Below are 54932 nucleotides of genomic sequence, written 5' to 3'. Positions count from 1 at the left end.
TGCCTCCTCCCGGCTGATTACAGGATCCCTCCGAGCGGGCGCATTCGGCCATCCCAGACTCAGCGCTCGGCCAGCACCGAGTCCGGAGCCTCGCGCTGGTGCGGGAGCGCAGCCCCCCACGGCTGGACCGAGACCGTCCGCGTGGGGGCGGGGATGGAGATCCCCTCCGCCCGGTACCGCTCGTGCAGCCGCTTGATGAACTCGTGCTTGATCCGGTACTGGTCGCTGAACTCCCCCACGCCCAGGATCACCGTGAAGTCGATCCTGGAGTCCGCGAACGTGTGGAAGCGGACGGCGGCCTCGTGGTCGGCGACCCCTCCGGAGACGTCGGCCATCACGCCGTCGACGACATCGAGGGTGACCCGTTCGACGTGCTCCAGGTCGCTGTCGTAGCCGACACCCACCTGGACGAGGATCGACAACCGCTGTTCCGGCTGGGTGAAGTTGGTCATGTTGGTCCGCGCGAGGCGCCCGTTGGGGATGATCACCAGGTTGTTCGACAGGTTGCGCACCACGGTGTTGCGCCAGTTGATGTCGACGACGTAGCCCTCCTCCCCGCTGCTGAGCCGGATGTAGTCACCGGGCTGCACCGTCTTCGAGGCGAGGATGTGCACGCCCGCGAAGAGGTTGGCGAGGGTGTCCTGCAGCGCCAGGGCCACCGCGAGGCCGCCCACTCCGAGAGCGGTGAGCAGCGGCGCGATGGACACGCCCATGGTTTCGAGTGCGACGAGTGCGCCCATGGTCAGTACGACGACGCGCGTGATGTTGACGAAGATGGTGGCCGATCCGGCCACTCCCGTACGGGACTGCGCCAGTGACTGTACGAGCCCCGCGATGACCCTGGCCGCCGCGACGGTCGCGATGAGGATGAGCAGGGCGGTCAGCGACCGGTTCACGAGCCCCGTGACCCGCGTGGTCAGCGGAAGCGCCGAGGCCGCAGCGGCGGCGCCCCCGATGACGGCCGCCCAGGGCGCGAGGGTGCGCAGCGCGTCGACGATGGCATCGTCACCGGTCCATGCCGTCCTGCTCGCGTGCTTGCCCAGCCACCGCAGGACGGCGCGCAGCAGCAACCCGGCCGCGACGCCCGCCGCCAGCGCGATGGCGGCCACCACCCAGTCGTGCAGGACGAGGTCCCGGCTCAAAGGATTCCCTCCGGACCGCGGTGTGCCGGGGAAACGGCGAAGGGGGCAGCCGCCCGCCGTATGTGGTGTGTCGTCACTTTTCCACCTGTCAGATCGTGCGGTGCGGGGGTCCGTTCGGGCGTGTGTACGCACGCGAACCGGACTGCCATCCTGCCCCATGCACCACAGGGCTCTTAGAGCGGGTCCGTCAGGGCCGCGTCGAGCATCCGGCGTGTGACGGAGGCCAGTTCGGCCAGGTCCGGGGCGGGCCGGGAGCGGGCGAGGGCGCCCGCCAGCCGGTCGTAGAGGAGCCCGTCCGTCCAGGCGACCAGCAGTTCGGCGGCCTCCTCGGGCCGGTCGGCGCCGAGCGCGGCGAGCATGCCCGCGGCCCGGGCGCGGGCCCCCTGTCCCGCCCGGTGGAAATCCGCCTCCAGTTCGGGATTGCGCGCCGCCTCCAGGCTGAGTTCGAAGCGGGCCAGCTGGCGCTCCCGCCCCACCGTCAGCCAGCGGTGCAGGAGGCCGGCCAGCGCGGCCGCGGCCGTCTCCCGGTCGGGCGGCACCGGGGGCGCGGGCGGGCTCTCGCCGTCGAGGTCGCCGAGGTCCAGCTCCGCCAGCCGCTGGTAGCAGGCGCCGATCAGGGCCGTCCTCGTCCGGAAGTAGTACGAGGTGCTGCCCGCCGGCAGCCGGGCCGCGCCGTCGACCGCGCGGTGGGTCAGGCCCCGGAGCCCGGCGGCGGCCACGAGCTCGATCGCGGTGTCGGCGATCAGCGTTCTGCGATCCGCGGTGTGCGGGCTCACACGTCCCGTGCGTGACGTGCGGGCGGTGCGGGAGGTGCGTGGGCTGGACATCAGCTCACTCTACAGCTGTAGAGTGAGGGCATCGACTCTACGGATGTAGAGGATTCGGCGCACGAGTAGCGCGCGAAGAGCGGAAAGAGGGGGGCTCGTCATGTCGGCACGTCAACGTCACGTGGTCGTGGCAGGTGCGGGGATCGGTGGACTCACGGCGGCCGTGGCCCTGCACCGCCGGGGCTGGCGGGTCACCGTGTGCGAGCGGGCCCCCGGTCGCAGCGCCGTCGGAGCCGGGATCGTCCTCGCCCCCAACGCCCTGCGCGCCTTCGGCGTCATCGGCTTCGACGTCACCCGCTCCACGGGCCGCGCCGTCCCCACCGCGATGGGCCTGCGCCGCGCGGACGGCCGCTGGCTGAGCCGCGCGGACACCGCCGCGCTCGCCGCCCGTTACGGCGGTCCGCCTCTCGCCGTGCACCGCTCGGCCCTCGCCGACGCCCTGGCCGCCGCGCTCCCCGCGGGGACGATCCGGTACGGCGTCGCCGTCACCTCGGTGGAGGGCGCCGACCGTGCCCCGCTGGTCCGCACCTCGGCCGGCGACCTCGGCGGCGCCGACCTCGTGCTGGCCGCCGACGGCATCCGCAGCCCGCTCCGCAGCCAGTACTTCCCCGACCACCCCGGCCTGCGCTACAGCGGGGAGACGGCCTGGCGCACCGTCCTGCCCGCCGCGGCGGGCCGCACCGGGGCGGCGACCGCCGAGACCTGGGGCCGCGGCGAACGCTTCGGCGTCGTCCCGCTCGCCGACGGCCGGACCTACGTCTACGCCACCGCCGTGGCCCCCGAGGGCTACCGCCCCGCCGACGTCCGTACCGAGCTGCTGCGCCGCTACGGCACCTGGCACGACCCGATCCCGGCCCTGCTGGAGCGGATCGACCCGGCGGCCGTGCTCCAGCACGACCTGTACGACCTGGCGGCCCCGCTCCCCCGCTTCCACCACGGGCGCCTCGCCTGGCTCGGCGACGCCGCCCACGCCATGACCCCCAACCTGGGGCAGGGCGGCTGCCAGGCCATCGAGGACGCCGCGGTCCTCGCCCATCTGCTGGACGGCGCGGGCGGCGCGGGCGGCGCGGGCGAGAGCATTGCGGCCGCTCTCGCCGCCTACAGCGCGGCCCGTTGCGCGCGCACCGACGCCATCCGCGTCCGCGCCCGCCGTGCGGGCCGCGTCGCCGCCCTCTCCCACCCCCTCGCGGTGGCCGTCCGCGACTTCGCCGTCCGTGTCACCCCGGCCCGCGCCGCGCACCGGGCGATGGACGACCTCCTGAACGGATTCACCCTTCCGGGCGGAATGGACCGCGCACCCGCGGGCGTTGTGACCCGTCGGTGAGGTTGTTGACCGTTCAATACGAAGGCAGGCAGACCCCATGACGACGGACATCGACTGGGACAACCCGACCGACCCCAGGGCAGGGAGCTGGCAGCTGGACCACGTCAAGCAGTACGTGGCCTCCAACGGTTCCGAGGGCCAGTACTGGAACGGCACCCAGACCCTCCTGCTCACCACCGTGGGCCGGGTCTCCGGCAACCCGGTGCGCACCCCCCTCATCTACGGTGAGGCCGACGGCCGTTACCTGCTCGTCGCCTCCAACGGCGGCGACCACGAGCACCCGCTCTGGTTCCGGAACCTGACCGCGCACCCCGAGGTCCGCGTCCAGGTCGGCGCCGAGACCCTCCAGGGCACGGCCCGCACCGCGAACTCCGAGGAGCGCGCCGCCTACTGGCCGCTGATGCTGCGGCACTGGCCCTCGTACGACGAGTACCAGAGCAAGACGGACCGCGAGATCCCGATCGTGGTCATCGAGCCCCACGGGTAGGTTCGGCACCCCCTAGTGCCCCAGCTAGTGCCCCAGCTAGTGCCCCAGCACCGCCATCGCCGCGTTGTGCCCGGGGACCCCGCTGACGCCGCCGCCGCGGACCGCCCCCGCACCGCACAGCAGGACGTTGCGGTGGGCGGTCTCCACGCCCCACCGGCCGCCCGGGTCGGCGTAGGGCCAGGACAGGTCCCGGTGGAAGATGTGGCCCCCGGGTAGCCGCAGTTCGCGCTCCAGGTCCTGCGGGGTCTTGGCCTCGATGCACGGACGGCCGTCCGCGTCGAAGGCCAGGCAGTCGGTGAGCGGTTCGGCCAGGTGCGCGTCGAGCTGCGCGAGGGTGGCGGTCAGCAGCACCTCACGGGCCTGCTGGTTGTCGTGTCCGAACAGCCGGGCCGGGGTGTGCAGGCCGAAGAGGGTGAGCGTCTGGTAGCCCTGCTCCACCAGCTCCGGTCCGAGGATCGTCGGGTCCGTCAGCGAGTGGCAGTAGATCTCCGAGGGCGGTACGGAGGGCAGTTCCCCGGCGGCGGCCTCCGCGTAGGCCCTGGCCAGCTCGGCGTACCCCTCGGCGATGTGGAAGGTGCCGCCGAAGGCCTCGCGCGCCTCCACGGCGGTGTCCCGCAGCCGGGGCAGCCGCCGCAACAGCATGTTGACCTTGAGCTGGGCGCCCTCGGCTGCCGTGTCCCGGGGCGGGGTCTCGCCGAGGAGTTCGGCCAGCGCCCGCGGCGAGGCGTTCACCAGCACCGTGCGGCCGACGACCCGTCCCTCCCCGGTCGCCGTGCGGAACACCACCTCGGCCGGAGCGATCCCGTCCGTGTCGATCCGCAGCACCTCGTGGCCGGTGGCGATCTCCGCCCCGGCCGCCCGCGCGGCCGCCGCGAGGGCGTCCGTCAGGGCACCCATGCCGCCGACCGGCACGTTCCAGTCCCCGGTCCCGCCGCCGATGACGTGGTAGAGGAAACAGCGGTTCTGCGCGAGGGAGGGGTCGTGCGCGTCCGCGAAGGTGCCGATCAGCCCGTCCGTGAGGACCACCCCGCGGACCAGGTCATCGGCGAAGTGCCGCTCCACCGCCTGCCCCAGCGGCTCCTCGAAGAGCATCCGCCACGCCGCCTCGTCGTCGATCCGGGCCCGCAGCTCCTCCCGGGTGGGCAACGGCTCGGTCAGGGTCGGGAACACCTTCTCGGCGACCCGCCCGGTGGTGGCGTAGAAGGCGCGCCAGCTCTCGTACTCCCGGTCCGAGCCGGTCAGTCGCGCGAAGGACTCCCGGGTGCGCTGCTCGCCGCCGCCGACGAGCAGCCCGCCGGGCCGCCCGTCGCGCTCGACGGGCGTGTACGAGGAGATCGTGCGCCTGCGTACCGCGAACCTCAGGTCCAGGTCGCGCACGATCTTCTCCGGGAGCAGGGAGACGAGGTACGAGTAGCGCGAGAGGCGGGCGTCGACCCCCACGAAGGGGCGGCTGGAGATCGCCGCCCCGCCGGTGCGCCCGAGCCGCTCCAGGACCAGCACCGACCGGCCCGCGCGGGCCAGGTACGCGGCCGCCACCAGGCCGTTGTGCCCGCCGCCCACGATCACGTCGTCGTAGACGTCGCGTCGGAATCCACTGGAGCCCCGCATGGCTGTCATGGCTCTTGGTAGCACACCTGGCCGAGCCGCTCCAGACAGTAGGCCTCGTCGGCGTGGGCCAGCGCCGTGTCGGGATGCTCGTCGCCCAGGGACCGCTCGCGGATGCCGGAGAGGTCCCGGTAGAGGGGCAGCGCCTCCTCCCAGCGGCCCAGCCGGCCCAGCCCGACGGCGAGTTCCCGGCGGCTGACGAGGGTGTCGGGGTGCTCGGCGCCGAGCACCTCGGCCCGTGCGGCGCCCACCTCCCGGGCCTCGGCGACCGCCTCCTCCCAGCGGTCCAGGCGGCCGAGATTGACCCCGAGGACGTGCCGGGCGCGGAGCGTCTCGGGGTCGGTGGCCCCGTAGGCGCGGGTGCGGTCGCGGACCAGGGCCCGGAACAGTTCGAGGGCCTGGGCGCTGCTGCCGGTGCGGCCGAGCGCGATGCCGACCTCGTAGCGTGCGGCCAGGGTGTCGGGGTGGTCGCGGCCGAGTACCCGTTCCCGTACGGCGGCGACCTCGCGGAAACCGGCCAGGGCCTCCTGCCAGCGGTCCAGGCGGCCGAGCGCGTACGCCGCCTCGTACCGGGTCAGCAGGGTGTCCGCGTGCTCGGCGCCGAGGACGGCCGCGCGGTCGGCGGCGACCTCGGCCGCGGTGGCGTGGGCCTCCGCGAAGCGGCCCAGCGCCCCCAGGGCGCAGGCCAGGTTGTGACGGCAGCGCAGGGTGTCGGGGTGCAGCGGCCCCATGGTCCGCTCGCGGGCGACGAGCACCGCGCGGTAGATGTCGTGCGCCTCCTGGTGGCGTCCGAGCCGGCCCGTCTCGTACGCCGTTTCCTGGCGCGCCGCGAGGGTGTCGGCGTGGTCCGGGCCGAGTACCCGGGCGCGTCCCTCGGCCACGGCCGCGTACACGGCGAGCGCTTCCTCGGGCCGACCGGCGCGGCTGAGGGCGTAGGCGCGGGCGTGGCCGGCGGCGAGCGCGTCGGGGCCGGTCTCCCGGGGGCCGGGGACGCGCGGGAGACCGTACGCCGCGGTGAGCCGCGGGTCCTCGGCGGGTTCGGGACGGACGATGGGGGCGACGGGGGCCATGACGGCGGCGGGGGCGCCGGGGGTGACGTGGGCGGCGGGGGCGTCGGGGCGCACCGGCGGGTGTTCGCCCCCCGGGTGCGGGAGGACGGGCTGGCGGCCGCTGGGGCGGGCTGTCCAGGAGCCGGTGAGCACGGCCCATTCGCCGCTCGCGGGACGGGCGTCGATCCCGGCCTTGCGCCCGGCGGTCATACCGCGGGCCCAGGCCGGGAGCGGGGCCTGGGCGCCGGGCAGCGCGCCCGGTCCCAGGCGTGCCTCGACGAGCCGGTGGTGCACGTGGCGGGCGTCGCCCGGCCGGTCCTCGGGGCGCTTGGCGAGCAGGTCCAGGACCACCTGCTCGAAGTAGCCGGGCAGTTCGGGACGGTGCTCGCGCGGCGGCACGGGCGGGGTGTCACGGTGGCCGACCAGCACCGACCAGGAGTCGCCGAGGTCGAAGGGCGGGGCGCCGGTGGCGATCTCGTACAGGACGCAGCCGAGGGAGTAGAGGTCGCTGCGGTGGTCGACCTCGCCGCCCGCGATCTGCTCGGGCGACATGTAGTGCGGGGTGCCCATGGCCATGGCGCCGCCGGTGAGCTTGGCGGTGAAGCCGATGTCGTGGGCGAGGCGGGCGATGCCGAAGTCGCAGATCTTCACGGTGCCGTCGGTGAGCCGCATGATGTTGGCGGGCTTCAGGTCGCGGTGGACGACGCCCTGGTCGTGGGTGTAGCCGAGGGCGGCGGCCATCTGCTCCGCGATGTCGACGACCACGTCCACGGGGAGCGGGCGGGTCTCGTTGTCCTCCAGGAGCTGGCTGAGGTTGCGGCCTTCGAGGAGCTCCATCACCAGGTAGAGGGGACCGCCGGCGGCGCTGTCGTCGCCGAAGTCGTGGACGACCGTGACCCCTCGGTGCTGGAGGGACGCGGCCACGCGCGCCTCGCGCCGGAACCGCTCGCGCAGCACCTGGGTGAAGTGGGCGTCCTGCTCGGCCCCGATCGGCTTGAGGCACTTCACGGCGACCTGCCGGCCCAGCGATTCGTCGCGGGCGCGCCACACCTCGCCCATGCCGCCGCGCCCGATCAGATCGAGCGACCGGTACCGGCCCTGGATCAGTCTGGACTCCGCCATGTCTTAAAGCCGCCCCTGTTGTCGTGCTACGCCCTCCCCGGCCGGTCCAGTATGGCCGCTGATGTACGCAGTGTGTACGGAGAGGGGCGGCTCCCGGGGCCCATGCGGCGCATCGCTTTCAAGATGTGACCTGGCGGCAGCTGCCAGCGCAGACCTGCGGGAATGCTGCGCAGCACGCGTCCGGTGAGGCGCAGGCGCCGGGTGACGCTGCGCGGTGCCGGTGCGGGCCGCCCGTACAGCTGGTGTGCCCAGCCGGGGAGGGAACCGTACGCGAGGCCGGCGATGGGGCGCCACAGCAGGTTTCGGCCAGGCACGAGGAGGGAAGGGACGGGCGGGCCGCTCAGGAACTCGTCCACGGCGTGGGCGTCGGGGCCGGCGGCGAGCCGGGGGCGGATCGTCTCGAAGTAGGCGGCGAGCTGCGCGGTGTCGGCGGGGACCCCGGCCGGGTCGAGGCCGACGAGGCGGGCGTTGACGCGGTTCTCGTCGACGTAGCGGTCGGCCTGGGCGGGTGTGAGGGGGACGCCGGAGCGGCGCAGCACGTGCAGGAAGCTGCCGATCTGCGCGCAGTGGATCCACAGCAGCAGCTCGGGGTCGTCGACGGGGAAGCGCTCGCCGGTGTCCGGGTCGGTGGCAGACAGCGTGCGGTGGATCGCGCGGACGCGACTGCCGGCGCGCTCGGCGGCCTCGGTGGTGCCGTAGGTGAGGGTGCCGACGAAGTCGGCGGTGCGCAGAAGCCGGCCCCAGGCCTCGTGCCGGCCCCGCTGCCCCTGGAAAGCGGCTGAATTCTCCATGACCCCGCGGACGGCGCGCGGATGGAGGGCCTGGAGGTAGAGCGCGCGGATCCCGGCGATCCACATCATCGGGTCGCCGTGGCACTGCCAGGTGACGGACGACGGGCCGTAGAGCCCCGGGTCCGCGGTCGTGGTGCTCCCCATCCCGTACCTCCCTGTCGCGGGCGCCCGGCGGCTCCAGCCTACCGATCGGGTGGCCGTCAGCGATCCGTATGAACCGGGCCGATGGCCGTCAAGGTCCCGTCAGATCCCGCCAGGGGGTGGCGTGCGGGAGTCGCGGGGGGCATAGCGTCGGCGTCGCCCGCTCCGATCGGTCGCCCGCTCCGATCGGTCGCCCACCGTTCGTGACCCGTCCAGGAGGACCTCATGTGCCTGATCCAGTACGCAGACGATCCCGAGCCCGAGGAACGGATCCCGGCCGGACCCCTGTACGTACCCGTCCGGCCGGGAACCGCGGAGGTGGTGCTCCGGATGTTCCGCACCCCGTTGGGCCGGCGCACCGCCGTCGGATTCACCCGCCCGGAACGACTGGCCGCGACGCTCGGTGCGCGGCAGCCATGGATCCGGCTCTCCGAGTCCGCGCTCCGGACCCTGGCCGCTCCGCTCGGCGCGTGGACGGTGACGATCGACCCGACCTTCTCGGCTCCCGCCGTCACCGCGGTGCCGGTGCGCGCGGCCGGCGAGGTCGCGGTCCGTGCTCACTGAGGGGGAGGTCTCCATGACCGTCACCGAACTGCGCGGGGCCGCGGCCGGTGCGCAGGACGACCTGTCCGTCTGGCCCGCCTCCACGGTCCGCCTCGCGCACGGCGGACTGGCCGTCGGCGGGGTGTCGCTGGCGGAGATCGCCGACCGGTTCGACACCCCCGCCTACGTCCTGGACGAGGGCGAGGTGCGCGGGCGCTGCCGTACGTACCGCGAGGCCTTCCCGGAGGCGGAGGTGCTGTACGCGGCCAAGGCGTTCCTGTCCCGTGCCGTGGTGCGCTGGGTGGGCGAGGAGGGCCTGGGGCTCGACGTGTGCTCCGCCGGCGAGCTCGAACTCGCCGACACCGCCGGCTTTCCCGCCGAGCGGATGGTCCTGCACGGCAACGCGAAGTCGCCCCGCGACATCGAGGCGGCGCTGCGGCTCGGAGTCGGCCGCATCGTCATCGACAGCCCGTCGGAGATCGCGCGGCTGGCCGCGGCCGTGGGGCCGGGCGGCCACCAGAAGGTCATGGTCCGCGTGGTCCCCGGCATCTCGGCCGGCGGGCACGAGAAGATCCGTACGGGTACGGACGACCAGAAGTTCGGCCTGTCACTGGGCGACGGCTCCGCCCAGCACGCGATCGCCCGGGTACTGGGCCAGCCGCAGCTCGACCTCGTCGGTCTGCACTGCCACATCGGCTCTCAGATCACCGAGGTCAAGCCGTACGTGGCCGCCGTACGCCGCATGGTGGGGCTGCTGGCCCGGGTCCGGCACGGCCACGGCGTCACGCTCGGCGAGCTGGACATGGGCGGCGGGCACGGGGTCGCCTACCGGCCCGGCGAGGCCGCCCTCGACCCCGTCGCCCTCGCGCGCGGGATCCGTACGGAACTGGCCGCGGGCTGCGCCGCCGCCGGGCTGCCCGTGCCCCGTCTGGTCATCGAGCCCGGGCGCGCGATCGTGGGCCCGGCGGGGGTGGCCCTCTACCGGGTGCTGGCCGTCAAGCACACCGGGAAGCGGGTGTTCGTGGCCGTCGACGGCGGCATGAGCGACAACCCGCGCCCCGCCCTGTACGGGGTCGGCTACGCGCCCCGCCTCGTCGGCCGCCGCTCGGCGGCGGATTCCCGTACGGCCACGGTCGTCGGCCGCCACTGCGAGGCGGGCGACGTCCTGGCCGCGGACGTGCCGCTGCCCGCGGACGTCCGGCCGGGCGATCTGCTCGCGGTACCGGTGGCGGGCGCGTACCAGCTGTCCATGGCCTCGGGTTACAACCTCGTGGGCCGCCCGCCGGTGGTCTCGGTCCACGAGGGCACGGCGCGACTGCTGGTCCGGCGCGAGACGCTGGACGACCTCCGCAGCCGGGACATCGGCGGCTAGTAGGCCTGTCCGGCCCGCGGCGGGGGCGGGGGGCGGCGGCATAGAGTTGGCGGGTGCAGCTCTACACGATCGGCGAGGCCGCCCAACTCCTGCGCGTCAGCATCGACACCGCGCGCCGCTGGGCCGATGCCGGCCGTTTCCCGACCCTGCGGGACGGCAACCGGCGGATGGTCGAGGGTGTTCATCTGGCGGCCTTCTGCGTGGAGCTCGCGCGGGAGGCCGCCGCCGATGCCGGCGAGTCCGCCACCTCGGCCCGCAACGCGTTGCCCGGGATCGTGACCGCGGTGACGCTCGGCGAGGTCGCCGCCCAGGTCGAGATCCAGGCCGGCCCCCACCGGGTGGTCTCCCTACTGACCCGCGAGGCCGTCGAGGAACTCGGCCTGGCGGTCGGCGTGCGCGCCGTCGCCCGCGTGAAGTCCACCAGCGTCCACATCGACGTCGACTGAACGCGGCCCCCTGGGTGGCGAGCGAATCCCATGACGTGACGGTGAGGCCCTGGGAGCCCTGTCCCTGATCATCGGTGCTTGGCCGGCCGTCCACGTGTCATGCGGGCACCGGGGCGAAGGGGTACAGCTCGTCAGCGCCGGGCTGGACGACGCCGTAGCTGCTTTCCGGTACTTCGTTCCAGGCGCCGGGCAGATCACCCAGGGGTTCGGACACGATGAGGCGGGTCTCCTCGGATATCTCCCGCAGGAACGCGACATCGGGGTGCAGCCTGCGAAGTGCGTCCACGCGGCTGCTGTAGAACAGCGACCGTGACGCATGCCCGCTGGAGTAGCGGAAGGCCCAGACGCGTTCGCCGTCGGTGATGGCGAGCGTCATCTGGAGGGGGAACTCCATCCCGTGCTCGCGCCCGGCGCGCTCCACGACCCCGGCCATCTGGGCCACGGCGGCCGGCGGGTCCCGGTCCAGGCCGAAGGTGAGGGCCAGATGGAACATCACCTCGGAGTCGGTCGTCCCTTCGATGTCGGAATACAGCGCGGGGTCGACGAGCAGGGTCAGCTCCCGGCGCATCAGGTGGAAACCGGCGATGGCGCCGTTGTGCATGAACATCCAGCGGCCATGCCGGAACGGGTGACAGTTCGACTGCTGCACCGCCGTGCCGGTCGACGCCCGGATGTGGGCGAAGAACAGCGGGGAGCGGACGTGGTCCGCCATCTCCCGCAGGTTGCGGTTGTTCCAGGCAGGACCGACGTCTCGGAGCAGGGCCGGCGTGCTGTTGTCCTCCGAGTACCAGCCGACGCCGAAGCCATCGCCGTTCGTGGTCTCCACGCCGAGCTTGGAGTGCAGGCTCTGGTCGATCAGCGAGTGGGCGGGTCTGTAGAGGATGGTGTCGAGCAGCATGGGTGTCCCCGAGTAGGCGAGCCATCGGCACATGTGCGATCACCTGGGTCCTTGACAGCATGCCGGGAAGGAGATGTGCTTACCGATCGCTCGGAGCGGCGCTGCTCGAAGAGCCCGCGCGCCACCTCTTCGCTGCGACCGCCCCACGCGTGGATCTTGTCCGGCAATCTCATTCTCGGCTCCCGCCCCGGGGCGCGCCACGCGGGAGGGGAACACCGTCCAGCTCGGGACGCGCGCGCGACGCCCTGTGGCGCGGGCGCGACCTTTGTGCGACCTGTTGTGCACCTTGCTGTCGTTGCGGTTGCCGGGCCTTGGCCGGCCGACCACGACGATCAACCGGTCACAGGGGCCTCAGCGGCGGACGCGGGGCATGCCCAGGCCGATCCAGGAGATGATCTCGCGCTGGATCTCGTTGTTGCCCCCGCCGAAGGTGAAGATCACGGCGCTGCGGTAGCCGCGTTCGAGCTCGCCGTGGAGGACCGCGCCGGCGGAGCCGTCCTTGAGGGAGCCGGCCGCGCCGACGACCTCCATGAGCCAGGCGTACGCGTCACGGCGTGCCTCGGAGCCGTACACCTTGACCGCCGAGGCGTCCTGCGGGGTGAGCGTGCCGGCCTGGACCGCGCCCACCATCTGCCAGTTGAGCAGCTTCATCGCGTCGAGCCGGGCGTGGGTGCGCGCGAGGCGGCCGCGGACCCAGGAGAGGTCGATGACCCGGCGGCCGTCGGCGAGCTTGGTTCCGGCGGCCCAGCGCTGGACGTCGTGGAGGGCCCGGATGGCCATGGTGCCGTGCGCGGCCAGGGTGACGCGTTCGTGGTTGAGCTGGTTGGTGATCAGGCGCCAGCCCTTGTTCTCCTGGCCGACGCGGCGGCTCGCCGGCACGCGGATGTCCTCGTAGTAGCTGGCGGTTGTGTCGTGCGAGGCGAGGGTGTTGATGAGGGTGCAGGAGTAGCCGGGGTCCGAGGTCGGTACGAGGAGCATGGTGATGCCCTTGTGCGCGGGGGCGTCCGGGTCGGTGCGCACGGCGAGCCAGACCCAGTCGGCGGTGTCTCCGTTGGTGGTCCAGATCTTCTGCCCGTTGACGACGTAGGTGCCCGTCTCCTCGTCGCCCTCGCGCACGGCCTTGCAGCTGAGTGCGGCGAGGTCGGTGCCGGCGTCGGGTTCGCTGTAGCCGATGGCGAAGTCGATCTCGCCCGCGAGGATCTTGGGCAGGAAGTACGCCTTCTGCTCCTCGGTGCCGAACTGCATGATGGTCGGTCCGACCGTGTTGAGCGCCATCAGGGGCAGCGGCACGACGGCCTGCGCGGCCTCGTCGAAGAAGATGAACTGGTCCATCGGGGTCATCCCGCGGCCGCCGTACTCCGTGGGCCAGCCGACCCCGAGCCAGCCGTCGGCGCCGAGCCGGCGGATGGTCTCCCGGTAGAACCGTTTCTGGGCGGCCGCGTCCTCGTAGCGGGCGTAGACGTCCTCGGGCACCAGCTCGGCGAAGTAGGCGCGCAGCTCGGTGCGCAACTGCTGCTGCTCAGGCGTGTATTCGAGGTGCACGGCCCCTCCGGGAGTCTCGCGGTCCAGCCGGTTCGCTGGGGTGGCGGCGGTCAGAGTAGAACCAGTTTCAGAAAACTGGAAGGGGCCGGGGAGTACGCCGCCCCCGCGCGCCGCCTCCGTCAGGTGAAGAGGTACAGGACGTCGAAGCAGACGAGGTCGCGCGCCGCGTCGAAGAGGTACTCACCCGACGCGTGCGCGTCCGCCGTCTGACGGTTCGCGTGCGCGTCGAACTGCGGGCTGTGCTGCCAGGCCGCGGCGCCGGGCAGGTACGGCTCCAGCGGGGCGGGCAGCGCGGACGGCGCGGGCGCGGGGCCGAAGGTGTGGTCGGGGTTGCGGAGGATCGCGGCCGCGCCGCCGGCCGGCAGGTGGGCGACACCGACGAGGCGGACCCGGGAGTCCGGGCTCGGGATGCTCCGGTCGTCCGGGCTCTCGTCGATGTCGTAGCCCAGCCAGTGCGCGTCGGTCAGCTCGCCCAGATACGGCCGGAACCGCGCGTTCAGCGGCTCCGGGTCCGTGCGGACCGGGTGCCGGTACGGCTGCTGCGGCCACAGGGCGTACGCCGTGCCGGCGCCCAGGGTCAGCAGCGGGACGCCGGCGATCAGCAGGAACCGCCGCCGGTGCGTGCGTCCCCGCCGAGCGTCCACGATCGCCCCCCGATGGCCGTCAGTTGAGGGCGCTGATCATAGCCTTCGCCGTCGCCGTCATCGCCGTACGGGCGGCCGTCAGGTACGGCCGCGGGTCCGCCGGGGTCAGGTGGGTGCGGATCGCCTCGGTCATGGCCACGTTCAGCGCGGTGCCGATGTTGACCTTGCGGATGCCGCCCGTGACGGCCGCCGCGAGCTCGGCGTCCGGCAGCCCGGAGGAGCCGTGCAGGACCAGCGGCACGTCCACCGCTTTGGCCAGCCGGGCCAGCAGCAGGTGGTCCAGGGCCGCGGTCCGGCTGGTCATCGCGTGGCTGCTGCCGATGGCGACGGCCAGCGCGTCGACCCCGGAATCGGCGACGAACCGCCGGGCCTCGTCGGGGTCGGTGCGGGCGCCGGGCGCGTGCGGGTCCAGCGGGGCGGCGCCGTTCTTTCCGCCGACCTCGCCCAGCTCGGCCTCGATCCACAGCCCGTTGGCGTGCGCCCAGTCGGCGGCGGAGCGGGTGGCCTCCAGGTTCTCGGCGTACGGGAGCTGCGCGGCGTCGTACATCACCGAGCTGTATCCCGCGTCGCAGGCCTGCCGGAGCAGCTCGGGGCTCTTGACGTGGTCGAGGTGCAGGCCGACGGGAACCCCGGCGGCCTCCGCACAGGCGACGGCGGCCCGGGAGATGGGCAGCAGCCGCCCGCCGCGGAACTTCACGGCGTTCTCGCTCAGTTGCAGGATGACCGGCAGTCCGGCCGCCTCCGCCCCGGCGACGACGGCTTCGGCGTGCTCCAGGGTGATGATGTTGAAGGCGGCGACGGCGCGGCCCGCGCCGGCCGCCTCCAGGACGAGCGTGCCGGCGCAGACGAGGCTCATCGGACCGCCTCCTCGCCGGTGGCGAGGATCACCGAGCGGGTGAGGTTGCGCGGCGCGTCCGGATCCAGCTGCTGCCGGGCGGCGACGGCGAGGGCGAGACGGTGCACGCGGACCAGTTCGGCGAGGGGGTCGAGCCGCCCGGCGACCCAGTGGGAGCCGGTAGCCCGCACCTGCTCGGCGAGCCCGTCGGGGGCCTCGCCGAGCGACCAGGTGACGGTGCCGGGACCGGAGACGCTGATCGGGCCGTGCCGGTACTCCATCGCCGGGTAGGACTCGGCCCAGGACAGCGAGGCCTCGCGCATCTTCAGCGCGGCCTCGTGGGCGAGCCCGACGCTCCAGCCGCGCCCGAGGAAGGTGAACTGGCCCCGGCTCGCCAGCTCGGCGGGGAGCGGATCGGTGAGGGCGGTGCGGGCGTCGGCGACCACGGCTGCGGCGTGTAGCCCGAGGTGGGCGCGCAGCAGGGTGAGGGCCGTGGTCGCGAAACGGGTCTGCACGACGGACTGTTCGTCGGCGAAGTCGAGGACGACGAGCGCGTCCGCGAGGGCCGTCACCGGGGTCGCCGGATCGCCGATGACGGCGGTCGTGGGCACGCCCGCGTCCCGCAGCCCGGTCAGCAGGTCCAGTACCTCGGTGGTGGTGCCGGACCTGGTCAGGGCGATGACGCGGTCGTAGCGGCGGTGGCGCGGGAACTCGGAGGCGGGGAAGGCGTCGCTCTCCCCCTGCCCGGCCTCCTCGCGCAGCACGGCGGCCGCCTGGGCCATGTAGTACGAGGTCCCGCACCCGACGATGGCGGTACGCTCCCCCGGCTGCGGCAGCACCGCCCGTTGCGCCGGGGCCAGTTCGGCGGCCCGCTCCCAGCATGCGGGCTGCGTGCCCAACTCGTACGCGACGTGGCTCATACAGGCTCCCTCGGGCGGCGGCAGGCAGGTCTGAATGCGTTTTCTTGCAAGATAGCCCGCCCTTTCACGCATCTTCAAGCATCCACGAGCCGATCGCCTGAGTTAATGTCTGCGGCAGTGCCGATGGTGAGCGAAGGGGGCGGCCCATGACCCGCAAGGAGCGCTGGCAGACGCTGCTGGACCTGCTGGTGGAGCGGGGCCGGCTGGAGGTGGAACCGGCGGCGGAGGCCCTCGGCGTGTCCGCCGCGACCATCCGCCGCGATCTCGACCAGCTCGCCGACCAGCAGCTGCTGGTCCGCACGCGCGGCGGGGCGGTGCCGCACGGCGTCTCCTACGAGCTCCCCCTGCGCTACCGCACCTCACGCCGCGCCGCCGAGAAGGCCCGCATCAGCGAGGCGGTGGCGGCCCTGATCACCCCCGGCGAGGTCGTCGGCCTGACCGGCGGCACGACGACCACCGAGGTGGCCAGGGCCCTGGCCGGGCGCCCGGACCTGGCGCAGGGGTCGCCGGCGCTCACCGTGGTGACCAACGCCCTCAACATCGCGGGCGAGCTGGTGATCCGGCCGCAGTTCAAGATCGTGCTGACGGGGGGCGTCGCCCGCCCCCAGTCGTACGAGCTGACCGGCCCGCTCGCCGAACAGGTCCTCGGGCAGCTCGCGGTGGACACCGCGGTGCTCGGGGTGGACGGCTTCGACCCGGTGGACGGCGCGGCGACCCGGCACGAGGACGAGGCCTCGGTCAACCGCCTGCTGTGCGAGCGGGCCCGCCGGGTGGTGATCGCGGCCGACTCCAGCAAGCTGGGCGTGCGCGCCTTCGCCCGTATCTGCGCGACCTCCGCGGTGGACGTCCTGGTCACGGACGCGGGCCTGGCGGCGGGCGTGGCGGAGGCCTTCGCGTCGGCGGGCGTGGAGGTCGTGCGGGTGTGAGGAGCGGGGGGAGACGGAGCCTGGGCCGGGCCTGGGTCGGGCCTGCGCGTGGGCCGGGCCTGGGTCGGGCCTGGGCCGGGGGCCGGTAGCCGGCCCCTGCTCCGGGCCGTCGTCCCCTGCCCCCTGTCCCCCGCCTACAGCTGCCTGGTGCGGCTGGCGACGAGCTCACCCCCGGCGAAGCCGTCCACCCGCACCGACTGGGCCGCGGTGGCGCCCGGTACCGTGACGTCGGCCTGGCCGTCGGGGATGTCCACCGAGGTCCGGGGACGCCGGTCGAGGTACACGTCCACGCGGTCGACGTTGGCGGTCCTCAGCTGGAGACGGAGCGAGCCGTCGGCGCGCGTGATGCCGTCGATGGTCAACTCCCTTACGGGCTGGGCCTTGAGAAGTTCACCGGCGCGTGCCATGAGATCGGCGTTGCCCTCCAGCAGGTCCCGGCGGGTCATCCGGTGGCGTTCGTCCGGTACGACGCCGAGGTCCTCCAGGGGCGTGCCCGACCGGTCGCCGACCCGCAGGGACCTGCGGATCGACACGCGCATACCCGCTCCGTTCGGCAGGGGGCGGTACGGCGAGGCGGCGTCCGGGAAGTCCGTGAGGAAGTCGCCCTGCTCCCACACGTTGGCGCCACCGGCCCCGGTGTTGTCGTCGGTGCCGAGCACGGGGCCGATCCGGTGGTCCTGGAAGCCGGCGGCGAACATGTCGGTGGCGGAGTAGCAGCGGGCGTCGGTGATGAGCACGACGGGGCCGAAGTACTGCTGACCGATCTGGTTCGCGAGGTCCTCGGGGGTGAGGGGCAGGGCGGCGGAGAAGGTGGCTCCGGTCTCGACCGCCTGTTCCATGGAGTTCACCCAGGGGCGCAGGCTCCGGCTGCTGCGGCAGATGCGCAGGTTGAGGGGGGTGTTGATGAACTGGAACGGTTCCGGCGCGATCCGGCGGGGCGTCAGGGTCTGGAGGGTGAGCTCCGATGCCCAGACCGAGCCGCCGCCGTTGTCGCGCACGTCGACGATCAGACCGTTCTGGGGCAGCTCGCCGATGAGCCGGACGAACTCCTCGACGAAGGCGCCGGCGTCGTCGACGTAGAACGTGTGGATGCGGATGTGACCGAAGGTGCCCGAGGGGGTCTGGACGGTACGGGCCGTGAAGACCTCCGGCATCGTGCTCGCGATCTCGCCCGCCGCGGAGTCGGGGGACCGTCCCGCATTCACGGCCAGCTGCTGCTCGATGACGTGGGGGACGAAGAGCATGACCTTGGCGCGGCCGATCTCGTCGGACTCGTAGTCCATGCCCAGGACGAGCGACGCCTCGCCCTCGGGGCCGGCCGGTGACGGGCGGTTGTCCACGATCTGCCAGTTCTCACGCAGTTCGCGGGCGGTGCCGTCGCTACCGGTGTAGCTGACGGTCACCCATTCCTCGAACGGCGGCAGGTGGGCGGAGAGCGAGCGCACCGTCAGCGACTCGATGCCCCGGCTGCGGCGCGCCGCCGCGTTGCCCCCGGCGAACCGGGCGGCGTTGAGCTCGACGGCCTGCTCGATGGGGACGCCGCTCCAGTGGGTGATCTCGACGCCCGGCGCGAAGCCCGGCGCGGAGAAGCCCTGGATGAGGCGCGTGACCAGGAAGCGGGGCGCGGGTCCGTCGGTGGTCTCCTCGACCAGGAAGGGAAGGAAGGCGATCTTGTGGCGGAACGGCGCGGGCAGCACGTAGTTGGTGTGCAGGTCCCGGACGGAGTGGAACACCTTGGACAGCTCCGAGTGGAAGATCCACTCCGGCGGCATGGTGGCCGCCGTCTGCTGCTCCAGTCGCCGGCGGATGAGACGCAGCCGCTGTACGGGGTTGACCGCGTGCATCGCGATCTTCAGGGGCAGGTGTACGTAGTTCTGCTCCAGCAGCACGAGCGCCTGGTCGACGAGGAGCATCCGCTGTTCCAGGGTGAGGGTGCCCGCACCCTCCAGGAAGGTTCTGAGTTGTGTGGCGGCGGCCAGGTGCTCACGCACCGGTTCGGCCGTTCGACTGAGGTACTCCGGAGCGGTTTCGGCAGTGACGCGGCCCATGGTGCCTCCGTGGTCGGGGTACGGCTGCTGCGGCTCACCCCAGTCATCGGCCGGTCGGCCTCCCCTCCGCAGGGCGCGCCCGTCACTTCACCCGTACGGCCCGCGTGCGCCCGTGCCCTCAGTGCGCCGGGAGCCGCTCCGACTCCCGGACCAGGGCGGCCAGTACGGGCGCGATCAGCGGGTGGGTCTCGCCGCCCCGGCGGGTGGCGGCGAAGACCCGGCGGGTGGCGGCCGGGCCGGCGACCGGGCGGACCTGGACCTCCTTGAGGTCCATGCCCCGCAGCGCGGAGCGCGGTACGAGGGCCACGCCGGCCCCCGCGCCCACCAGCGCCGTCACGGCGCGGAAGTCGTCGGAGGAGTGGACGAACCGGGGCTGGAAGCCGGCCAGTTCGCACGCGAGCTCCGTCACGTCGTGGCACGGGTTGCCGGGGTACTGGCCCACCCAGTCCGAGTCGGACAGGTCCGCGAGCGACACCGAAGGCAGATCCGCCAGCGGATGCCCGGCGGGCAGCACCGCGTCGAAGGGCTCCGCGTACAGCGGCAGGACCGACAGCCGGGCGTCGTCCGCTCCCGGCCCGCCGCGGTACTCGACCGCCAGCGCGAGATCCGCCGCGCCGTCGAGCAGCAGCGGCAGGCTCTGGTCGCCCTCCGCGTCCCGCACCCGCAGCCGGATCCCCGGGTGCTCCAGCGCGAGCCGGGCGATCGCCGGAGCCAGGACCTCCGCGATCCCCGTCGCGAAGGCGGCCACGGTGACCTCGCCCGCCGAGCCGCCCGCATAGGCCGCGAGTTCGGCCTCCGCCCGCTCCAGCTGCGCCAGCACCTCGTGGGCGTGCCCGAGCAGGATCTCGCCGGCCGCGGTGAGCCGTACGCCGCGGCCGCTGCGGGTGAGCAGCACGTGGCCCGTCTCCTGTTCCAGCGCCGCGAGCTGCTGGGAGACGGCCGAGGGGGTGAGGTAGAGGGCTGCGGCCGCGGCGGTCACCGTACGGTGGTCCGCCACGGCCCGCAGGATGCGCAGCCGGCGGGGGTCGATCACCCCACCATTGTCTCAGGGTGCGGAGGCCCCTCAGGCCCCAGGCATCGGCCTCCGGCGTCGGCCCCAGGCATCGGCCAGCCAGGCGTCGGCCTCAGGCATCGCCCCGGGCGCCGGCCTCAGGCCTCCGTGGCCTTGAGCGCCGCACGGGCGTCGATGAAGGCGGCCACCGCGCGCTCCACGTCGGCCGTCGAGTGGGCCGCCGAGAGCTGGACGCGGATGCGCGCCGCGCCCATCGGCACCACCGGGTAGGAGAAGCCGATCACGTACACCCCGCGCTCCAGGAGCAGCTCCGCCATCCTGGCCGCCTCGGCGGCGTCGCCGATCATCACGGGGGCGATGGCGTGGTCGCCGGGCAGGACCTCGAAGCCGGCCTCGGTCATCTTCGTGCGGAAGAGCGCGGTGTTGGCGGCGAGGTGTTCGCGCAGGTCGCCGGCGGACTCCAGCAGGTCGAGGACCTTGAGGGAGGCCGCCGCGATGACCGGGGCGAGGGAGTTGGAGAAGAGGTACGGGCGCGAGCGCTGGCGCAGCAGTTCCACGATCTCGGCGCGCGCCGCGACGTAGCCGCCCGAGGCGCCGCCGAGCGCCTTGCCGAGGGTGCCGGTGATGATGTCGACGCGGTCCATGACCCCGTGGAGTTCAGGGGTGCCGCGGCCGCCGGGGCCGACGAAGCCGACGGCGTGGGAGTCGTCGACCATGACCATGGCGTCGTAGCGCTCCGCCAGGTCGCAGATCTCCGCGAGCGGGGCGACGTAGCCGTCCATGGAGAAGACGCCGTCGGTGACGATCAGCTTGCGGCGGGCGCCGCCCTCGGTGGCTTCCTTCAGCCGGGCTTCGAGCTCGGCCAGGTCGCGGTTGGCGTAGCGGAAGCGGCGGGCCTTGGACAGCCGGATGCCGTCGATGATCGAGGCGTGGTTGAGGGCGTCCGAGATGACCGCGTCCTCGGCGCCGAGCAGGGTCTCGAAGACACCGCCGTTGGCGTCGAAGCAGGAGGAGTAGAGGATCGTGTCCTCCTGGCCGAGGAAGGCCGAGAGCCGCGCCTCCAGTTCCTTGTGCACCTCCTGGGTGCCGCAGATGAAGCGGACCGAGGCCATTCCGTAGCCCCAGCGGTCCAGCGCGTCCTTCGCGGCGGCGACGACCTCGGGGTGGTCGGCCAGGCCGAGGTAGTTGTTGGCGCAGAAGTTGAGCACCTCGCCGACAGCGCTGCCGGCGCCGCCCGAGGTGACGGCGACGGCCGCGTTCTGCGGGGTGCCGATGACGCGCTCGGGCTTGTGCAGGCCGGCGGCGCGGATCTCGTCGAGGGTGGTGCGCAGGTCCTCGCGGACGGTCTCGAACATGTGCGGTTCTCCTTGTGCGGTGTGCCGTCCGGCGGAGGTGAGGGCGGACGGGATGGGGCCGGGCCCCGCGAAGGGGGGAGGGTGAGCGGGGCCCGGCCGGAGGGAGATGGTCTACGGAACGCCGGACATCGCTACGCCGTCCAGTCCAGGATGATCTTGCCGCTGCGGGCGGTCGACGCCTCGTCGAAGGCGGCCTCGAAGTCGCGGTGCGAGTAGCGGCCGGTGATCACCGGGCTGAGGTCGAGCCCGCCCTCGAGCAGCACCGTCATCGCGTACCAGGTCTCGAACATCTCACGGCCGTAGATGCCCTTGATCGTGATCATCGAGGTGACGACCTTCGCCCAGTCCACCGGGAACTCCTGCGCGGGCAGGCCCAGCATGGCGATCCGGCCGCCGTGCGTCATGTTGTCGATCATGTCGCGCATCGCCTCGGCGCGGCCGGACATCTCCAGGCCGATGTCGAAGCCCTCGCGCAGGCCGAGCCGCGCCTGCGCCTCGGCGATCGAGGACTCGGCGACGTTCACCGCGAGGGTGGCGCCCGCCTTGCGGGCGATCTCCAGCCGCTCGGGGCTGACGTCGGTGATGACCACGTTGCGCGCGCCGGCGTGCTTGGCCACGGCGGCCGCCATGATCCCGATCGGGCCGGCGCCGGTGATCAGTACGTCCTCGCCGACCAGCGGGAAGGACAGCGCGGTGTGCACGGCGTTGCCGAACGGGTCGAAGATCGCCGCGACGTCCAGGTCCACCGTGGTCCGGTGCACCCACACGTTCTGCGCGGGCAGGACCACGTACTCGGCGAAGGCGCCGTCCCGGCCCACGCCGAGCCCGATCGTGCTGCGGCACAGGTGGCGGCGCCCGGCCAGGCAGTTGCGGCACTTGCCGCACACCAGGTGGCCCTCGCCGCTGACCAGCGCGCCGATCTCGATGTCGCGGACGTCCGCGCCGAGCGCCGCGACCTCGCCGACGAACTCGTGGCCGAGGACGAGCGGGGTCGTGACCGCGCCCTGCGCCCAGCCGTCCCAGGCGCGGATGTGCAGGTCGGTTCCGCAGATACCGGTGCGCAGCACCTTGATCAGTACGTCGCCGGGACCGTACGCGGGCTCGGGGACGTCCATGAGCCACAGCCCGGGCTCGGCCTTGTGCTTGACGAGTGCCTTCATGGGGGTGGCTCCAGGCATGCGGAAGGGGGCGCCGCGAGCGTGCGGGCCCGGACGGCGTCGGTGACGGGCACCAATCTGCCGATCTACGGGGTGATCGGTCCATCGAGACTTTCTTAAGCGGGTCGACAGCGCAGCTTCACGCCTATGCTCCTCCCGTGACGCGGCAGGGGGTGTCGTGCCGGCCGGGCCGGCGACGGCGCGGGGAAAAGGGGAGGTGAGGGGCGTGCCGAGTCTGCGCAGCAGGGCGCTGTCGGTGGCGCTGATCGCGGCGGGACGGCGAAGACGGTTCGCGAGCGCCGAGGCGGTACGGACCCGGGTGGCCCGGTCCGCCCGCCGGCCCGCGTCCCATCTGCCGCCGCGCTGGCTGGGCCGGGTCGCGGACATCTCGCGGACCTTCGTCGGAGCCTGGCCGGTGTACGACGTGTCGCCGCTCGGTGCGGAACCCGCCGCCCAGGTGCTGTACGTGCACGGAGGCGGCTACGTCAACGAACTGGTCCGCCCGCACTGGGCGCTGATCCGGACCCTCGTCACGCAGGCGCGGGCGCGGGTCGTCGTACCGGCGTACATCCTCGCTCCGCGCGGTACGGCCGACCGGACCGTCCCGGTCGCCACCGACCTGCTGAGCGGCCTGATCGCGAGCGGCGGTGGCGGCGGGACGGTGCTCATCGGGGACTCGGCCGGAGCCGGCCTGGCGCTGGCGGCCGCGCAGCGGCTGCGCGACCGCGCCGGGGTGCAGCCCTCCCGGATCGTGCTGATCTCGCCCTGGCTGGACGTGACCGTGAGCCATCCGGACCAGGCGGCCATCGAGGCGGACGATCCGCTGCTGGCCCGCCCGGGGCTGCGCGAGGCCGGCCGGCTGTACGCCGGGACCCTGGCAGCGGACGATCCCCGGGTGAGTCCGCTGCACGGGGGCTTCTCGGGGCTGGCGCCGCTGACGGTGTTCACCGGGACCCGGGACGTGCTGACCACGGACAGCAGGGAGCTGCTGCGCCGGGCCCGCGCGGACGGGGCCGAGGTGGAGTTCCACGAGGAGGCGGGGCTGCCGCACGCGTACCCGCTGCTGCCGGTGCCGGAGGGGCGGGCGGCGCGCGACCGGATCGTCGAGCTGATCAGGTCGACGGAGGAGCCGACGGAGGATCTGTGACGGTCCGCTACGCCGTACAGGTCATCAGTGAGCTGATCGGCCAGGCGCGGTACGCCGTCCAGTACGCCTCGTCGCGTACGGGGTCGGCCGGCGGGGTCCGGTTCGGTTGCCAGCCGACCGTGACGAAGCCCGCCTCGACGGCCGCTTCGGCGAGGTCGGCGTGGGCCCACTCGCGGATCTCGAAGGGCACCGGCGGCTCGGTCAGGAAATGCGCCTTGAGCAGCGGCGCGTCACCGTCCGGGATCCGGTCGAGGATGCGGACCCCGTACGGCGACCAGTCCACGTGCGGGAAGGCCCCCGCGTTGGGCACGATGGCGAGCAGTTTCCCGCCGGCCCGCAGGTTCGCCCGCACCGACCGGAACATCGCGTGCAGGGACCGGCGGTCGGGTGCGTAGCTGAAGACGTACGCGGCGGTGGCGAGGTCGAAGGGGCCGAGCCGGGGAAGGCCGGCGGCGTCGGCGACGAGGTATTCGACGTCCGGCCGGTCCTTCGTCGCCTCGTGCTCGCGGGCCTGCTTGATCATCTCCTCCGAGACGTCCACCCCGACGGTCCGCCGGGCCCCGCCGCGGGCCAGCAGCCGGGTGTTGTAGCCGTATCCGCAGGCCAGGTCGAGGGCGTCGAGCCCGCGCACCCCGCCGAGCGCGTCGAGGGCGCCGTGCAGGGTGTAGGTGTCGGCCGCCGAGAAGGCCGCCGTGGTCGTGGACTCCGCGTAACGCTCGCCGATGGTGTCGTACTGGAACCGCATGCTCTGCCTTCCGGGGGCCGCCGGGGGGTGGGACGCGTGCGTATCGTGCCCCGCGGCGCGCCCGGGGGCGGGCCGCGCACTCCTACGTCCCCCGGACGAGGGAAGCGGTCGGCCTATCGCGGCCGCCGCGGTCCACCGTCGGCGTGTCGGCGGGCGCGCACGGGCCGGGCGTGCGGCCGGGGCGGGCCGGGAGCGCGGGCGCGCACGGGCCGGGCGTGCGGCCGGGATGCAGGGGCCGCCGCCGAAGGCGCATGCTGACGGTGTGACGGCGAGAGCGGACAGCGGCGGGCTCGCCCCTGACGCCATGGCCCAGGCGCTCGCGCGGGCCACCGTGGGTGCCGTGGAGGCCGTCGGCGGGTACGCGGGCGGGGTCTACCTGCGCTCGCGCACCGCCGGGCTGCTGCTGATGGCCGTGCTGACGGGACTGCCGGGTCCGCTGTTCCGGCCGTGGTGGCGGATGCAGGTGAACCGCCCCTTCCCGGTCGCCGAGGCCTACCGCTCCGGGCAGTCCGTGCACCTGCCCGACGCGGAGGCGGCCATGAGCCGCTTCCCGCAGCTGATGGCGGGGCTGCCGTTCCCCTTCGCGTCGCTGTACGAGCCGGTGACCGCCGCCAAGGAGCGGTTCGGCGTGCTGCTGGTGCTGCGCCCGGCGACCCCCGGCATCCCGGTGGGGGCCGTCGACCGGGAACGGCTGCGGGAGGCCGCGGACCGGCTGGCCCAGGACCTCTCCGCGCTGACGGCGGCCGGGGCGCCGGTTGTGTGGGAGGGCGACCCGGTGTGTGTGCCCGGGCCACGGGCGGCGGCCGGGGCGGAGGGTGCCCGCGTGGCCGTGGACCGGCTCGCGCAGGCGGTGCTCTCCCTGGACCGGCAGGGCAGGATCGGCTTCGCCAACGCCGCGGCCGAGGACCTCCTCGGGGCAGGCGGGCCGCAGCTGCACGGGAAGGTGCTGTGGGAGGCGCTGCCCTGGCTCGGGCACCCAGCCTACGAGGACCACTTCCGGGCCGTCTTCCTGTCCGGCGATCCGGTGCACTTCCTGGCCCGGCGCGGCCGGCACCCGCCCGGGGACTGGCTGTCGGTGAACCTGTACCCCGGCCCCGACGGCGTGACCCTGACGATCGGAGCCACCGAGAAGCCTTCCTACGCGCCCGCGTCGGTGGTCCAGCCGGGTGCGGGCCTCGGTTCGGCGGCCGACCGGGCCTCCGCGCTGTACCGGCCGGTGGCCCTCGCGATCGCGCTGACGGAGGCTGTGACCGCCCGGCAGGTGTCGGCGGTGGTCACCGAGGAACTGCTGCCGGCCTTCGGGGGCCGCCAGCTGGCGATCTACCTGCTCGACGAACGGCATCTGTACCTGGCCTGGGAGACCGGTTTCCCGAAGGGATTCCTCAAGCCGTTCGACGGGGTCGGGCTCGATGCGCGGCTGCCCGGAGTCGAGACGCTGACCACCGGCCGCCCGCTGTTCTTCGAGTCGATGCAACACCTGGCCGCCGCCTACCCGGGCATTCCCCTGGACGCCGATGTCGGCGCTCGCGCGTTCCTGCCGCTGATCGCCTCCGGCCGGCCGGTCGGCTCGTGCATCCTCGGCTTCGACGCGCCCCGCGGCTTCAGCCCGGAGGAGCGTACGGTGCTGACCGCGCTGGCCGGTCTGATCGCGCAGGCCCTCGCGCGGGCGCGGCGCTACGACAGCGAGGCGACGCTCGCCCGAGGGTTGCAGTCGGCGCTGCTGCCGCACCGGCTGCCGGTGCGCGAGCACGTGACCACGGTCGGCCGCTATCTCCCCGGCTCCGTCGGCATGGACGTCGGAGGCGACTGGTACGACGTCATCGAGACCGGCGCCGGCCTGCTCGCCCTGATCATCGGGGACGTCCAGGGCCACGGCGTGGCGGCCGCGGCGACCATGGGCCAACTGCGCAGCGCGGTACGTGCCTTCGCGCTCAGCGGCAGCACCCCGCAGCAGGTGGTGAGCGGCACGAACCAGCTGCTCATCGACCTGGATCCGGGCCAGTTCGCCAGCTGCTGCTACGTGTCGCTCGACCCGGCGTCGGGCTCCGTGCTGGCCGTCCGGGCCGGGCACCCCCAACCGCTGCTGCGGCACCCCGACGGCCGGACCGAGGTGCTGGACCTGGCGGGCGGGGTGGTGCTCGGCATCGACCCGGAGGCCTCGTACCCGGTCACCGAACTGCGGATGGCGACGGGCTCGGTGCTCGCCCTCTACACGGACGGGCTGGTGGAGAAGCCGGGCGTCGACATCGACGCCGGTGTGGAGCGGCTGCGGGCTGCCCTGGCCGCGGCACGGCCGGCCCCGCTGACCGAGACCGCAGACCGGCTGATCGGCGAGGCGGGCAGCAGCGCCGACCGGCCGGACGACATCGCCCTGCTGCTGGCGTCCCGCACGGGCGGTGACGCGTAGCCCGTAGGCGGTGTCTTGCCGCTCAGCCGGTGGTGCCCGGGCACGCTGCCGTTCACACGGCGCTGGTGGTCGGCTCCTCGCCGCGCGCCAGGGTGAGCGCCGTGTTCACCAGGGCCACGTGACTGAACGCCTGTGGGAAGTTGCCGAGTTGGCGTCCGGCGACGGGGTCGTACTCCTCGGCGAGCAGTCCCACGTCGTTGCGTACCGCCAGCAGCCGCTCGAAGAGGGCGCGGGCCTCCTTCTCCCGCCCCGTCAGGTACAGGGCGTCGGCCAGCCAGAACGAGCAGGCCAGGAAGGCTCCTTCGTCGCCGGGCAGTCCGTCGACGGCGGAGCTCTCGGTGCTGTAGCGGCGGACGAGTCCGCCGCTGCCGAGTTCCGCGCGCACGGCGTCGACGGTGCCGATGACCCGCGGGTCTTCGGGCGGCAGGAAGCCGACCCGGGGGATGAGCAGGGTCGCCGCGTCGAGCTCGCGGGAGCCGTAGTACTGGGTGAAGGTGCCGCGTTCGGGGTCGTAGCCGTTGGTGCACACGTCGCGGTGCACCTCGTCCCGCATGGCGCGCCAGCGCTCCACGTCACCTGGCATCGAGGGATCGCGCTCCAGGGTCCGCACGGCCCGGTCGGCGGCGACCCACGCCATCACCTTGGAGTGCACGAAGTGGCGGCGCGGGCCGCGGACTTCCCAGAGTCCTTCGTCCGGCCGCTGCCAGTTGCGTGCCAGGAAGTCGAGGAGGGCGAGCTGGATCCGCCAGGCGTGGCGCTCGGCGGGCAGCCCGGAGGACCTCGCCAGGTGGAGGGAGTCCATGACCTCCCCGTACACGTCCAGTTGGAGCTGGTCGACGGCCGCGTTGCCGACCCGGACGGGGGCGGAGGAGGCGTAGCCGCGCAGCCACGGCAGCTCGATCTCGGGGATCCGCCGCTCGCCGGCGATCCCGTACATGATCTGGAGGTCGGCGGGATCGCCGGCGACCGCGCGCAGCAGCCACTCGCGCCAGGCCCGGGCTTCGTCGAGGTAGCCGGTGGCGAGGAGCGAGCCGAGGGTGAGGGTGGAGTCGCGCAGCCAGCAGAAGCGGTAGTCCCAGTTGCGGACGCCACCGATCTCCTCGGGGAGGGAGGTGGTGGCCGCGGCGGCGATGCCGCCGGTCGGGGCGTAGGTGAGGGCCTTGAGGGTGATCAGGGAGCGGGTCACCGCCTCCCGGAAGGGGCCCCCGTAGCGGCACTGCGAGCTCCATGCCCGCCAGTCGGCGAGGCTCTGCTCCAGGGCTTCGAAGGGATCGGTGGGGGTGGGGCGCGGCTCGTGCGAGGGGTGCCAGGTGAGTACGAAGGCGACGCGCCGGCCGGCGGTGACCGGGAACTGGGAGCGGGTGCTGTTGGCCTCGCCCCAGGTGCGGACCATGGGTTCGCTGCGGAACCAGGCGGAGTCGGGCCCGGCGACGGCGACCCGCTCGCCGTCGCTGCGGCGCACCCAGGGGACGACGTGGCCGTAGTCGAAGCGCAGGCGCAGGATGCTGTGCATCCGGACCGCGCCGGTGACGCCTTCCACGATGCGGACGACGTCGGGGGCGATGTCGCGCTGCGGCATGAAGTCGATGACCTTGACGGTGCCGGTGTCCGTCTCCCAGTACGACTCCAGGATCAGCGTGCCGTCGACGTAGGCGCGGCGCGTGCACGGCTGGCCGGCGGCGGCGTCGACGGGTGCGATGCGCCAGTGGCCGTTCTCCTCGTCGCCGAGGAGCTTGGCGAAGCAGGCCGCCGAGTCGAAGCGCGGCAGGCACAGCCAGTCGATGGACCCGTCCCGGCCGACCAGTCCGCTGGTCATCAGGTCGCCGATGAGTGCGTAGTCTTCGATGGGTTGTGTCATTTGTGCGCTCTTCCCCCGAATGCCCGGGGCCAATCAGCGCAGGCCCCGGGCACCCTCGCGTGCCCCCGGACACTCCCGGACGGGTTTAGCCGCGTACGAGGAGCAGCACGGCGGCGAGGACGACGCCGAGGGCGACGGCGAGGGCGCCGTGCGCCAGGCGGTGGCTCCGCAGGACGGGCAGGAAGCGGTCGACGGCGTACCGTCCGGGGCCGGTGAGGGCGAGGGCCGCGGCGCCGGCCGTCAGCAGCAGTTCGTACTCGATGCCCTTCGGGGAGAAGAAGGTGCCGAGGCCGTGGACGGCGATGGCGTTGATGAGGGTGCCGACGATGGCGGCCCCGGCGAGCGGGGTGAGCAGCCCGAGGGCGAGGCCCAGGCCGCCCAGGGTCTCGGTGAGGCCTGCGAGGACGGCCATGGCGTCACCGGCGGGGTAGCCGCTGGCGGTGAAGAACCGGCCGGTGCCGCTGACGCCGCCGCCCCCGAACCAGCCGAAGAGCTTCTGCGTGCCGTGCGCGGCCATGGTCAGGCCGAGGACGAGGCGCAGGAGCAGCAGGCCGGTGTCGTGGCCGGGGGTGGAGAGCGCGGAGGGCTGGAGCAAGGCGGCCGGTGCGGCGGCCTGCGACTTCGTCGTGCTGACGGAGGGGCTGGTCATAAGAGGGGTCCTTCCGGTCGGGGTGGCCCGGGGAGGCGGGCAGGATTGTTCAAATTCGAACTGCTAGCCGTTGACCCTAACCATTGATTCAAATTGGAACAACCTGTGTAGTCTGGGAGCCATGGCTGAACCGAGATGGCTGGACGACCGCGAGATGCGGGCCTGGAGCGGCTTCCTCGCCGCGTCGGCCCTGGTGAACCGCCGTCTCGACCAGCAGCTCAAGGACGACTCCGGGCTCTCGCATCCCCAGTACGAGATCCTCGTGCGGCTCGCGGCGGCGCCCGGGCGCGAGCTGCGGATGACCGAACTCGCCAACGGCCTGATCAACTCCAAGAGTGGGCTGACCTATCAGGTCACGCAAATGGAGAAGGCCGGACTGGTCCGCCGGCGCAGCTGCCCTTCCGACGTGCGCGGCGTCTTCGCCGTCCTCACCGACGCCGGCATCGCCAAGCTGGAGGAGGCCGCTCCCGGGCACGTGGCGACGGTCCGGGAGATCCTCGTCGACGTCCTGACCCCCGGACAGCTCGACGCCCTCGCCGACGGGCTGGGCGAGGTCGGCCGCCGGCTGCGCCGGCAGGGCACCTGAGTGGATCCGGCGGCCGAGCGGGGATCGCGGCCCCGCACCGGGGTATAGGGGGGCCATGGACGGAAAGGTCTGGCTCGCCCTGGCCGCGGTCGTCGCGGTGGGGCTCGCGATCGCCGCGGCCGTGCTGCTCGTACGGGTCTTCACGGCGCGGCGGCTGCTGCTCGACGCCGGGATCCCGCTGCGCGACAAGGCACTGTTCTGGGTCGCCGTGGTCTACACCGTCTCGCCGGTGGATCTGATTCCGGATCCGGTGTACCTGGACGACATCGGCGTTCTGATGCTGACGCTGCGCTCTCTGCACGCCGCGGCGGCGGCCCGGCCCGTGAAGCGGCCGGGCACCCCCTGACAGCAGGCGGGACCGGCGGTCAGCCGACGTCCCGGGGCCGGAACTGGACGCTGATGCGGGGTCCCACGGCCCGCGCCGACTTGGGGACGGCGTGCTCCATGGTCCGCTGGCAGGACCCTCCCATGACGAGGAGGTCGCCGTGGCCCAGGGGCAGCCGCAGCAGGGTGGCACCGCCGGCGCGGGGGCGCAGGGCGAGATCGCGCGGGTCGCCGACGGAGAGGATGGCGACCATGGTGTCCTCGGTCGAGGAACGACCGGTCCGGTCTCCGTGCCAGGCCACGCTGTCACGGCCGTCGCGGTACAGGCACAGACCCGCGGTGGTGAAGGGCTCGCCGAGCTCGGCGGCGTAGTGCCGGGTCAGCGTCTCGCGGGCCTCGGTGAGCACGGGGTGCGGCAGGGTCTCGCCCGCTCCGTAGAAGGCGAGCAGCCGGGGCACCTCCACCTCGCGCTCGTACATCTGCCGCCGCTCGGCCCGCCAGGGCACGTCGGCCGCCAGCCGCTCGAAGAGCGCGTCGGCGCCGCTCAGCCAGCCGGGCAGGTGGTCGACCCAGGCCCCGGCGCCGAGCTCGGTCCGCCGCAGGGCCGCCAGCGGACCGAGCCGGATCTCGTCACCCTGATCGAAGAGGGAACCCTGAAGGCCTTGGACTGAGTGCATGCCTCCAGACTAGCCCCAGTAACCGAACACATGCACGAATATGTCGTCCGGTCGCTACGGTCATCCGCCCGCCTCGCACTCGGGCTCGGGCTCGGGCTCGGGCTCCGCGAGGTGAGCGCCGAGAACCTGCGCCGCTACCGTGACGGCGACGGAAACGGCGGCGACGAGGGCGATCGCGGCGCCGGGGGCCAGGTACTGGGCCAGGCCGCCGGCCATCGCGGCGCCGAGGCCCTGCCAGGTCAGCCGGCCGGCCGACTCGACTCCCTGGACCTGGCCGCGTACCGGGCCGGGGGTCAGCGCGAGGAGCTGCTCCTGCAGGGGCAGGGTGGCGGCGAAACCGGCACTGGCGAGGAAGACGGCGGCTGTCACGACCAGGACGGGCGGGTGGAAGGCGAACAGCAGGAAGGGGGCGGCGAGGAGCAGCCGCAGGGCGAACGCCTGACGGCGTCGTTGGTCGGCGGTGAGCAGCCGGCCGACGGCCAGGTCCCCCAGGAGCATGCCCGCCGATCCGGCGGCCAGGAAGGTCCCGGCATGGGCGGGGTCGTAGGAGATGAACAGGGCCTCGCAGCCGACGATCAGACCGTTCGGGACCCACAGGCCGAGCAGGATCAACCGGCGGCCGGGGTCGGAGAACAACTCGGCGTTCGTCGTCCAGGTCTGACGCAGTCCCGGGCGACGCGTGAGCCGGATCGAGCGTTCCCGGACGGTGGTCGCCACCACGGCCAGCCCGAGGGCGGTCAGGGCCGCGGCGACGAGGAAGACCCCGGGCGGGCTCAGGTACCCGAGCAGTACGGCGCCGAGGGCGTAGCCGAGGATCGCCGTGCCGCCCGAGGTGATGTTCATGAGCGAACGGGCTTGCGCGTAAGCGGTGTTCGGCACGACCTCGGCGAGGAGCCCCAGCCGGGTGCCGGTCCCGAGGGACTGGAAGAAGCCCAGCATCAGCAGCAGGCCGAACCGGGCTGCGAGCGGCAGTCCGGGGATCGCCTGGGCGGCGACACCCACCAGCGAGGCGGACTGGAGCAGCACGATGGTCCGGCGGGGGCGTTTCCCGTCCGCCACCGACATCAGTGTCAGCGCGCCGAGCACCGTCGCGAACGTGGCGCCGTACATGCTCACGGCCGTCAGGAACGGGGAACGCGTCTGGTGGTTGACCAGTGTGCCGAGTGCGAAGCCCGACAGGGTGCTCGCGGCGACGGTCACGGTGAAGCCGGCGTACAGGCCGGTGAACTCCCTGTTCCGGAGCAGGTCTCGGTAGCCGGTGGAGTGGACGGTGTGGTGAGGAGGCATGAAAAGCGGCATGAAAAAAGCCTCCGGACGCATGCACGGGGCACGCACGCCGAAGGCCAACGCGGTGATTCTAGCAGTCTTCCCGGCCGGTCATCGGCCGTTCGCCCACCCCGACGCGGGCCGCGACGGCAGCACCACAGCGTCCGTATGTGATCAGCGACTCAGGCTCTTGGCCGCAGGCCCGGCGCACGGTAGCGTCACGGCGACATTTCCATATAGCGACGACGGCGAGACGGAAGTCCGGTGTGAATCCGGCATGGTCGCGCCACTGTGTGCTGCGGTGACATCCCCAGGGGTGGCACTGCGGCGAGTCAGACCCGAGGACCGTCGTCCTGCACCACCGTATGGGACGCGTGTTCCCCGAGGAGGTTCCATCATGGCCGAGGCTGTCGCTTCCGCTGCCGTTTCCACCCCCGCCGGCTCCCTGCCGGCTCCGCTGCCCGTGCGCGCGGTCCTGCCCTGGGCGCTCTTCGTCGGTCTCCTGATGCTCGTCGCCCTCTACTTCGTCGGTGCCGAACAGGGCGCCACGGCCGTGTTCGCCGGCGAGGGAGTGCACGAGTGGGTCCACGACGGTCGTCATCTGCTCGGCTTCCCCTGCCACTGAGAGGCCACGCACATGTACGCCTCCACTGTCAGAGGTCTGCTGGTCCGCGGCATGCTCGCGGGCCTGATCGCGGGGCTGTTCGCCTTCGCCGTCGCCTACGCGGTGGGTGAGCCCCCGGTGCGGGGCTCCATCGCCGTGGAGGAGGCCCAGGCCGCGCAGGACGCCGCCAACGCCCCGAGCGGTCACGCCGGTCACTCCGGACACGGCGGTGACGCCGCGTCGGGCGCGGCCGCCGAGGAGGAGGAAGAGCTGGTCAGCCGACCGGTGCAGTCGACCGTCGGACTGGCCACCGGCGTCCTGGTCTACGGGGTCGCGCTGGGCGGCATCGCCTCGCTCGCGTTCTCGTTCGCCCTGGGCCGCGTGGGCGGGTTCAGCCCGCGGGCGACCGCGGCACTCACCGCGGCGGGCGCCTTCGCCACCGTCTACCTGGTGCCGTTCCTGAAGTACCCGGCCACCCCGCCGGCGGTCGGCAACCCGGACACGATCGGTCAGCGCACCACGCTGTTCTTCCTGATGATCCTGCTCAGCGTGCTGCTCGGGGTCGGCGCGATCATCCTCGGGCGACGGCTGGCACCGCGCCTGGGCAACTGGAACGCGACGCTGACGGCGAGCGCCGGCTTCGTCGTCGCCGTCGCCCTCGCGTTCGTGTTCCTTCCGGCGAACGACGACGCGGTCAAGCCCGGCTTCCCCGCCGCTCTGCTGTGGGAGTTCCGGATCGCCTCGCTGGCGGTCCAGTTCGTGCTGTGGGCGGTGTTCGCCGTCGTCTTCGGCGTCCTGGCGCAGCGGCTCCTGGCCGTGCGCGCCGACGGCGTGGAAGCGACGGCCCAGCAGAAGGCGCCCGCGCTCGGCTGATGGGCTGATGGGCTGATGCGCTGATGGGCTCGGCTGATGGGCTGATCGCACGCGCCACGTCTGGGTACGGGCCCCGCCAATCCCCTCACGGGGTGGCGGGGCCCGTGCACGGGCGCGCACTGGTGCACGCGTCGGACTCGGGCCGCCCTACGATGTGCGCATGACCCCAGGCGCGCATCCGGCAGGTGCACAGGTTTCGCAGGAGCGGGGTGACCGGCTGGAAGCCGCCGCGTCCGTCCTGGCCCTGCTCGCGGACCGCACCCGACTGGCGTTGATGGAGCGGCTCGGACAGGGCGAAGCGGATGTCACCACCCTCACCGAGGCGTGCGGGGCGGCCCGTCCTTCCGTCAGCCAGCACCTCGCCAAACTCCGCCTCGCCGGACTGGTCACCACCCGCAAGGACGGGCGCCGGGTCGTCTACGCCCTGCGCCACGGGCATCTGCGGCGGCTGGTGGACGAGGCCCTGAACGTCGCCGACCACCAGCTCGGCTCCCTCCCGCCGCACGACTGACCGTTCCCGCTCGGCTCCGGTCGGGCCGGGCCGGTGGGGGCCGACCCGGCCTCGATACGTGCACAGGTACGCACCTGATGGCTACGATGACGTGGTGTCATCGATCCGCCGACCGGGACGGGGACCGTGCTGTCCGTACTGCGCAACGGCACCTACCGCCGCCTGTTCACCGCCCAGGTCATCGCCCTGGTGGGAACTGGTCTGGCCACCGTCGCGCTGAGCCTGCTCGCCTACGACCTCGCGGGCGAGGACGCCTCGGCGGTCCTCGGCACCGCGCTGGCGATCAAGATGATCGCCTACGTCGCCATCGCCCCGCTGATCGGAGCGACCGCCGACCGGATTCCCCGCCGCACGCTCATGGCGGCGATGGACCTCACCCGCGCCGGCGTGGCGCTGGCCCTGCCGTTCGTCACCGAGGTCTGGCAGATCCACGTCCTGGTCTTCCTGCTCCAGGCGGCGTCGGCGGTCTTCACACCGACCTTCCAGGCCACCGTCCCCGACATCCTGCCCGCCGAACGCGACTACACCCGGGCCCTGTCGATGACCCGGCTCGCCTACGACCTGGAGAGCCTGTTCAGTCCGGCGCTGGCCGCGGCGCTGCTGACCCTGGTCTCCTACGACTGGCTGTTCGCCGGCACGACCGTCGGCTTCCTCGCCTCCGCCGCGCTCGTCGTCGCCACGGCGCTGCCCAAGCCGGCCCCCGTCGAGCGGACCGGTGGCGTCTACGCCAAGGCCGCTTTCGGCGCCCGCCTCTTCCGGGCCACTCCACGACTTCGGGCCCTGCTCGCACTCGACCTCGCCGTCGCGGCCGCCGGGGCCATCGTCTTCGTCAACACCGTCTCCCTGGTCCGCGGCCACTTCGACCGCCCGGCCGGCGCCGTCTCGCTCGCCCTCGGCGCGTACGGCGCCGGCTCCATGCTGAGCGCGCTCGTCCTGCCCCGCCTCCTGCGGCGCTCCACCGACCGTGCGGTGATGCTTACCGCCGCCTTCGCCCTCCCGCCGATCCTGACCGCCGTGGCGGCGCTCACCGCGACCACCCCGGGCGCCTGGTCGTGGCCCGCGCTCCTGGCGCTCTGGGCCGCGATCGGCGCCGCCTGCTCCGCCGTCCTGACTCCCGGGGGCCGCGTGATCCGCCGCTCCACCGGCGACGCGGACCTGCCCGCCGCCTTCGCCGCCCAGTTCTCCCTCTCCCACAGCTGCTGGCTGCTCACCTACCCGCTGGCCGGGTGGCTGGCCGCCGGGGCGGGCATGCCGGTGACCGCGGTGGCCCTGGGGGCCGTCGCTCTGAGCGCCACCGCGGCCGCGGCCGCGATCTGGCCCGCCCGTGACCCGTACCGGCTGGAACACCTGCACCCGGACCTGCCACCCGGTCACCCGCACCTCGCCGACGCCCGCCCGGACACGGGCGGTTGGCGGCACGGCCACCACTACGTCATCGACCAGCACCACCACCGCTGGCCGGAGAGGACCCCTTAGACCCTGTCCGGCGCGTCACTTGCACAGGGCCGTGTCGACGAGGGCCTGCACGTGGTCGCGGCTCTGCGGCACGAGCGCCTGGGCGGCGGTGACGGCGATCGCGGCGGCGCGGCCGTCATCGGTGACGCCGTTGCGCGTGGTGTAGCCGGGGATGTTGCCCCCGTGACCCCACATCAGGCCGCCGCAGCTCAGCGGCGTGCTGGTCACCCCCAGCCCGAAGCGGATGCCGTCCTCCATCCCGGCCTGGGCGGGGACCGCGACGGTGGTGCGCATCTGGGCGAGCTCGGCGGGCCGCAGGAGCTTGCCGCCGATCAGGGCGGAGAAGAAGCGGTTCAGGTCACCGGGGGTGGAGATCAGCTGCCCGGCGGCCCATCCCCAGGAGGGGTCCATCCGCGTGATGTCCTCCAGCGGCCCCCCGGGCTCCGCCGCGTGGTATCCCCTGGGGTGGGCTTCCCGGATGCGCTCGTCGCCCACGTCCGGGAAGTAGGTGTGGCGCAGTCCGGCGCGGTCGATGACCCGCTGCGTGATCTGCTCGGCCAGCGGACGGCCCGTGACCTTCTCGATGAGCAGCCCGGCGACGACGTAGTTGGTATTGCTGTACGACCAGCTGGTCCCGGGAGCGAAGAGCGCCTTGTGGGCCAGTGCCGTGTCGAGCAGCTCGCGGGGCTGGTAGTAGGTGTGGCGCCCGGCTGCGGTGCCGAAGACGGCGTCGACCATGAATTCGGTGTAGTTGGGCAGTCCGCTGGTGTGCTGGAGCAGTTGGCGGACGGTGATCTCGCGCCCGTCGATGCCCTCGCCGCGCACCAGGTGGGGCAGGTACCGCCCGATGGGGGCGTCGAGTTCGACCGTGCCCTCGCCGACCAGCTGGAGGACGACCGTGGCGGTGAACGTCTTGGTGTTGCTGCCCGCCCGCACCTGGCCGTCGACCGGCACCTTGGCCCCGGTCCGCAAGTCCCCCACGCCGGCGGTGTAGTTGCGGGTCCGCCCGTCACGGCCGACGGTGGCGGCCAGGGCGGCGGGATACCGGCCCTCGCGCACCAGCCGCTCCACGCCCTGCCGCACGACGTCAGCGGAACCGCCGGCCTGCGCAGCGGACGCGGATGCGGATGCGGATGCGGGGAGCGTGCTGCCCACGGCCAGGGCGGCGGCCAGCACGGCCACCATCGTGATACGAGAACGAACGGTCATGGGTATCCCTCCATGTGCACCCTGCCGGGTGCATCGGGCGGTTGACGTTCTTCTGAACGCATGCCCCGACCCTAGGAATCGGCCCTGGTCCGGCACATCGCTCGCAGGCACGAGGGCCCGGATCCCGCCCCACGCCCGCCACCGGTACCCACGTCCCAGGCCGAGCTCCGCCTCAGGGGTGACCGGGCTCCGGTCCCGAACTCCCTGGCAGATCGCGGGCGGGAACGATACGATCACCGCGATGACCACTCGTTCTGTTCACAGATTGGGGGTCCCGTCCACGCAAGGTGAGTGCTGATGCTCACCGAGACCGTGCACGGGGATTCCCGCCTTTCCTTCTGGCTGCGCGTACGTCAGTACGCCGTGCCACCGTCCATGATCGAGACTGCGACCGCCCGCCGTTCTGTCGGCGATTGGGCGGGGGCGTGCGCCGCCGCAGGCATCGACCTCGATCTCGATCTGCGTTCCGTGGCGCGTTCGCACGGCCACGACCTCGCGGCCCGGATCCGAGCCGACCTTCGCCATCTCGCTCCTGACCTGCTGCGCTGGCACATGCCACGCATCGCTCCCGACGGGCTGTTGCGCCCGGGGCTGACCATCGCTCTGGCCCGCTACGACGCCGCGGTCCGTGACGACGTGGCCCCGGTGTACCTCGTGGTCCGGACCGCGCCCGCTTGGGCGGATGCCGGTCAGCGGATGAGCCTCGCGCTGTGGGACGGATCCCGCCCCGAGACCGGCGCCTGCCGTCATCCGCGTCCCCGTCCCGACCGGCGGTTCCGCCTGGACCTGCACCGCCACCTGTGGGACGCCCGCAGGACCGGCGAACTGCGGGTCCGGTCCGGTGCCGATCGGCCGCCGGCCGACGACCTCCCCGCGCCGGACCCGGAGCTACGGGGGATGGTTCCGCAAGGGCACCGCTGTGCCGTGGACCGGTGGGCTGCTGAGGCGGAGATCCTGTTCCACGCCGAGGGACGGCCCCCCGGTACCTTCACCGTGCGGTTCGGGGCCCGGCGGCAGCTGGTCCTGGACCTGCTCGCGGACCCGGCCGGCCTCGGGCGTCCCGCCGTGCGGGTCGCGGCGCCGGCCGACGCCGGCGCCTCCCCACTGCCGGTCCTGCCCGACGCGGCGACCCGGGTGCTCCCCGACCTGGAACTGCTCCGCGCCGGTTCGATCGAGGTCGATCAGCTGCACCCGCTGGTCGCCTCCGCGCTGGTGCCGGGGCGTACCCCGGCCGGTCCGGCCACGATCGCGGACCGGGCGGGAGAACCCCGCCTCGTGGAGTGCCGGGGGGCTCGGCACCGGATCGGCCTGGTCAACGGCGTTCTGGCGCCGCTGGATCACGACCCGGCCGAGATCCGCCGGGAGGAACTGCTGGTCGCGCTGACCGGTGCTCCGCTTCCCTGCCTGCAGGCCATCGACGCGGCGCACCGCCACCCGGACTGCCTCCCCGGCGTCCGCGAACGCCTGGACCACGGCGACACCACAGGTGCGCTGGCCGTCGTCGAGGGCCTGCTGGGCCCCGACGCAACTCTGCGCGCCGGCGCGCTGCGGGACGAGCTGGAGGCGGCCGCGCTGCGGCGGATCACCTACGGGCTGTTCCGGGCGGGTCTCGCCGGACCCGGACCCGGCCGCATCGCCCCAGGAGCCGTCCGCCCCCGGCAGCACCGCCCCCGCCCGCGCCTGGCGAGCTCCCGCTGACCCCGGGGACTGCGTCCCCGCGCCCCACGCGACGTTCCTTTTCACGTTCTCCTCACGAACCCACAGGTGATCACACATGCCCGCACACACCCCGTTCGCAGCCACCGGCACCCCCTGCGACCCGCCCCCGCCCGCCGCTTCCCAGCTGGACCTCGCCGGCGACTTGCTCGCCCTGCTGCGCGACACCACCACCGAACTGCGTCCCGACACCCAACTGGAGGCCCTCACCCTGGCGGTGGCCGCCGACCTTCCCGTGCTCCTGTGGGGTGAGCCGGGCATCGGCAAGACCGCGGCCCTGACCCAGCTCGCCGCGGCCCTGGACCTTCCCCTGACCACGGTGATCGCCAGCGTGCACGAGCCGTCCGACTTCTCCGGTCTGCCCGTCGTCGGAGACGACCCCGCGGAGCAGGGCGTCCCCATGGCCCCGCCGGACTGGGCCGTACGACTGGTGCGGGCCGGGCGGGGGCTGCTGTTCCTGGACGAACTGTCCACCGCGCCGCCCGCCGTCCAGGCCGCCCTGCTCCGCCTCGTACTCGAACGGCGGATCGGCGCCCTGCGACTGCCGCCCGGAGTGCGCATCGTGGCTGCCGCCAATCCGCGGTCCTCGGCGGCGGACGGCTGGGAGCTGAGCCCGCCGCTGGCCAACCGGTTCGTCCACCTCCAGTGGACCCATGACCACGGGGTCGTGGTGCGCGGGCTCGGCGGGACGTGGCCCCGGGCGACTCTGCCGCGCCTCGACGCGCAGGCGTTGCCGGCGGCCGTGGACTTCGCCCGCCGTGCGGTGTGCGGGTTCCTCACCGCCCGCCCCACGCTCGTGCACCAGCTGCCGAGCAGCGAAACCCGCCGGGGCGGCCCCTGGCCGTCGCCCCGCAGCTGGGACATGACCCTGTGCCTGATCGCCTTCGCGACCGCGGCCGGCTCCTCCCGGGAAGTACTGTCCTTGCTGGTCAGGGGCACCGTAGGGGACGGCCCGGGGCTGGAGTTGCTGGCCGGGCTGGACCGGATGGACCTCCCGGACCCGGAGGTGCTGCTCGCCGACCCGGCCGGTGCCGAACTGCCAGAGCGGGGAGATCTGCGCCAGGCCGTGCTCGACGCGGTGGTGGCGGCGGTCCGCGAGCGCCCGGACGAGTCCCGCTGGGACGCGGCGTGGAAACTCCTGGTCCGGGCCCTGGAGACGGGGGCTCCGGACCTGGTGGTCGTCCCCGCCACCACGCTCGCCTCGCTGCGCCAGGAGGACTGGGACGTTCCGGCGTCGATCGAACGGCTCGCCGGAGTGGTGACCCTGTCCCGGCGCGCGGACCGGGCGGCGGAGCAGGCGGCGGCCCGGGCCGCGGTCCCGGCGGGGGCGGGGGCGGGCCGGTGAACCCGTACGCACCGGGGGCACTGGACCTCGACAAACTCTTCGCCGCCCGGCTGCACGCCGCCCGTGTCCGGCCCTATCTGGCGACGGCGCTGTTCGCCCTGCACACCGTGGAGTCACGGCGGGTACCGACGATGGCCGTCGACCGGCACTGGCGGTGCTACGTCTCGCCGGCGTTCGTGGACCGGACGCCGGCGGAGGAACTGGCCGGGGTCTGGGTGCACGAGGTGTCGCACCTGCTCCGCGACCATCACGGGCGCGGGGACCGGGTCGCACGGGAACGCGGGCTGACCGGTCCGGGGGAACGGCTGCGGATGAACATCGCCGCCGACTGCGAGATCAACGACGACGCGTTCGGCGACGGGCTGACCTGCCCCGAAGGCGCTGTGGTGCCCCAGTCCCTGGGCTTGTCCCCGGGGCAGCTCATGGAGGACTACCTGCACCAGTTCCGGCTCGGGGCGCATACGGAGCGCATGGCCTGGCTGGACTGCGGCAGCGGCGCCGACGGGCTGGAACGGGATTGGGACCTCGGACCGGACGGTGCCCACGGCCTCAGTGCGCAGGAACGGGACGCGGTCCGGTTCCGGGTGGCGCAGGGGATCACCGGCCGTCCGGGGAGGGCCTCGAAAGGCTGGCAGCGGTGGGCGGAGGAGGCGTTCCACCCGCCGCAGCCCTGGCGGGAATTGCTGGGGGCGGCGGTCCGCTCGGCGACCTCCGGTTCGGGCGCGGGCGAGGACTACAGCTACGGCCGGCCCTCGCGGCGCTCGGCCGGGATGCCCGGCGTCGTTCTGCCGAGCCTGCGCCGCAGGCCGCCCCGGGTCTGCGTGGTCATCGACACGTCCGGGTCGGTCAGTGACGCCGAACTGGGCAGCGCGCTCCTCGAGGTCGCCGCGATCTCCCGGGCCGTGGGCGGCCGTCGCGACCTGATCTCCGTGGTGCCGTGCGACGCGGCGGCCCGGATCGTGCACCCGCTGTGCCGGGGGGAGGGCATCCCGCTGCTGGGCGGCGGGGGTACGGACCTGCGCACGGGCTTCGCCAAGGCGCTCCGAACGGGGCCCCGGCCGGACGTCATCGTGGTCCTAACCGACGGCCAGACGTCCTGGCCGGACACGCGACCGCCGTGCCGGACGGTGGTGGGTCTCTTCCCCCGGGACCGGACGGGCCGGTGGGACGAGGGCGATCCCGACTACGTGCCGGACGCGCCGCCCGAGTGGGCGCGCGTGGTGGTCATCGGGTCCGCTCCCGCTGCCCAATGATCCCGGCCCGCGCCGCGGGCTGGGCCGCCCGCGGAAATGGGGATGCCGCGCCGGCCGTCACCGTGCAGGATTCTGCGTCATGGACGACAAGATGGAGGCCCGGCTGGACGAGGCCGCGGGCTCGGGTGCACTGGTCCGCCTACGCCGGTCGATCCCGGGCGCGGAGCGGCTCGAGGGGTTCGTCGTCGGCAGGGGCGCCGAGTGGACCCTGATGGCGGTGTGCACGGACATCCAGCTGGACGGCTGGTCGGCGGTGCGCACGGCGGACATCACGAAGGTCCGCCCACGCGGTGACGAAACCTGTCTGACCATCAGGGCCCTGCGGCAGCAGGGTCAGTGGCCCGTCGCGGCTCCCGGCCCGGCGGCTTCGCTGGACGGCCTGCCGGCGTTGGCGGACGCGGCCTCGCGTGGATTCGGCCTGGTCTCCCTGTACGAGGAGCGCCGGGTCCCGGACGCCTGCTGGATCGGGGAAGTGACCGAGCTGCGCCCCCGTTCGCTGCGGATCCGCGAGGTCGACACGGATGCGCGGTGGCGCGCCACGGTGACCAAGTTCCGCTTCAAGGAGGTCACCCGGGTGGACTTCGGCGGCCGGTACGAGCGGACCCTCCGGGACTTCGCCGGCCCGCCTCACCGGCCATGAGGTCCCGGTGACGACCGTGCCGCCGCAGGAGCCCCCGGTGCGGCCGTACGGGGAGATGACCCATACCGAGCGGATGACGGTGCGGTTCCACCTCGCGTGCCTGGCCGCCTTGCTCCCGTACCACCAGCGCCCCGCAGCCCTGGACGCCTGGCTCGGCGTCGACCCCGGCCTCTTCTTCGCGGGCTTCGACCCGCCCGCCCCCGTCACCGATGCCGTCCTGCACCTGGGCAGCAGCCGGCTATGGGCCGCCCTCGCGCGCGCCGTCGGCAACAGTGACATCCAGCTGGCCCTGTCCGTCATGGACCACCCCGCGATCGACGCCGCACTGCGGGACAACCACCGGCTGGCGTACGGGACGGCATGCGTGCTGCGCGTACGCGACCCGCGCGCCACCGCGACGGGCCGGCGGCCCGCCTCGGGCGCCGACTGCCGCGCACGGCAGCGGAGTTGCTGCGTTCGCGTGCGGACTGCCCGCCCGAGGTCGCCGTGGTCCTGCGGACCGGCCGGCCGCCCCGCCCGGGCCGTCCGCTGCCACCGCCCGCACCCGCACCCGCGGTATCGCGGCCGTACCGGCCCACTCGCGCCCCCTGGGTGCCCGAGTGGCAACCGCCCGGCGACACGGGCCCGTTCGGGGACAGCGCCGACGCGGCGCGTCGCGCGCTACGGACCCTGCCCGTCGCGTACGACGCCCGCACCGACCCGGCCGCCGCCACCCTCGCCCACCTCGGCGCCGTCATCGAGCGCGGACAGCTGCCCGCCTCCGAGGCCGTCCCGCTCGTGCGGCCCGCGAGCGTGCCGACCTCCTGGGTCGGCCAGGCCTGACCCGCGCGGCGGACGTGACAGAGCCCGGCCGGGTAGGTACAAACTCCGGCCGGGCTCTGCGTGCGTGGGGAGGGCGCGTTGGTCAGTCGGTGCGCGGGTCCTGCTCGCGCATCGGGTCGTCCTCGCGGCGCCGGGGCTTCTCCTCACGGCCCGGCTGGCGGGTGGGCCGGCTGGGCTGGGGGTGTACCGGATCCTGGCCGGGGCGCTGGCGCTCCTGCTCCTCTCGGCCCTTGCCCGGCTCCTGGCGCTTGTTCTGTGTACCGCCCATGACGGCGACTCCTCCTGGTACGGGGATGGGACTGCTCCCCTGTCACGCTGACACCCTCGGTGATGTCCCGCAGCATTTCGGCTACGTATCGTGGCGTTCGGGTGACATCGGGGGCGGCCGGGCGCGCCGGAAGGCCACGCCCGAGGACCGCGGCTACCTGTCGCCGCCGGGCGGGCTCACCTACCGTCGGGCCCTGGGGGGCTCTGGAGGGCCCCGATCGTGGACCTGCCTGCTGACCGCCCCTGAGGAGACATCCGTGAAGATGCTGATCAACAGTCCGCAGACCGTGGTCGCCGACGCCCTGCGGGGCATCGCGGCCGCCCATCCCGAGCTGGACGTCGATGTGGAGCGGCGGGTCGTCGTACGGCGGGACGCGCGGGCCGGGGGGCGGGTCGGGTTGGTGTCCGGGGGCGGGTCCGGGCACGAGCCGCTGCACGCAGGGTTCGTGGGGTACGGGATGCTGTCCGCCGCGTGTCCCGGTGAGGTGTTCACCTCACCGGTGCCCGACCAGATGGTGTGGGCCGCGGGGGCCGTGGACTCCGGTCAGGGGGTGCTGTTCGTCGTCAAGAACTACACCGGTGACGTGCTGAACTTCGAGATGGCCGCCGAGCTCGCCGAGGAGGACGGCCTGCGGATCGAGCGCGTACTGGTCGACGACGACGTCGCGGTGACCGACAGCCTGTTCACCGCCGGGCGGCGCGGAACCGGGGCCACCCTCTTCGTCGAGAAGATCGCCGGGGCGGCCGCCGAGGAGGGGGCGCCGCTGGACCGGGTCGCCGCGATCGCCCGGCAGGTCAACGGGTCCTCGCGGAGCTTCGGGGTGGCGCTGAGTGCCTGCACCACGCCCGCGAAGGGCAGTCCGACCTTCGATCTGCCGGAGGGGGAGCTGGAGTTGGGCATCGGGATCCATGGCGAACCGGGCCGGGAACGGCGCGCGATGATGCCGGCGCGGGAGATCGCGGAGCTGGCGGTGGGCGCCGTACTGGAGGAGCTGGCGCAGGCGGGTCCGGCCGACGGGCCCGTGCTGGCCCTGGTCAACGGGATGGGGGCGACGCCGCTGCTGGAGCTGTACGGGTTCCACGCGGAGGTGGCACGGGTGCTGGGCGCGCGGGGCGTGCCGGTGGCGCGGGCGCTGGTGGGGAACTACGTCACGTCGCTGGACATGGCGGGGTGTTCGGTGACCCTGTGCCGGGCCGACGAGGAACTGCTGCGGCTGTGGGACGCGCCCGTACGGACCGCCGCACTGCGTTGGGGCTGCTGAACGTGCTGACCGTATGGTGTCGGTGGGACCGGCCAGGCTCATGCGAGGCGAGGAGATCCGGTGCGTGACGCAGACTTCTTCCGGCGCTGGATGGCGGTCGCCGCGGCCGCGGTGGAGCGCGAGGCGGACCGGCTGACCGAGCTCGACTCCCCCATCGGGGACGCCGACCACGGGAGCAATCTGCTACGGGGTTTCACGGCGGTGCTGGCGACGCAGGAGTCGCAGGCCCCGACGGTACCGGGTGAGGTGCTCCAGCTGGCCGGGCGGACGCTGATCTCGACGGTCGGCGGGGCGTCGGGGCCGCTGTACGGGACGTTGCTGCGGCGCACCGGCAAGGCGCTCGGGGAGGCGGCCGAAGTCTCCGACACGGAGCTGCGCGAGGCCTTGTACGCGGGGGTGGCGGCGGTGGCGCAACTGGGCGGGGCGGCGCCGGGTGACAAGACGATGCTGGACGCGCTGGTGCCCGGGGTGACCGCGCTGAGCACGTCGTACCGGGCGGCCGCGGACGCGGCGGAGCACGGGGCGCTGGCGACGGTGCCGATGCAGGCCCGCAAGGGGCGGGCCAGCTATCTGGGCGAGCGGAGCATCGGGCACCAGGATCCGGGCGCGACCTCGTCGGCGTTGTTGCTGAGGGCGCTGGCGGACGTGGCGGAGCTGGCGGAGGGCGCGCTGTGACGGGGCGGCCGGGCTCCGCTGACGGACCCCACGCTGACTCCGGCCCTGGCATCGAGCCGGGCATGGTGGGCATCGTGCTCGTGTCGCACAGTGCGCTGGTCGCGGAGTCGGTGGCGGAGCTGGCGCGGGGCCTGGCGGCGGGAGGTCCCCTGGCTCTGATGGCCCCGGTGGCCGCGGCGGGCGGAACGGCCGCCGGCGGGCTCGGCACGAGCGCGGAGCGGATCGTCGCGGCCGCGCGGGAAGTGGACCGGGGCGCCGGGGTCGCCCTGCTGGCCGATCTGGGGAGCTCGGTGCTGACCGTGAAGGCACTGCTGCTGGAGGACGAACTGCCGCCGGGGTCCCGGCTGGTGGACGCGCCGTTCTTGGAGGGCGCGGTGGCGGCGGTGGTGGCCGCTTCCGTGGGAGTCCCCTTGGACGCGGTCGCATCGGCCGCCGCCGAGGCCTACGCGTACCGAAAGACCTGACCGAACGCCCGCAAGCAGGCCCCGAAGCACCTGCGCCCCAAGCCCTGCGGGCCGCACCCAGCGCCTGACGCCCAGGGCCAGGCCCCGAGCCTGGCCTCGGGGCACCGGCCGGGCCCCGGGCCCAGAGCCACGGCTCGGGGACGGCCGGGGCAACGCCCGGGGCCGCTGACGGCCAAGTGCCGGGGGCTGAAGGCCAGGGCCGGGCGGGCCTGGGCTCGGGTACGGCCGGGGGCAACGCCGGGCAACACCCCGGGCCACGGCCCGGGGACGGCCGGGGGCAACACCCCGGCCACGGCTCGGGGACGGCCGGGGCAACGCCCCGGCCACGGCTCGGGGACGGCCGGGGCAACACCCCGCGCCTGGGCTCGAGGACGCCCAGGGGCCGGGCCCCGGACCTCGACTCGCGGGCGGCCGGGCCCCGCGCCGCGACTTGGGGGGCGGCCGGGAGCCGGGCCCCGCGCCTGGGCACCGGGGCGGCCCGGGGAGACGCCCCGGCCTCCACTCCAGGCGGCCGAGGCCAACCCCCGGGCCTCGACTTGGGGGTGGTCGGGGGCCGGACCCCGGGACTGGGCTCGGGGGGCGGCCGGGGCAACGCGCCAGGCCTCGACTCCGGGCGGCCGAGGCTAACCCCCGGGTCTCGCCGGGGGCCGGGCCCCGGGCCTGGGCGCCGGGTCGGCCCGGGCAACGCCCCGGGCCTCGACTTGGGGGCCGGCCGGGGGCCGTGGCAACGCCCTCGACTTGAGCTCGGCCTGGGGCCGGACCGCGGGCCTGGGCTCGGGGCGGCCGGGTTAACGCCCCGGGCCCTGGATCGGGGCGGGGGCAGCGCCCCGGTACGGCCTCGGTAGTACCAGCGGCGGGGGCCTTCGCGGTGAGGGCGGAGTCACGCCGGGCCCGCACCGCAGGGCCAGTGGCAGACGCCCCCACCGCCGCAGCCCGAGCCGGAGGCTACTGGCGGCCGCGGAGGGATTCGATCTCGCGGCGTTCGCGCTTCGTCGGCCGGCCCGCGCCGCGGTCGCGGATGCCGACGACGGCGGCCTCCACGGGGGTCGGCGGCGGCGGACTGTTGTCGATCAGGCACTCCGCGGCGACCGGGGCGCCCACCCGCTTCGATACGGGCCGCTTGACCACCACGATCCGCTCGCGCCCCGCGTGGAAGAGCCGTACCTCGTCACCGGCACGCACCAGCTGCGCCGGCTTGGCGCGCTCCCCGTTGACCTTCACATGGCCCGCCCGGCAGGCGGTCGCCGCGATCGAGCGGGTCTTGGTCAGGCGCACGGACCAGATCCACGCATCGACCCGCACCGTGCCCGTTTCCGTTCCCGATACCTCATCAGCCATGCACCGACTCTAGCGAGCCGGGTCCGGCAGAACGGAATGAGTTTTGGCGGATGCGCCAACAGCTACGGCATCTGCCATGGAGATCATCCAAAGATGATTGCAAATGCGCCACAGGACCCCCTACCTTGTCGCACATGCAGTCCTACACCATCGGCCAGGCGGCACGTCTGCTGGGCGTCAGCCCGGACACCGCGCGCCGCTGGGCCGACGCCGGCCGGGTCGTGACCCATCGCGACGAGGGCGGCCGACGCCTGATCAACGGCCGTGACCTGGCCGCCTTCTCCGTCGAGGTGGCCCGGGGAGCCCACACCGAGGACGACGGGGAGCCGTACACCTCGGCGCGCAACGCCTTTCCCGGCATCGTCACGGCCGTCGAGCTCGGCGACGTGGCCGCCCGGGTCGAGATCCAGGCGGGTCCCCACCGCCTGGTCTCCCTGCTCACCCGTGAGGCCGTCGAGGAGCTCGGGCTGGAGGTGGGCATGCGGGCCACCGCCCGCGTGAAGTCCTCCAGCGTGCACGTCGACCGCGGCTGAACCGGAGGGGCCCCGCCCGCCGTCCGCCCGTGATCCTCCGCAGCAGCCGCTCCGCACCACCGAACGTCCCCGCCCGCTCCGCCCGTCAACGGCGCGGGTCACCACCGCGCGGATCCGGCTCCCGGCCGGCCGCCGACCCGAGCGAGGAGCATGCCCGTGTCCCCGACCCCCGCCCCGGCCCCAACCCCGACCGGTCGCCGTGCCGCTACCGCTGCCACGACTGCCGCGCTGGCCGCCGTCCTGCTCGTGCCGCTGACCGCCTGCGGCACCGGCGGCGAGAAGCCCGTCGCCGGCCCCTCCGACGGCTCCGCCTCGGCCGCGAACCTCACCGTGCTCGCCGCCTCATCTCTCAGCGACGTCTTCAAGGCGGCGGGTGCGGCGTACGAGAAGGCCCACCCCGGGACGAGGATCACCTTCTCCTTCGCCGGTTCCCAGGAGCTCGCGGCGCAGGTCAAGCAAGGGGCCCCGGCCGACGCGCTGGTCACCGCCGACACCAGGACCATGGACGGGCTGAAGACCGAGACCGGCGACGCCACGGTCATCGCCAGGAACCGCCTCGTCATCGCCGCCGGCAAGGGCAACCCCTTCAAGGTCGACGAGCTCAAGGACCTCGCCGACACCAGGATCAAGGTCGTGCTCGCCGCGCCCGAGGTCCCGGTCGGCCGCTACAGCAGGCAGATCCTCGACGCCCAGAAGATCGACGTGAAGCCGGTCTCCCAGGAACCCAACGTCCGTGCCGTCCTGGGCAAGGTCGAGATGGGCGAGGCCGACGCCGGCCTCGTCTACAAGACCGACTCCGCCAAGTCCGGTGACAAGGTCGTCACGGTGGACATCCCGGACGACCAGAACGCCGTGGCCTCCTACCCGGCCGCCACGCTGAAGCAGTCCAAGAACGCCGGCGCCGCGTCCGCGTTCGTGGCGTGGCTGAGCACCCCGGAGGCGCAGAAGATCCTCCAGGACGCGGGCTTCCAGAAGCCCTGAGCGCCGACGGCGTCCGGACGCAGTCACCTACGCTTCCCCCGCAGCCACCGCCCCACCAGCCAGGAACCCCGATGAGCAGACTCCGCACCCGCACCCGGCCCCCGCTGACCCTGGCACTCCCCGCGCTGCTCGCCGTCGCGTTCCTGCTGCTGCCACTGATCGGCGTTCTTGCCCACACGCGGTGGGCCGAGCTCGGCACCCACCTCGGCAGCCCCGGCGTCGTCCAGGCCCTGCGGCTCTCGCTCCTGGTGTCCCTGTGGGCCCTCGGGCTCTCCATCCTCCTCGGCGTACCGCTCGCCTGGATTCTGGCCCGTGTCCCGTTCAAGGGGAAGGCCCTGGTCCGCTCCCTCGTGCTGCTCCCGATGGTGCTGCCGCCGACCGTCGGCGGTGTCGCCCTGCTCCTCGGCTTCGGGCGGCGCGGGCTGCTCGGGCCCTGGCTGGAGGACACCTTCGGGATCACCCTGCCGTTCCACACCTCGGGCGCCGTCGTCGCGGCCACTTTCGTGGCCATGCCGTTCCTGGTCATCAGCCTGGAGGGAGCCCTCGGCGGCCTCAAGCAGAGCTACGAGGAGACCGCCGCCTCGCTCGGGGCCTCGCCGGTCCGCGTCTTCTTCACGGTGACCCTGCCCATGGTGGCCCCCGGCCTGATCGCCGGCGCCGCGCTCACCTGGGCCCGGGCGCTGGGCGAGTTCGGCGCGACCATCACCTTCGCCGGCAACCTGCCCGGCACCACCCAGACCCTGCCGCTCCAGGTGTACCTGCTGCTCCAGGACCGGCCGGAGGCCGCCACCTCCGTCTCGCTGCTGCTCCTGGCGATGGCCATGGCCGTACTGATCGCCCTGCGCGGCCGCTGGACGGGCGCCCCGGTCGCCCGCGAGGCCGCCGGTGTGCCGCCGCTCCCCGAGGAGACGCCCGGACCCGCCACCGAACCCCGCGCCGGATCCGGGGCCGGGGCCGGGGCCGGGGCCGGGGCCGGGACTGGAGCCGAGGTCGGCCACTGGCCCCTGCACGCCACCGTCACCGGCTTCAACCGGCTCACCCTCGACGCCGAACCCGGCACCACCATCGCCGTCGTCGGCGAGAACGGCGCCGGCAAGACCACGCTGCTGCGCGCCCTGCTCGGCCTGACCCCGCGCGCCCACGCCGAGCTGCGGCTCGGCGACGCGGACGTCACCGCGCTGCCCCCGCACAAGCGGCAGGTGGCCTGGGTCCCGCAGGACGGCGCGCTGTTCCCCCACCTGAGCGCCCTGGCCAACACCGCGTACGGGCTGCGCGCCCGCCGGGTGCCGCGCGCCGACGCCCGCCGCGAGGCGCAGGCCTGGCTGGACCGGCTCGGCGTCGGACACCTCGCCCACCGCAAGCCGGCCCAACTCTCCGGCGGCCAGGCGCAGCGGGTCGCCCTGGCCCGCGCCCTGGCCGCGCGCCCCCGGCTGCTGCTGCTGGACGAGCCGCTCGCCGCCCTCGACCAGACCACCCGGGCGCACGTCCGCCACACCCTGCGCACGCATCTCGCCGGCTTCGGCGGGGTCTGCCTCATCGTCACCCACGATCCCGTCGAGGCGGTGTCGCTGGCCGATCGGGTCCTCGTACTCGCCGACGGCCGGGCCCTCCAGGACGCGCCGCCGACCGAGGTGACCCGGCACCCGCGTTCCCCGTGGGTGGCCCGCATGCTCGGGCGCAACGCCTGGCCGGGCGTCGCGTCGGGGGACGGGCTCGCCCTCTCGGCAGGCGGCCGGCTGGTGGTCGCCGAGGCGCTGCCCGAAGGGACGCAGGCACTGGCGATCATCGCCCCGGAGGCGGTGTCGGTGCACCGGGACCGCCCGAGCGGCAGCCCGCGCAACGTCTGGCCGGGCACGGTACGGGAGATCACTGCGGTCGGCAGCCGGCTGCGCGTGCTGGTCGCGTCGGCCGGCGCACCCGACCTGGTCGCGGAGATCACGCCGGAAGCGGCCGCCGAACTGGGCATCGTCGACGGCGCGCAGGTGTGGACCAGTGTGAAGGCCACTGAGGTCACGCTGGTCGGCCTGTAGGTACTGCCGCCGACCGCGGATATCAGACGTCAGACGGCCGACGGCCGGTCGTTCGTCGCCGGATGGCCGGACGGACGGGCGATGGCGGAGGGCTCGATCGCCGAGAAGGCGGCTTCCGGGCGCCGCGCCCGACCACGCGGGCCAGGACCTGGGCGACCAACAGGTCGCGCGGATCGTGAGCCGCTCGCCACCTCACCCCGAGGCCACGCTGACCGAGCCGGCCGTAGTGGCCCGACCGCTCGGCGACCTCCCGGCCACCTACGTCAAGTGCCTGCTCGGCGGCCGCGAGCCGAGCGCGGACGTGGCGAAGCTGCTGACCGGCGGTTCATGGCAGCTGCCGCCGCCCGCCTCCTTGGGGGCACCCGCGGCCCGACCCCTATCCGGCCATCCCGGCCATCCCGGCCATCCCGGCTATCCGGCCTGTTCCGGGGCGACCAGGGCGAACTCGCACCACACGCACTTCCCGCTGCCCCGGGGCTCCACGCCCCACCCGTCCGCGAGCCGGTCCACCAGCATCAGGCCGCGCCCCGACACCGCCCAGTCCCCCGCCTCGCGCGGCCTCGGCAGGGCGCTGCTTGAGTCCTCGACCTCGATCCGGATCCGCCCCTGCCCCGTGAGCCGCATGCTGACGTCGCCGCCGCCGTCCGTGTGGACCAGGGCGTTGGTCATCAGCTCGTCCGCCGCCAGTTCGATCTCGTCGGCCCGGTCCCGGGCTCCCCAGGCGGCAACCGCCGCCCGGATCAGGTGGCGGGCCTGCGCCGGGGCCTCCGCGTCCCCCGGCTCCAGCCGGTGGCGCAGCGGACCGCCGCCCCGCGCGGTGGGCGTGCCGCGTCGGCGCAGGACGAGCAGGGCCATGTCGTCCCCGCCGCCCGAGTCCCCGACCAGGTCGCACAGCACGTCGGCGAGTTCCTCCACGTCCACCGGGCCGCTGTGCACCGCCGCCATGAGCTCCCGCATACCGGTGTCGTGGTCCGCGCCGGGGCGTTCGATCAGGCCGTCCGTGCACAGCACCAGGGTGTCCCCGGGGTGCAGTTCGATGCTGGTGACGGGGTAGCCGGAGCCGGTGCCGCACTGTTCGCGGGGCGGCAGCCCGAGCGGCAGCCCGCCGGCCACCTGGATCCGGTGGCAGCTGCCGTCGCCGCGCCGCACGACCGGGTCGAGGTGGCCGGCGCGGACCATCCGGAGCATCCCGCTGGTGAGGTCCACCTCGGCGTACGTGCACGTCGCGAACCGTTCCGTCTCCAGTTCGCGCAGGAAGACCGAGGCACGCGCCATCGCCGCGCCGGGGGTGTGCCCCTCGACGATGTACGCGCGCAGCACGATGCGCAGCTGCCCCATGACGGCGGCCGCGTCCGTGTCGTGCCCCTCGACGTCGCCGATCATCACTCCGACCCGCCCCTCGCCGAGCGGTATCACGTCGTACCAGTCGCCGCCGACGTCCTGCCCCATCCGGGCGGAGCGGTAGCGTACGGCGATCCGCGCGCCCGGCACCTCCGGGATGCGGCGGGGCAGCATGGCCCGCTGGAGTCCCTCGGCCAGGTCGTGCTCCTGCTCGAAGAGGATGGCGCGCTGGAGGCCCTGGGCGACGCCGCTGCCGAGCGCCATCAGCAGGTTGCGCTCCTCAGCGGTGAAATCACCGTCCCGCTTGTAGAGGAGCCCCAGCGCCCCGACGGGCCGTCCCTGGGCGATCAGCGGCAGGTAGACCCCGCTGCGGACGGACAGCGGCTCGATGTACGGCCACAGCTGCGGGTAGCGCCGCTGGAACTCCTCCCGTGACACGAGGAAGACCGGCTGCATGGTGCGTACCGCCTCGCTCATCGGCAGCTGCGCGTCGATCCGCGTGTACTCGATCTCGGGTACGTACGAGCCGAGCTGCCCCTCCGCCACCAGGTGGATGCGGCCGCCGTCGACGACGCCCAGCATCACGCTGACCGCGCCGAGATGACCGAGCGCCTGGGGGTCCTTGAGGACGTCGGTCACGTCGTTGACGGTGCGGGCGTGGGCGAGGATGGCGGTGGTCCGCTCGACGACGCCGGTCATCCGGCGGCGTCCCTCGGCCTGCTCCCCGGCGGCGCCGGGCTCGCCGGGGTCGTGGGCGGCGTCGCGCAGGATCCCGATGACGCGGTACGGGCGCCCGCCCGGGTCGCGCAGGATGTGCCCCTGGATGTGGGTCCAGGCCGGCGACCCGTCCCGGTGGCGGCTGCGGACGTAGGCCCCGTAGTGGCTCCGGCCCTCCTTGATCGCCTGCGCGACCCGGGCGTCGAGCCGGGCCTCCTCGCCGGGCGCGAGGCGCGGCCGGAGCCCGTCGGGGGTCCCGGTGTACTCGTCCGGGCGCAGCTCAAGGACCTCGAGGGCGGTGGGATCCAGATGCATCCGCCCGCTGTCGAGGTCCCAGTCGAAAGTGCCCATGCGGTTGAGCGCGAGGCTCGTATCGGGCCGCGCGGGCCAGTCGACGTCGGGGGTCTGTCCCCTACGGGCCATGCAGCCAGGGTCTCACTCTCCCCTGTCGGTGTCCCCGCGAGCCGGTCGGCCGCCCCGGTTCCCCTTCTCGCCGGGATCCGCTCCGCACCCGCACGCGCGCGTCCGCCGGGCCGGGCCCCCTCCCCCGTGCTCCGGCCGGCGGAACGGCTGAGACGTGACGGTCCCTAACGGCCGGGCCCGGGGGTGTCCGGACCGCCGGCGTCGTGGACCAACAGGGCGATCTGAACCCGGTTGTTGAGGTCGAGCCGGGTCAGGATCCGTGACACGTGGGTCTTCACCGTGGGCAGTGCCAGGTGGAGTTCCCGCGCGATCTCCGCGTTGGACAGACCCCGCCCGACCGCGAGCGCCACCTCCCGCTCCCGCTCGGCCAGCAGCGCCAGCCGGGCGCGGGCGGCGGCCGCCCGGGTGTCCTGGCCGGAGCCGCCCGCCACCTGGTCGATGAGCCGGCGGGTGACGGCCGGGGAGAGCACCGGGTCCCCGGCGGCCACCGTCCGGATGGCCGCCACGATCTCCTGCGGCGGGGTGTCCTTGAGGAGGAATCCGGCCGCCCCGGCGCGCAGCGCCCGCAGGACGTGTCCGTCGGTGTGGAAGGTGGTCAGGACGAGCACTTCGGGAGCTCCCGGCCGCGCCCGGAGTGCCTCGGTGGCGGCCAGCCCGTCGACACCGGGCATCCGGATGTCCATCAGCACCAGGTCGGGCCCGTGTGCGGCGACCAGCCCGGGCACCTGCGCCCCGTCGACCGCCTCGGCGACCAGCTCGATGTCCGGGGCGCCGCCCAGCATCAGACGCAGCCCGGCCCGGACGATCGCGTCGTCGTCGACCAGCAGTACGCGGATCACCTGCGCCTCATTCCTCTTCCTTCGTTCGTTCGATCAGGTCTGCCAGGGTAGCCAGGCGTGCACCCGGAACCCGCCCTCGGCGGGGAGCGCCGTCAGTTCCCCGCCCGCCAGCCGGGCGCGTTCCGCCAGCCCGATCAGCCCCTGTCCGCCGCCCTCGCTCATTCCCGCGACCGAGGCCCGAGCCGAGGCCGGGTCCGAGACCGGGTCCGATTGCGCGGCCGGGGCCGGGTCCGCGGCCGATCCGGGCGGCCTGGCGTTGCGGACCTCCACCGTCAGGCCGTTGCCCGGGCCCCCGGCCACCCGCACGTCGACGGCCGCGCCGGGCGCGTGCTTGCGTACGTTGGTCAGCGCCTCCTGAACGATCCGGTACGCCGTACGCCCCACCAGCGGCGGCGGCGCGGCCCCTTCGGGCGGCCCCTCCAGCTCGATCCGTCCGCCCGCGTCCCGCGCCTCCGCCACCAGCCGGGCCAGGTCCGCGAGTTCCGGCTGCGGCCGCTCACCCTCAGCCGGCCCCGACCCCGGTCCCGACCCTGACCGCAGTACGCCGATCACCTCGCGCAGGTCGTGCAGCGCCAGGTGGGCGCTCTCCCGTATGACCCCGGCGGCCCGCTCGATCTCCGCTCGCGGGGCGCCCGGGTTGAACTCCAGGGCGCCCGCGTGCACGCTCAGCAGCGACAGTCGGTGCCCGAGCACGTCGTGCATCTCGCGGGCGATCTCCTCCCGGGCCTCCATCCGGGCCCGCTCGGCCCGTGACTCCGCGTCTGCCTCGGCCAGTTCGGCGCGCTCCCGCAGTGAGGCGATCAGCTGCCGGCGGGACCGCCTGAACAGCCCCCAGCCGATGGCCCCGGCGATCAGGGCGAAGTACGTCACCGCCGAACCAGCCCGGTCCTCGGGCAGTTCCGGCAGCTGCCACAGGAAGACGGGCAGCGGGGCGAAGGCCAGCGCCGCCACCCATCCCGTGACCCGCCACGGCCGGGTCGCGGCCACCGTGAACACCGCCACCATCGCCGGGCCGGTCATGTAGTGCGCCAGGCCGCCGGCCAGGAGCAGCACCACGGCCAGCGGAACGGGCCAGCGCCGCCGCAGCAGTACCGCGGCGCACCCCAGCCCGCCGGCCACCTGGTCGGCGGCCCGCCACCCCGGGCTGAGTTCCCCGGCCCCCGGGACGGCCTGCCAGCTGACGGCGGCGAAACACGCCGCGAACAGGAACAACCCCAGGTCGGCGGCCCAGTCCCGGCGGGTGCGGTAGATACGGCGCATGTCCCGGAAATCTACGCGGGCCACGCGCGGCCGGGGCATCCGGCCCGCGCATCACATACTTAAGTACGACGCCCGGCCGCCCTCTGGCCGATCCGGCGCCGGCGCCGCCCGCCTAACGTCGGATCATGACTTCCACCACCCCGAAATCCCCGCTGGCGGCCGTCTCGGGCCTGCTCTGCTTCGTGCTCGTCGTCGGCGGCGCGAGCGGACTCCTGCACGAATGGCTGGGCTGGATCCACTTCATGGGCTTCGTCCGCTTCCTCGCACCCGACGGCTACGAGGTCTACAGCTACGTCGTCATGATCGCCCTCGGCCTCGCGGTGGGCGCGGCCGGTGACGCGCGCGCCCGGCGCGGTAACGCCTGAGCTCCCGGCCGCGGGGGGTCCCCGGGGGGGGGGGGGGGGGGGGGGGGGGGGGTGGGGGGGGGGGTGGGTGGGGGGGGGGGGGGGGGGTGGGGGGGGGGGGAGGGGGGGGGGGGGGTGGGTTGGGGGGGGGGGGGGGTGTGCGGTGGGGGGGTTGGGGGCACCCC

The 54932-nt window shown here is 73.9% G+C and carries 51 protein-coding genes; 26 read left to right on the top strand and 25 right to left on the bottom strand.

Going from position 1 to position 54932, the window contains the following annotated elements:
* Positions 1–59: 59 nt before the first annotated feature.
* Together ACZ4TV_RS27230 and ACZ4TV_RS27225 are read right to left on the bottom strand one after the other, a co-directional pair.
* Positions 60–1142, bottom strand: coding sequence for a mechanosensitive ion channel family protein (locus ACZ4TV_RS27230; protein WP_468137623.1), 1083 nt, complete (start codon positions 1140–1142; stop codon positions 60–62).
* A gap of 173 nt (positions 1143–1315) precedes the next feature.
* On the bottom strand, positions 1316–1969 hold the full coding sequence (locus ACZ4TV_RS27225; protein WP_468137622.1) for a TetR/AcrR family transcriptional regulator: 654 nt from the start codon (positions 1967–1969) through the stop codon (positions 1316–1318).
* A 100-nt stretch (positions 1970–2069) separates the two neighbouring features.
* Between ACZ4TV_RS27225 and ACZ4TV_RS27220 the strand changes: the two genes are divergently transcribed.
* Positions 2070–3293, top strand: coding sequence for an FAD-dependent monooxygenase (locus ACZ4TV_RS27220; protein ID WP_468137621.1), 1224 nt, complete (start codon positions 2070–2072; stop codon positions 3291–3293).
* Between the two features lie 37 nt (positions 3294–3330).
* Positions 3331–3780, top strand: coding sequence for a nitroreductase family deazaflavin-dependent oxidoreductase (locus ACZ4TV_RS27215; protein WP_468137619.1), 450 nt, complete (start codon positions 3331–3333; stop codon positions 3778–3780).
* A 36-nt stretch (positions 3781–3816) separates the two neighbouring features.
* On the opposite strand, the gene ACZ4TV_RS27210 is transcribed toward ACZ4TV_RS27215, so the two are convergent.
* The 3 genes from ACZ4TV_RS27210 to ACZ4TV_RS27200 are packed head-to-tail and all read right to left on the bottom strand — an operon-like array spanning position 3817 to position 8491.
* Positions 3817–5397, bottom strand: a complete 1581-nt coding sequence (locus tag ACZ4TV_RS27210; protein ID WP_468137618.1) for a phytoene desaturase family protein — start codon at positions 5395–5397, stop codon at positions 3817–3819.
* Complete coding sequence (locus ACZ4TV_RS27205) at positions 5394–7556, bottom strand: serine/threonine-protein kinase (RefSeq protein ID WP_468137616.1); 2163 nt, start codon at positions 7554–7556, stop codon at positions 5394–5396. Before ACZ4TV_RS27205 ends, ACZ4TV_RS27210 begins: the two co-directional genes overlap by 4 nt.
* A 26-nt stretch (positions 7557–7582) precedes the next feature.
* Entirely contained in the window at positions 7583–8491 is a 909-nt protein-coding gene (locus ACZ4TV_RS27200; RefSeq protein WP_468137615.1) for an oxygenase MpaB family protein, read from the bottom strand.
* A gap of 222 nt (positions 8492–8713) precedes the next feature.
* Between ACZ4TV_RS27200 and ACZ4TV_RS27195 the strand changes: the two genes are divergently transcribed.
* The 3 genes from ACZ4TV_RS27195 to ACZ4TV_RS27185 are packed head-to-tail and all read left to right on the top strand — an operon-like array spanning position 8714 to position 10849.
* Complete coding sequence (locus ACZ4TV_RS27195; RefSeq protein WP_468137614.1) at positions 8714–9052, top strand: SAV_915 family protein; 339 nt, start codon at positions 8714–8716, stop codon at positions 9050–9052.
* Positions 9053–9065: 13 nt separating this feature from the next.
* A complete protein-coding gene (gene lysA / locus ACZ4TV_RS27190) occupies positions 9066–10403 on the top strand; it encodes a diaminopimelate decarboxylase (protein WP_468137613.1) in 1338 nt (445 codons plus the stop codon).
* Positions 10404–10456: 53 nt separating this feature from the next.
* Positions 10457–10849: a TOBE domain-containing protein gene (locus ACZ4TV_RS27185; protein ID WP_468137612.1), complete on the top strand. Its 393-nt coding sequence runs from the start codon at positions 10457–10459 to the stop codon at positions 10847–10849.
* Between the two features lie 97 nt (positions 10850–10946).
* Here ACZ4TV_RS27185 and ACZ4TV_RS27180 read toward each other — a convergent pair whose 3' ends face one another.
* The 5 genes from ACZ4TV_RS27180 to ACZ4TV_RS27160 all read right to left on the bottom strand — a co-directional run bounded on the left by ACZ4TV_RS27180 (position 10947) and on the right by ACZ4TV_RS27160 (position 15688).
* The gene (locus ACZ4TV_RS27180) at positions 10947–11780 is read right to left on the bottom strand and encodes a class II glutamine amidotransferase (RefSeq protein WP_468137611.1); all 834 of its coding nucleotides are present in this window, start codon (positions 11778–11780) and stop codon (positions 10947–10949) included.
* 318 nt (positions 11781–12098) lie between these two features.
* The gene (locus tag ACZ4TV_RS27175) at positions 12099–13289 is read right to left on the bottom strand and encodes an acyl-CoA dehydrogenase family protein (RefSeq protein ID WP_468137609.1); all 1191 of its coding nucleotides are present in this window, start codon (positions 13287–13289) and stop codon (positions 12099–12101) included.
* A gap of 119 nt (positions 13290–13408) precedes the next feature.
* Positions 13409–13933: a hypothetical protein gene (locus tag ACZ4TV_RS27170; protein ID WP_468137608.1), complete on the bottom strand. Its 525-nt coding sequence runs from the start codon at positions 13931–13933 to the stop codon at positions 13409–13411.
* 19 nt (positions 13934–13952) lie between these two features.
* Positions 13953–14789 carry a class II fructose-bisphosphate aldolase gene (locus ACZ4TV_RS27165; RefSeq protein WP_468137607.1) on the bottom strand — a complete coding sequence of 279 codons (837 nt, stop codon included), beginning with the start codon at positions 14787–14789 and terminating at the stop codon, positions 13953–13955.
* On the bottom strand, positions 14786–15688 hold the full coding sequence (locus ACZ4TV_RS27160) for an SIS domain-containing protein (protein WP_468137606.1): 903 nt from the start codon (positions 15686–15688) through the stop codon (positions 14786–14788). The genes ACZ4TV_RS27165 and ACZ4TV_RS27160 overlap by 4 nt, the downstream gene beginning before the upstream one ends.
* A gap of 146 nt (positions 15689–15834) precedes the next feature.
* Here ACZ4TV_RS27160 and ACZ4TV_RS27155 point away from each other — a divergent pair, with 146 nt between their 5' ends.
* On the top strand, positions 15835–16614 hold the full coding sequence (locus tag ACZ4TV_RS27155) for a DeoR/GlpR family DNA-binding transcription regulator (RefSeq protein WP_468137605.1): 780 nt from the start codon (positions 15835–15837) through the stop codon (positions 16612–16614).
* A 134-nt stretch (positions 16615–16748) separates the two neighbouring features.
* Here ACZ4TV_RS27155 and ACZ4TV_RS27150 read toward each other — a convergent pair whose 3' ends face one another.
* From ACZ4TV_RS27150 to tdh, 4 genes are all read right to left on the bottom strand, one after another.
* Positions 16749–18662 (bottom strand): S41 family peptidase, encoded by a 1914-nt coding sequence (locus ACZ4TV_RS27150; RefSeq protein WP_468137603.1) that lies wholly within the window; start codon positions 18660–18662, stop codon positions 16749–16751.
* A 118-nt stretch (positions 18663–18780) separates the two neighbouring features.
* A complete protein-coding gene (locus ACZ4TV_RS27145; protein ID WP_468137602.1) occupies positions 18781–19695 on the bottom strand; it encodes a LysR family transcriptional regulator in 915 nt (304 codons plus the stop codon).
* Positions 19696–19811: 116 nt separating this feature from the next.
* Complete coding sequence (locus tag ACZ4TV_RS27140) at positions 19812–21029, bottom strand: glycine C-acetyltransferase (RefSeq protein WP_468137601.1); 1218 nt, start codon at positions 21027–21029, stop codon at positions 19812–19814.
* Positions 21030–21160: 131 nt separating this feature from the next.
* Positions 21161–22189 (bottom strand): L-threonine 3-dehydrogenase, encoded by a 1029-nt coding sequence (gene tdh, locus ACZ4TV_RS27135; protein ID WP_468137600.1) that lies wholly within the window; start codon positions 22187–22189, stop codon positions 21161–21163.
* Positions 22190–22412: 223 nt separating this feature from the next.
* Here tdh and ACZ4TV_RS27130 point away from each other — a divergent pair, with 223 nt between their 5' ends.
* Positions 22413–23333, top strand: a complete 921-nt coding sequence (locus ACZ4TV_RS27130) for an alpha/beta hydrolase fold domain-containing protein (protein WP_468137598.1) — start codon at positions 22413–22415, stop codon at positions 23331–23333.
* A gap of 7 nt (positions 23334–23340) precedes the next feature.
* On the opposite strand, the gene ACZ4TV_RS27125 is transcribed toward ACZ4TV_RS27130, so the two are convergent.
* Positions 23341–24078 carry a class I SAM-dependent methyltransferase gene (locus tag ACZ4TV_RS27125; RefSeq protein WP_468137597.1) on the bottom strand — a complete coding sequence of 246 codons (738 nt, stop codon included), beginning with the start codon at positions 24076–24078 and terminating at the stop codon, positions 23341–23343.
* Positions 24079–24382: 304 nt separating this feature from the next.
* On the opposite strand from ACZ4TV_RS27125, the gene ACZ4TV_RS27120 reads away from it, so the two are divergent.
* Positions 24383–26485, top strand: a complete 2103-nt coding sequence (locus ACZ4TV_RS27120; protein WP_468137666.1) for a PP2C family protein-serine/threonine phosphatase — start codon at positions 24383–24385, stop codon at positions 26483–26485.
* 52 nt (positions 26486–26537) lie between these two features.
* Here the strand turns inward: ACZ4TV_RS27120 and ACZ4TV_RS27115 are convergent, their stop codons facing one another.
* Together ACZ4TV_RS27115 and ACZ4TV_RS27110 are read right to left on the bottom strand one after the other, a co-directional pair.
* The gene (locus ACZ4TV_RS27115) at positions 26538–28343 is read right to left on the bottom strand and encodes a glycoside hydrolase family 15 protein (protein WP_468137596.1); all 1806 of its coding nucleotides are present in this window, start codon (positions 28341–28343) and stop codon (positions 26538–26540) included.
* Positions 28344–28428: 85 nt separating this feature from the next.
* Positions 28429–28992 carry a DoxX family membrane protein gene (locus ACZ4TV_RS27110; RefSeq protein WP_468137594.1) on the bottom strand — a complete coding sequence of 188 codons (564 nt, stop codon included), beginning with the start codon at positions 28990–28992 and terminating at the stop codon, positions 28429–28431.
* A 121-nt stretch (positions 28993–29113) separates the two neighbouring features.
* Here ACZ4TV_RS27110 and ACZ4TV_RS27105 point away from each other — a divergent pair, with 121 nt between their 5' ends.
* Positions 29114–29578 (top strand): MarR family winged helix-turn-helix transcriptional regulator, encoded by a 465-nt coding sequence (locus tag ACZ4TV_RS27105; RefSeq protein WP_468137593.1) that lies wholly within the window; start codon positions 29114–29116, stop codon positions 29576–29578.
* Between the two features lie 55 nt (positions 29579–29633).
* The gene (locus ACZ4TV_RS27100; RefSeq protein ID WP_468137591.1) at positions 29634–29924 is read left to right on the top strand and encodes a YkvA family protein; all 291 of its coding nucleotides are present in this window, start codon (positions 29634–29636) and stop codon (positions 29922–29924) included.
* A 19-nt stretch (positions 29925–29943) separates the two neighbouring features.
* On the opposite strand, the gene ACZ4TV_RS27095 is transcribed toward ACZ4TV_RS27100, so the two are convergent.
* Both ACZ4TV_RS27095 and ACZ4TV_RS27090 read right to left on the bottom strand, forming a co-directional pair.
* Positions 29944–30579: an alpha-ketoglutarate-dependent dioxygenase AlkB gene (locus ACZ4TV_RS27095; protein WP_468137590.1), complete on the bottom strand. Its 636-nt coding sequence runs from the start codon at positions 30577–30579 to the stop codon at positions 29944–29946.
* Between the two features lie 60 nt (positions 30580–30639).
* Complete coding sequence (locus ACZ4TV_RS27090; protein WP_468137589.1) at positions 30640–31866, bottom strand: MFS transporter; 1227 nt, start codon at positions 31864–31866, stop codon at positions 30640–30642.
* A 376-nt stretch (positions 31867–32242) separates the two neighbouring features.
* On the opposite strand from ACZ4TV_RS27090, the gene ACZ4TV_RS27085 reads away from it, so the two are divergent.
* From ACZ4TV_RS27085 to ACZ4TV_RS27070, 4 genes are all read left to right on the top strand, one after another.
* Entirely contained in the window at positions 32243–32470 is a 228-nt protein-coding gene (locus ACZ4TV_RS27085; RefSeq protein WP_468137588.1) for a CbtB domain-containing protein, read from the top strand.
* Between the two features lie 12 nt (positions 32471–32482).
* Entirely contained in the window at positions 32483–33322 is an 840-nt protein-coding gene (locus ACZ4TV_RS27080) for a CbtA family protein (protein ID WP_468137586.1), read from the top strand.
* Positions 33323–33482: 160 nt separating this feature from the next.
* Positions 33483–33833 carry an ArsR/SmtB family transcription factor gene (locus ACZ4TV_RS27075; protein ID WP_468137585.1) on the top strand — a complete coding sequence of 117 codons (351 nt, stop codon included), beginning with the start codon at positions 33483–33485 and terminating at the stop codon, positions 33831–33833.
* A 126-nt stretch (positions 33834–33959) separates the two neighbouring features.
* Entirely contained in the window at positions 33960–35309 is a 1350-nt protein-coding gene (locus tag ACZ4TV_RS27070; protein WP_468137584.1) for an MFS transporter, read from the top strand.
* A 15-nt stretch (positions 35310–35324) separates the two neighbouring features.
* Here ACZ4TV_RS27070 and ACZ4TV_RS27065 read toward each other — a convergent pair whose 3' ends face one another.
* Positions 35325–36497, bottom strand: coding sequence for a serine hydrolase domain-containing protein (locus tag ACZ4TV_RS27065; RefSeq protein ID WP_468137583.1), 1173 nt, complete (start codon positions 36495–36497; stop codon positions 35325–35327).
* A gap of 297 nt (positions 36498–36794) precedes the next feature.
* Between ACZ4TV_RS27065 and ACZ4TV_RS27060 the strand changes: the two genes are divergently transcribed.
* From ACZ4TV_RS27060 to ACZ4TV_RS27040, 5 genes are all read left to right on the top strand, one after another.
* Positions 36795–38195 (top strand): hypothetical protein, encoded by a 1401-nt coding sequence (locus ACZ4TV_RS27060; protein ID WP_468137582.1) that lies wholly within the window; start codon positions 36795–36797, stop codon positions 38193–38195.
* Between the two features lie 76 nt (positions 38196–38271).
* Positions 38272–39558 (top strand): AAA family ATPase, encoded by a 1287-nt coding sequence (locus ACZ4TV_RS27055; protein WP_468137581.1) that lies wholly within the window; start codon positions 38272–38274, stop codon positions 39556–39558.
* The gene (locus ACZ4TV_RS27050) at positions 39555–40811 is read left to right on the top strand and encodes a vWA domain-containing protein (RefSeq protein ID WP_468137580.1); all 1257 of its coding nucleotides are present in this window, start codon (positions 39555–39557) and stop codon (positions 40809–40811) included. Before ACZ4TV_RS27055 ends, ACZ4TV_RS27050 begins: the two co-directional genes overlap by 4 nt.
* A 79-nt stretch (positions 40812–40890) precedes the next feature.
* On the top strand, positions 40891–41451 hold the full coding sequence (locus tag ACZ4TV_RS27045; protein WP_468137579.1) for a hypothetical protein: 561 nt from the start codon (positions 40891–40893) through the stop codon (positions 41449–41451).
* Between the two features lie 360 nt (positions 41452–41811).
* A complete protein-coding gene (locus tag ACZ4TV_RS27040) occupies positions 41812–42273 on the top strand; it encodes a hypothetical protein (protein WP_468137578.1) in 462 nt (153 codons plus the stop codon).
* 82 nt (positions 42274–42355) lie between these two features.
* Here ACZ4TV_RS27040 and ACZ4TV_RS27035 read toward each other — a convergent pair whose 3' ends face one another.
* Positions 42356–42541: a hypothetical protein gene (locus tag ACZ4TV_RS27035; protein WP_468137576.1), complete on the bottom strand. Its 186-nt coding sequence runs from the start codon at positions 42539–42541 to the stop codon at positions 42356–42358.
* A 256-nt stretch (positions 42542–42797) separates the two neighbouring features.
* On the opposite strand from ACZ4TV_RS27035, the gene dhaK reads away from it, so the two are divergent.
* The 3 genes from dhaK to ACZ4TV_RS27020 all read left to right on the top strand — a co-directional run bounded on the left by dhaK (position 42798) and on the right by ACZ4TV_RS27020 (position 44941).
* Positions 42798–43802 (top strand): dihydroxyacetone kinase subunit DhaK, encoded by a 1005-nt coding sequence (gene dhaK / locus ACZ4TV_RS27030; RefSeq protein WP_468137575.1) that lies wholly within the window; start codon positions 42798–42800, stop codon positions 43800–43802.
* Positions 43803–43862: 60 nt separating this feature from the next.
* Positions 43863–44477: a dihydroxyacetone kinase subunit DhaL gene (gene dhaL, locus ACZ4TV_RS27025; protein WP_468137574.1), complete on the top strand. Its 615-nt coding sequence runs from the start codon at positions 43863–43865 to the stop codon at positions 44475–44477.
* A gap of 62 nt (positions 44478–44539) precedes the next feature.
* A complete protein-coding gene (locus ACZ4TV_RS27020; protein WP_468137573.1) occupies positions 44540–44941 on the top strand; it encodes a PTS-dependent dihydroxyacetone kinase phosphotransferase subunit DhaM in 402 nt (133 codons plus the stop codon).
* Between the two features lie 945 nt (positions 44942–45886).
* Here the strand turns inward: ACZ4TV_RS27020 and ACZ4TV_RS27015 are convergent.
* Positions 45887–46279, bottom strand: coding sequence for an RNA-binding S4 domain-containing protein (locus ACZ4TV_RS27015; protein WP_468137572.1), 393 nt, complete (start codon positions 46277–46279; stop codon positions 45887–45889).
* Positions 46280–46404: 125 nt separating this feature from the next.
* Here ACZ4TV_RS27015 and ACZ4TV_RS27010 point away from each other — a divergent pair, with 125 nt between their 5' ends.
* The 3 genes from ACZ4TV_RS27010 (at position 46405) to ACZ4TV_RS27000 (ending at position 49823) form a co-directional block, all read left to right on the top strand.
* On the top strand, positions 46405–46812 hold the full coding sequence (locus ACZ4TV_RS27010) for a TOBE domain-containing protein (protein WP_468137571.1): 408 nt from the start codon (positions 46405–46407) through the stop codon (positions 46810–46812).
* Between the two features lie 156 nt (positions 46813–46968).
* Positions 46969–47793: a molybdate ABC transporter substrate-binding protein gene (gene modA / locus ACZ4TV_RS27005; RefSeq protein WP_468137570.1), complete on the top strand. Its 825-nt coding sequence runs from the start codon at positions 46969–46971 to the stop codon at positions 47791–47793.
* A 71-nt stretch (positions 47794–47864) separates the two neighbouring features.
* Positions 47865–49823 (top strand): ABC transporter permease, encoded by a 1959-nt coding sequence (locus ACZ4TV_RS27000; protein ID WP_468137569.1) that lies wholly within the window; start codon positions 47865–47867, stop codon positions 49821–49823.
* A 411-nt stretch (positions 49824–50234) separates the two neighbouring features.
* Here the strand turns inward: ACZ4TV_RS27000 and ACZ4TV_RS26995 are convergent, their stop codons facing one another.
* The 3 genes from ACZ4TV_RS26995 to ACZ4TV_RS26985 form a co-directional block, all read right to left on the bottom strand.
* The gene (locus ACZ4TV_RS26995) at positions 50235–52304 is read right to left on the bottom strand and encodes a SpoIIE family protein phosphatase (protein WP_468137567.1); all 2070 of its coding nucleotides are present in this window, start codon (positions 52302–52304) and stop codon (positions 50235–50237) included.
* Between the two features lie 164 nt (positions 52305–52468).
* Positions 52469–53143, bottom strand: a complete 675-nt coding sequence (locus tag ACZ4TV_RS26990) for a response regulator transcription factor (RefSeq protein ID WP_468137566.1) — start codon at positions 53141–53143, stop codon at positions 52469–52471.
* Positions 53144–53176: 33 nt separating this feature from the next.
* A complete protein-coding gene (locus tag ACZ4TV_RS26985; RefSeq protein WP_468137565.1) occupies positions 53177–54403 on the bottom strand; it encodes a sensor histidine kinase in 1227 nt (408 codons plus the stop codon).
* 125 nt (positions 54404–54528) lie between these two features.
* Here ACZ4TV_RS26985 and ACZ4TV_RS26980 point away from each other — a divergent pair, with 125 nt between their 5' ends.
* Positions 54529–54768, top strand: a complete 240-nt coding sequence (locus ACZ4TV_RS26980; RefSeq protein WP_468137564.1) for a hypothetical protein — start codon at positions 54529–54531, stop codon at positions 54766–54768.
* Positions 54769–54932: the final 164 nt, after the last annotated feature.

The sequence above is a fragment of the Streptomyces sp. NPDC028910 genome, from assembly GCF_055564955.1.
The sequence above is the reverse complement of the archived record's forward strand: the minus strand, read 5'-3'. Positions and strand labels throughout refer to the sequence as shown.

What these genes read in the sequence shown, in the direction of transcription:
- ACZ4TV_RS27225 (WP_468137622.1), bottom strand. Translation starts at nt 1,969, where the DNA reads ATGTCCAGCCCACGCACCTCCCGCACCGCCCGCACGTCACGCACGGGA.
- ACZ4TV_RS27200 (WP_468137615.1), bottom strand. Translation starts at nt 8,491, where the DNA reads ATGGGGAGCACCACGACCGCGGACCCGGGGCTCTACGGCCCGTCGTCC.
- ACZ4TV_RS27150 (WP_468137603.1), bottom strand. Translation starts at nt 18,662, where the DNA reads ATGGGCCGCGTCACTGCCGAAACCGCTCCGGAGTACCTCAGTCGAACG.
- ACZ4TV_RS27195 (WP_468137614.1), top strand. Translation starts at nt 8,714, where the DNA reads ATGTGCCTGATCCAGTACGCAGACGATCCCGAGCCCGAGGAACGGATC.
- ACZ4TV_RS27075 (WP_468137585.1), top strand. Translation starts at nt 33,483, where the DNA reads ATGACCCCAGGCGCGCATCCGGCAGGTGCACAGGTTTCGCAGGAGCGG.
- ACZ4TV_RS27110 (WP_468137594.1), bottom strand. Translation starts at nt 28,992, where the DNA reads ATGACCAGCCCCTCCGTCAGCACGACGAAGTCGCAGGCCGCCGCACCG.
- ACZ4TV_RS27105 (WP_468137593.1), top strand. Translation starts at nt 29,114, where the DNA reads ATGGCTGAACCGAGATGGCTGGACGACCGCGAGATGCGGGCCTGGAGC.
- ACZ4TV_RS26985 (WP_468137565.1), bottom strand. Translation starts at nt 54,403, where the DNA reads ATGCGCCGTATCTACCGCACCCGCCGGGACTGGGCCGCCGACCTGGGG.
- ACZ4TV_RS27155 (WP_468137605.1), top strand. Translation starts at nt 15,835, where the DNA reads ATGACCCGCAAGGAGCGCTGGCAGACGCTGCTGGACCTGCTGGTGGAG.
- ACZ4TV_RS27080 (WP_468137586.1), top strand. Translation starts at nt 32,483, where the DNA reads ATGTACGCCTCCACTGTCAGAGGTCTGCTGGTCCGCGGCATGCTCGCG.
- ACZ4TV_RS27015 (WP_468137572.1), bottom strand. Translation starts at nt 46,279, where the DNA reads ATGGCTGATGAGGTATCGGGAACGGAAACGGGCACGGTGCGGGTCGAT.
- lysA (WP_468137613.1), top strand. Translation starts at nt 9,066, where the DNA reads ATGACCGTCACCGAACTGCGCGGGGCCGCGGCCGGTGCGCAGGACGAC.
- ACZ4TV_RS27035 (WP_468137576.1), bottom strand. Translation starts at nt 42,541, where the DNA reads ATGGGCGGTACACAGAACAAGCGCCAGGAGCCGGGCAAGGGCCGAGAG.
- ACZ4TV_RS27140 (WP_468137601.1), bottom strand. Translation starts at nt 21,029, where the DNA reads ATGTTCGAGACCGTCCGCGAGGACCTGCGCACCACCCTCGACGAGATC.
- ACZ4TV_RS27160 (WP_468137606.1), bottom strand. Translation starts at nt 15,688, where the DNA reads ATGAGCCACGTCGCGTACGAGTTGGGCACGCAGCCCGCATGCTGGGAG.
- tdh (WP_468137600.1), bottom strand. Translation starts at nt 22,189, where the DNA reads ATGAAGGCACTCGTCAAGCACAAGGCCGAGCCCGGGCTGTGGCTCATG.
- ACZ4TV_RS27085 (WP_468137588.1), top strand. Translation starts at nt 32,243, where the DNA reads ATGGCCGAGGCTGTCGCTTCCGCTGCCGTTTCCACCCCCGCCGGCTCC.
- ACZ4TV_RS27115 (WP_468137596.1), bottom strand. Translation starts at nt 28,343, where the DNA reads ATGACACAACCCATCGAAGACTACGCACTCATCGGCGACCTGATGACC.
- ACZ4TV_RS26980 (WP_468137564.1), top strand. Translation starts at nt 54,529, where the DNA reads ATGACTTCCACCACCCCGAAATCCCCGCTGGCGGCCGTCTCGGGCCTG.
- ACZ4TV_RS27120 (WP_468137666.1), top strand. Translation starts at nt 24,383, where the DNA reads ATGGCCCAGGCGCTCGCGCGGGCCACCGTGGGTGCCGTGGAGGCCGTC.
- ACZ4TV_RS27215 (WP_468137619.1), top strand. Translation starts at nt 3,331, where the DNA reads ATGACGACGGACATCGACTGGGACAACCCGACCGACCCCAGGGCAGGG.
- ACZ4TV_RS27210 (WP_468137618.1), bottom strand. Translation starts at nt 5,397, where the DNA reads ATGACAGCCATGCGGGGCTCCAGTGGATTCCGACGCGACGTCTACGAC.
- ACZ4TV_RS27040 (WP_468137578.1), top strand. Translation starts at nt 41,812, where the DNA reads ATGCGTGCTGCGCGTACGCGACCCGCGCGCCACCGCGACGGGCCGGCG.
- ACZ4TV_RS27055 (WP_468137581.1), top strand. Translation starts at nt 38,272, where the DNA reads ATGCCCGCACACACCCCGTTCGCAGCCACCGGCACCCCCTGCGACCCG.
- ACZ4TV_RS26995 (WP_468137567.1), bottom strand. Translation starts at nt 52,304, where the DNA reads ATGGCCCGTAGGGGACAGACCCCCGACGTCGACTGGCCCGCGCGGCCC.
- ACZ4TV_RS27060 (WP_468137582.1), top strand. Translation starts at nt 36,795, where the DNA reads ATGCTCACCGAGACCGTGCACGGGGATTCCCGCCTTTCCTTCTGGCTG.
- ACZ4TV_RS27180 (WP_468137611.1), bottom strand. Translation starts at nt 11,780, where the DNA reads ATGTGCCGATGGCTCGCCTACTCGGGGACACCCATGCTGCTCGACACC.
- ACZ4TV_RS27220 (WP_468137621.1), top strand. Translation starts at nt 2,070, where the DNA reads ATGTCGGCACGTCAACGTCACGTGGTCGTGGCAGGTGCGGGGATCGGT.
- ACZ4TV_RS27125 (WP_468137597.1), bottom strand. Translation starts at nt 24,078, where the DNA reads ATGCGGTTCCAGTACGACACCATCGGCGAGCGTTACGCGGAGTCCACG.
- ACZ4TV_RS27100 (WP_468137591.1), top strand. Translation starts at nt 29,634, where the DNA reads ATGGACGGAAAGGTCTGGCTCGCCCTGGCCGCGGTCGTCGCGGTGGGG.
- ACZ4TV_RS27065 (WP_468137583.1), bottom strand. Translation starts at nt 36,497, where the DNA reads ATGACCGTTCGTTCTCGTATCACGATGGTGGCCGTGCTGGCCGCCGCC.
- ACZ4TV_RS27165 (WP_468137607.1), bottom strand. Translation starts at nt 14,789, where the DNA reads ATGAGCCTCGTCTGCGCCGGCACGCTCGTCCTGGAGGCGGCCGGCGCG.
- ACZ4TV_RS27045 (WP_468137579.1), top strand. Translation starts at nt 40,891, where the DNA reads ATGGACGACAAGATGGAGGCCCGGCTGGACGAGGCCGCGGGCTCGGGT.
- ACZ4TV_RS27205 (WP_468137616.1), bottom strand. Translation starts at nt 7,556, where the DNA reads ATGGCGGAGTCCAGACTGATCCAGGGCCGGTACCGGTCGCTCGATCTG.
- ACZ4TV_RS27090 (WP_468137589.1), bottom strand. Translation starts at nt 31,866, where the DNA reads ATGCCTCCTCACCACACCGTCCACTCCACCGGCTACCGAGACCTGCTC.
- ACZ4TV_RS27020 (WP_468137573.1), top strand. Translation starts at nt 44,540, where the DNA reads ATGGTGGGCATCGTGCTCGTGTCGCACAGTGCGCTGGTCGCGGAGTCG.
- ACZ4TV_RS27095 (WP_468137590.1), bottom strand. Translation starts at nt 30,579, where the DNA reads ATGCACTCAGTCCAAGGCCTTCAGGGTTCCCTCTTCGATCAGGGTGAC.
- ACZ4TV_RS27000 (WP_468137569.1), top strand. Translation starts at nt 47,865, where the DNA reads ATGAGCAGACTCCGCACCCGCACCCGGCCCCCGCTGACCCTGGCACTC.